This is a genomic window from Microbacterium sp. 22195 (genome assembly GCF_052056515.1).
Taxonomy (GTDB): domain Bacteria; phylum Actinomycetota; class Actinomycetes; order Actinomycetales; family Microbacteriaceae; genus Microbacterium.
This window is the reverse complement of record NZ_JBQEPE010000004.1, coordinates 55,362-111,016: the sequence shown is the minus strand read 5'-3', so window position 1 is coordinate 111,016 and position 55,655 is coordinate 55,362. Positions and strand designations below refer to the sequence as shown.

Genomic DNA, 55,655 nt, shown 5'->3' with positions numbered 1-55,655 from the left:
GCCGGGCTCTCGCTGGCATCCTTCGACGACTCGATCGTGACCGGCCTCGTCCGGCCGGCGATCACCTGCCTCACGCGCGACACCTTCACGCTGGGGGAGACCGCCGCGGACTTCCTGATCGAGCAGCTCGACTCCGCCGAGGTGCTGCCGGACCGCACCGGGCCGCAGCCGAGGCTCACGGTGCGCGAGAGCACGGCGCCGCCGCACTCCTGAGCGCCGCGCTCAGACGACCGTGCTGTTCAGACGACGGTGTTGTTGGACGAGTAGACGCCCACCCCTGTCGACAGGTCGGGGCGAACCAGCTCGGTGATGCCCCGGGACGCCAGCACCGCGGCATCCGCGGCATCCTTCGACGTGACGAACGCCGCGTCCACGCCCGCCTCGCACGCGTCGACCCAGGCCTGGAAAACCGCGCCTCCCGGGCTGAGCGCGGCGCGGCTCACCGGCACGTCTGCGTCATCGACGTCGACCACGATGCCGGTCGCGCGCGCCGGTGCGACGCCGCGTGCACGCAGCTCGGGGATGATCTCGGCGAACCGCCGGCCGATCGGCTTCACAGCCCCGCCGTTCTCCAGCAGGCCCAGCGAGTACTCCAGCTCGGGGTAGTCCGCGAGCTCTTGGCTCACATCGTGCGAGCACCACCAGGTGACGCCCCACAGGTTCTCGGTCCGGGCGGCGGAGCGCACGGTCGCCTCCAGGAAGCCCGGCGTCTCCTCCGGCGTCAGGCAGTTCGACGGGGCACCGACCTCCTGCAGCCAGATCGGCCTGGCGGGGTCGGTCGCGAAGGCCCGGGAGAGCTCGATCATGTACTCGGCATGACGGTCGGATGCTGCGGAGCGCCCGCCGTAGCGCTGCGCGGTGCCGTTGAAGATCCAGGAGTGCACGGTGGTCATCGCTCCCAGGCGCGAGGCGAGCGCGGGGGTGAAGCCGTGCCCGTCCATGTACCAGGCGGCGTCGTACTCGCTGTGCAGGTGATCACGGCCGGGGGCGGCGCGCTCCGCGGCATCCAGCAGCGAGGTGATCCAGTTCGCCGCCTCGGCCTCGGTGACCGGCCACTGATGCGGGTGCGTCTCGGCGGAGAACTGGTTGGTCTCGTTGCCGAGCGTGAACCCGAGGAAGTTGCCGGCGTCGTTCAGCGCCGAGCCCAGCGTCTCCACCAGGGCGACCTGGCCGCTGAGCGCGTCCGGATGCGTGAACATGTTCTTGTCGTGCCAGGTGAACAGCCACGAGGGGACGAAGTCGAAGCTCGACAGGTGGCCCTGGATCACGTCGACCCCGGCGTCCAGTCCGAACTCCGCCGCGACGTCGACCACGGCGCGCACATCCGCGACCGCCTTCCCGCGGATCAGGGTGCGATTCGGCTGCAGCACGGTCCAGAGCGGGAAGATCCGCACGTGGTCGAGCCCGAGCGACGCCAGCCCCTCGAAGTCGCGGCGCACGTCGTCGAGGTCCAGAGACAGCCACGAGTGCATCCAGTCCTTCGACGGGGTGTAGTTGGCGCCGAAACGCAGCGGTGCGTCGGCGGACGTGGGTGCTGGCATGGGGGAAGCCTTCCTGAGCGCGTCACCGTTCGAGGTGGACGTCGTCGCTCTCCTGTGCAATGCTATGGTCACTATAGCGGTTTAGTAATGGATGCGAACCCCAGCGGGTGCGCAGCCGGACCCCTTCGAAGGAGAACGTCCATGAAGATCCGATCGACTCTCGCCGTCGGCCTCACCGCGGCGACGGTGCTCGCGCTGACGGCCTGCACCGGAGGCGGCGGCACACCGGATGCCGGCGGCTCCGGCCCGATCGACACGTCGGGAGAGCTCAGCGGCAGCATCCAGTTCCAGACCTGGTCGCTCAAGAACGAGAAGTTCACGCCCTACTTCGAGGCGCTCATCAAGGCGTTCGAGAAGGAGCACCCGAAGGTCAAGGTGGACTGGATCGACCAGCCGGGCGACGGCTACCAGGACAAGATCCTCAGCCAGGCCAACTCGAACACCCTGCCCGACGTGCTCAACCTGCCGCCGGACATCGCGTTCCCGCTGGTCAAGGCCGGCAAGCTCCTCGACCTCGCCAAGGCCGACCCTGAGCTGAAGACCGTCTACAACGAGGGTGGCTGGGAGGCCTACAGCAAGTTCAGCGGCGTCGAGGGCACCTACGGTCTGCCCTGGTACCTCGGCAGCGACGAGTCGTGGTGGAACCTGGAGCAGCTGCAGCCCTACGGCGTGACCGAGGCCGACCTGCCCACCACCACCGACGGCTGGCTCGACCTCGCCAAGAAGGTCGCTCAGGAGTCGAACGGAAAGGTGCAGCTGGTCTCGTCCATGCCCGGCCTCGACACGTTCGTCGCCGCCGACATCCCGATCATGAAGGACGACGGAACCTTCGTCTTCAACACCCCCGAGGCCGTCGAGATCGTGCAGAAGTACGCGGACGCCTACAAGGCCGGCGCCATGCCGCCCGAGTCGCTGACGGGCAGCTACGGCGGCAACGCCGAGATGTACCTGCAGGGCAAGGTGGCGTACTCGACCGGTGGTTCCGGCTTCGCCGGCGACCTGCGCACCAAGGCGCCCACCCTGCTCGAGCACACCGTCGCCACTCAGCGTCCCGGCACCCCGCCGCTGTTCGTGCAGGGCGTGAACGTCTCCGCCGACTCGAAGAACAAGGCCGCCGCACTCGCGTTCGCGGAGTTCGTCACCAACGAGAAGAACCAGGTGGACTTCGCCAAGATCGCCGTCGGCTTCGCCCCCGGCACCGCCGCGGGTGCGGAGGACGTGGTCAAGGCCGTCGAGAGCAGCGTCGACCCGGCGCAGGCGAAGGCCATGAAGGTCATGTTCGACGCGCTGCCGAAGGCCAAGTCGACCCCGTTCCAGTGGACCGGTGCGATGACCGACTACCTCAACCAGCAGATGGCGCTCGCCATCCGCGGCGACGCGACGGCGAAGGACACGCTCGACAAGATCGTGAAGTACGCCAACGACAACCGCATCGACAAGTGACCGGACCCCGAGTCCGATGACCGAGAACACCAGCACCCCGAAGAGGTACGCGCCATGAGATCGCACAGATGGTTCACCCCCTGGCTGCTCCTGGCGCCCGCCGTCATCTGGGTGCTGGTGTTCTCGCTCTGGCCGTTCCTGAACACGGTCGTGCTGAGCTTCACCGACGCGCGACCCCTGCAACCGGTCAAGTCGGTCGGCTTCGCGCAGTACGAGCGGCTGCTGACCGATGAGCAGTTCCGGTACGCGCTGATCACGTGCCTGATCTACGTCATCGTCTGCGTGCCGCTGCTCACGGTGCTGCCCCTTCTGCTGGCTCTTCTCGTGGAGAAGAACATCCCCGGCATCGCCCTCTTCCGCACCACCTACTACTTCCCGGTGATCGCGTCGGTCGTGGTGGTCGCGCTGATCTGGGGATGGCTGTTCGACAGCCGCGGCATCATCAACGAGGGCCTGCAGTGGATGGGCGTCACCGACCACCCGGTCGCGTTCCTGGTCGATCGCTGGTGGATGCTGGCGGTCAGCATCCTGCTGACCGTGTGGAAGGGCCTCGGCTACTACATGGTCGTGTACCTCGCGGCCCTCGGCAATGTGGGCAAGGACCTGCACGAGGCCGCCATGCTCGACGGCGCGGGCAGCTTCCGCCGCTTCGTGAGCGTCACCATCCCCAGCGTCCGCGGGGCGATGCTGCTGATCTCGGTACTCGTCGCCGTCTCGGCCATGCGCGTCTTCACCGAGCTGGACGTGCTCTCCAACGGCACCGGCGGACCCGGCGGCTACAACATGTCGATCGTCATGCTGATCCGGCAGGTCGGCTCGGGCCTGAGCGGCAACCTCGGCTACGCCGCCGCGATCAGCGTCGCGCTGTTCCTGCTGACGCTCATCCCGCTGGTCGCCATCGCCCTGATGAACCGCGAGAAGAAGGCGAAGGTGCCGGCATGAGCGTCATCGAAGACCGTCCGGCGGCATCCGCTCCGCAGCCCGCCGAGCAGCGGATCCGCCCCGACCGCCGGTTCCGCCGCAAGGGCTCAGGCGACTTCACGAAGCCCACCGTCGGCGGCCTGATCGGCCGCTACGCGCTGCTGACGCTGGTGCTGATCCTGTTCATCGGCCCGTTCGTCTGGCAGCTCGCCACCTCGTTCAAGGGTCCCGCCGACGACCTCTATACGTTCCCGCCGAACCTCATCCCCACCGATCCCACGATCGAGAACTACATCAAGGTCACCGATCTGATCCCGGTGTACACCTACGCCTGGCACTCGCTGCTGGTCGCCACCGGGGCCGTCGTCACCAACGTCGTGCTCTCGGTGTTCGGCGGCTACGCGCTGGCGTGCATGAAGTTCCGCGGCAAGTTCATCGCCCTCGGCATCCTGGTCTCCACCATGCTGCTGCCGGGCGAGGTGACGGTCACCGCGAACCTGCTCACGATCAACTCCCTGGGCCTCGCGAACTCGCTGTGGGGCGTGTTCCTTCCCGGCGCGATCGGCGCCATGAACGTGCTGCTGATCGCGACCGCGTGCCGCATGATCCCGCAGGACGTGCTCGACGCCGCGACCGTCGACGGCGCCACCACCTGGCAGCGGATCCGTCACATCGTGTGGCCGAACGTGCGCGGCATGGCGAGCGTCGTGGCGATCTTCACCTTCATCGGCCAGTGGGACGACTACCTGTGGCCGCTGATGGTGCTCACCGACCCGAACAACTACACGCTCACGGTCGGCATGGCGTACCTGAACGGCAACTTCTCGCCCGACCCGCGTCTGATCGCGGCCGGGACCATGGTGGCGCTGATCCCGATCATCCTGCTCTTCTCGGTGATGCAGCGCTTCTTCTTCCAGGGCGTGCAAGAGGGAGCCGTCAAGGGATGACCTCCGCGACGCTGAGCCCTGCCGAGGGCCCCGCGGATCCGCCTTCGTCCCGGCCCAGGGCCGGGGTGCTGGGCGGGCGCGTGCACGCGTTCCGCTTCGATCCGGCCGCCGGCGTGCAGCGGATGCCGCTGCCGGGCGGGTTCGAGGTGGCGTCGGATGCCGTGCTGCACTGGGCGTTCTACGCCGACGGTCCGGATGCGGCGCTCGCCCCGCATGCCGCGCTCGCCGTGACGATCGACGTCGTGTTCGAGCGCGGGCCCGGCAGCCCCGAGGAGCGGCTCAGCGAGCACCCGGATGCCCGCGACCGGTACGGCGTGCCGCTGACCGCGTCGGCGCAGTTCGATGCGGCGTGGTCGATGCCCGAGCAGTGGAACGCCGACTCGGTGTCCCTCGCGGCGTGGGCCGGCTGCGCGGCGCGCGTCGAGGTCGTGCTGGGCGCACCGGACCTGGTGACGGACCCCGCCGCCGGTGGCGCCGTGGAGGGCTTCGTCGAGGTGGTGCTGGGCAGCAGGACGGATGCTCTGGCTCCGCCCACCGCGGCCGAGGGGCCGGCGCTCAGCCCGGTGGATCGGGTCGACACCCGCCGGGGCAGCCACTCCGGCGACCGGTTCTCCCGCGGGAACACGATCCCCATCACCGCCGCGCCGCACGGCTTCTGCTTCCTGACGCCGGCGACGCAGACGGCGGACACGCGCTGGCCGTACCGCTGGTCCGTCCACGACGACCGGCGCGGCCGGCCGCTCGCCGCGCTGCAGTTCGCGCATCAGCCGAGCCCGTGGATCGGAGACCGCGGGGTGCTGCAGCTGCGGCCGTTCCTCGGCATCCGCGACGGCGAGCCGCTGCGCATCGCACCGGAGGGCGAGCACGCCCGTCCGCACCATTACCGCGCCCGGGTGCGCGCCGCGCACGGCGACGCCGGCGCCGTGGCCGAGATGACCGCGACCTCGCACGGCGGGGCGTTCCGGATATGCGCCGAGAACGCCGATGAACTCGTCGGCTTCGAGATCGGGTCGCCCGACGGCGCCGGGCGGGTGAGCATGCACGGCGACGGCACCTTCGACGGCTGGACGCCGGAGGGATCCGAGGACTGGGGCAACGCCCCGCGCGCCTACTTCGCGGGCATCGTGCTCGGTGACGGCGTGACCGCGAGCGACGGCCTGCTGCAGTCGCCCGGCGGATTCGAGGTGCGCATCGCGCAGTCGTTCCTCTCGGTCGATCAGGCCCGCAGGTCGCTCGCCGAGGAGCTGCCCGCCACGCGCTCGTTCGCGCAGCTGCGCGACGCCCTGCGCGACGAATGGAACATGCTGCTCGGCGCGGTCGAGATCCCGCCGCTCGATCCCGCCGAGCGCGTGCATCGCGGCCTCGCCGACGACGAGTCGCGGGCGCAGCTGGCCTCGGCCCTCTACCGCCTGCACCTGTACCCGAACACGACCGCCGAGAACACCGGCACCTTCGAGCAGCCGCGCCTGCGCTTCGCCGACCCGACGACGCCCGCCGACCCGCACGGCGACGAGGTCACGGGCGCGCCGGTCGCGGACGGCGAACTGTTCGTGAACAACGGCTACTGGGACACCTACCGCACCGCGTGGCCCGCGCTGGCCCTCTTCGACGCCCCGCTCACCGGACGGATGCTCGACGGCCTGCGACAGCAGGCGGACCGCGGCGGCTGGATGGCGCGGTGGAGCGCACCGGGCTACGTCGACTCGATGGTCGGCACCTCGAGCGACCAGATCTTCGCGGATGCCGAGCGGTGGGGCGTCCCGTTCGACGAGCACGCCGCGTTCGAGACCGCCTGGCGCGACGCCTGCGAGCCGAGTGACGATCCCCGCAAGGGACGCAAGGGCATCGGCAGAGCGCGCTTCACCGGGTACGTCTCGAACGACGTCCCGGAGGGGATGAGCTGGAGCCTGGAGAACGCGATGTCGGATGCCGGCATCGCACGGTTCGCCGAGAGGCTCGCGGCCCGCAGCGGCAGATCGAGATACGCCGCGCACGCCCGCTACTTCGCCAACCGCGCCCGCTCGTACCGGCAGCTGTTCGATCCCGCATCCGGGTTCTTCCGGGGCCGAGACGGCGGCGGCCGGTTCGACGAGGCCTTCGATCCGCGCGTCTGGGGCGGAGACAACGTCGAGACCAACGGCTGGGGGATGTCGGTCACGGCCGTGCACGACGGCCCGGGACTCGCGGCGCTGCACGGCGGTCCTGCCGGGCTTCGCGCCCATCTCGACCGGCTGTTCGCGGAGCCCGAGACGGCCGACCCCGCCTTCGGTGGAAGCTACGGCACCGTGATCCACGAGCAGCGCGAGGCCCGCGCCCAGCGCAGCGGGATGTGCGCGCTCTCGAACCAGCCGGCGCACCACATCCCCTGGATGCATGTGCACGGCGACCAGCCCTGGCGGGCCGGCGCCCTCGTCCGCTCTCTCGCCGGGCGGCTCTTCACCGGAGCGATGATCGGCCAGGGATTCCCCGGCGACGAGGACAACGGCGAGATGAGCATGTGGTGGCTGTGGGCGGCGCTCGGTCTCTACCCGCTCGAGCTCGCTTCGGGTGAGCTGCGCATCGGCGCCCCGCTGTTCGACGACATCACCGCCCGCCGCGCCGGGGGCGGCTCGCTGCGGATCCTGTCGCGGCGGCCCGCCCCGGATGCCGGGTGGCTCGTCGCGGCGACCCTGGACGGCGCGCCACTGGACCGTGCCGTGCTCGCCGTCGACGCGCTCGCCGGCGACGCGGATGCCGTGCTCGAACTGGAGTTCACCGCCGACGCCGCACAGGCCACCGCGAGCCCGCTCTGGGCCGGCGGTGCCGCGGAGGTGGAGCCCTGGCATCCGGACCTGACCGGCGTCGGCGGACACCCGCTGGACTGCACCCACGGCGCCCTCTTCGACGACGGATCCGACCCGCTCTCCGCGGTCGCGCTCGCCGCAGGCGAGGCCGCCGGCTGGGTGTTCGACGAGCCCGTCACGGTCACCGACGTCACCGTGACCGCCGCCGCCGGCGCCCCCGCCGGCATCCTGCGCTGGCAGGCGAGCGACGACGGCGTCCGCTGGCACGACCTGGATACCACGCACGGCGAGCCGCTGCCCGCCGACCGCACGACGCCGTTCGCGTTCACCGCGCCCGCCACCGCGCGGATGCTGCGCGCCCTGGCATCCGAGCCCGTCGCGCTGCGCCAGCTCGAGCTGTTCGCGCTCGACGACCCGACCCCCTGAGTCCCTCCCCCCGGAACTGCGAAGACGCACGAAAGGAAGAACAGAACATGACTGATCACTCCACCCCGCGGCGGACCGCGCGGATCGCGGCGCTCGCCGCGCTCAGCCTCGTCGCGGCCGGGCTCGCCGTCCCGGCGGCGGCCGGCGCGCAGGACCAGCCCGGGCAGACCGACCCCAAGCGGGTCGTCTACGTCGAGGTCAACAGCAACGACATGGCGAACGTGGCCGACTACACGCTCGAGGGCACGAACCGGCCGGCGTTCGACCTGGCGATGATCTTCGCCGCCAACATCAACTACGACACCACGAAGCAGCAGGCCTACCTGCACCTGAACGAGCGCGTCACCGAGACGCTGCAGAACGCCGACACGCAGATCCGCCCGCTGCAGCAGCGTGGCACCAGGGTGCTGCTCTCGGTGCTCGGCAACCACGAGGGCGCGGGCTTCGCGAACTTCACCTCGCGCGAGAGCGCGGCGGCGTTCGCCGACCAGCTCGCCGACGCCGTCGACGCCTACGGGCTGGACGGCATCGACTTCGACGACGAGTGGTCGGAGTACGGCAAGAACGGCACCGCGCAGCCGAACAGCACCTCGTTCGCCTACCTGCTCGACGCCCTGCGCGACCGTCTCGGGCCGGACAAGCTGATCACGCTCTACAACATCGGCCCGTCGTACACCCTCACCGACTGGCAGGGCACCGGCGCGGGTGCCGACCTCGACTACTCGTGGAACCCGTACTACGGCAGCTGGATCCCGCCGCAGGTGCCCGGCATGACGAGGCAGCAGTTCGGCGCCGCCGCCATCGACCTCACGGCGACGTCGCAGTCCACGGCGGCGAAGTACGCGCAGCGCACGGTCGACGAGGGCTATGGCGCGTACGTGACGTACAACCTGACCGCGGGCGACCACTCCGGGTACATCTCGTCGTTCACCACACCGCTGACCGGTCACGCGACCGTGTACAAGGCGCCCTGGTACGACGTCGACGTCGCCGCGGACGCGACCTGCGCCGGCGGCGACGTCAAGCTCAAGGTCCGCATCGACAGCGCCGACGCGGCCGCACTGGGCGCGACCGTGACCTCCTCGATCGGCAGCCGGTCCTTCAGCGGCATCCTGGACGGCGAGACGCGCGTGGCCGTGCAGCAGGCCAAGGGCGGCGCGGTCGCCGACGGCTCGGTGACCGTGCACGTGGACGGCCCCGACGGCGCCATGACCGTCGACCGTGCGTACGCCGTCCCGGCGTGCGGCTGACCCGCAGGGTGCTCCGATGACATCGACGGATGCGGCACGCAGCTGGTACGCGCTGCCGCATCCGTCGACCGTCCGGCTCGAGAGCGGAGCCTGGCGGCCGGACACGGTGCAGGTGGTCGCCGCGGATGAGAGCCTGGTCGCCGAGGCGGCCCGCCTGCAGCGCGAGCTCGCCGCCCTGGGCATCCCGTCCGGCGCGGGATCGCGCATCCTCCTGCGATCGGCGGAGGCCCCGATCGCCTCGTCGGATGCGGCTTCGACTCCGGGGGGAGCCGTCGCATCCGACGAGGCCTACGCGATCGACGTCGCAGACGACATCGACATCCGCGTCTCCTCGGCGACCGGCGGATTCCGTGCAGCGCGGCAGCTGCTGCACAACCTGCGCGCCCAGGGCTGCGTGCCACGGGGACGCGTCTCCGGGAGCCCGGCCGTCCGCGAACGCGGTGTCCATCTCGACGCCGCCCGCAAGCACTACCCGGCCGATTGGATCATCGCGCTGCTGCACGTCGCGGCCGACGTGGGCATCAACGCCCTCCAGTGGCACTTCTCCGAGAACGAGGGGTTCCGGCTGGAATCCGTCGCGTTCCCCGAGGTGGTGTCGGCCGGGCACATCACCCGCGCGGACGCGGCGCGCATCCTCCACGCCGCTCGCGACCTGCACATCGAGGTGATCCCCTCGCTGGACATGCCGGGTCATCTGCGGCAGGTGCTGGCGCAGCATCCGCATCTGCGGCTGCCGCCGGGACGGGAACCGGCGGATGCCGCGATCACCGGCACCGACCATGCGCTGGACATCACGCGGGAGCAGGCCGTGGCCTTCGCCGAGAGGCTGATCGACGACGTGGCGCCCGTGTTCGCGGGCTGCAGCCGCTGGCATCTCGGCGGCGACGAGTTCGTCGACTTCGCCCGCATCGACGACTACCCGGCACTGCGCGATGCCGCGCATGCGGGCTTCGGCCCCGATGCGAACGGATTCGACCTGCTCACCGCCTTCGTGAACCGCATCGCCGCGCACCTGCGCGGACTCGGGTTCCGGGCGCGGGCGTGGAACGACGGCATGCTGCGCGGCTCCGTCGTGGGGCTGGATGCCGCCATCGAGCTGACCTGGTGGACGAACTGGCATCGGCAGATGCGTCCGCTGGCGGATGCCGTGGCCGCGGGGCATCCGCTGATCAACGTCAACGACGGGCTGTTCTACTACGTGCTCGGCGAGCACGCCGGCTACACGTACCCGACCGCGGAGCGGATCTGGGCGGCGGACTGGCACCCGGGACTGTTCCCGGCGCTGCCGGGCGGCGGCAGGCAGGAGATCCCGCACCCCTACCCGGACTCGCTGCGCGGGACCTGCTTCGCCGTCTGGTCGGACGAGCCCGGCGCGCAGACCGTCGCGGAGGTCGCCGACGGCATCCGCGCACCCCTCCGGGCCATGGCGGAGAGAGCATGGAACGGCGGCTCCGCGCTGACCCTGGCGGAGTTCGAACGGGTGGAGGCGGCGATCGGGCTGCCGATCGGCGTCAGCCCACCCGGGTAGAATCCCTGTGGCCGTGTTGTGGGGACGCGGCGAACAGGCGTACCGGAGCGAAGCGATGACGGAGACCATGGACGAGACGACGAAGAAGCACCAGGACTACAACCCGGGTCCTCGAGTGGGCATCACCTTCTCGACCTTCGACCTGCTGCACGCGGGACACATCATGATGCTCGCCGAGGCAAAGCGCCAGTGCGACTACCTGATTTGCGGCCTGCAGATGGATCCGACGCTCGACCGCCCGGAGAAGAACGCGCCGACGCAGACCGTCGTGGAGCGCTACATCCAGCTGCGCGGCTGCGAGTACGTCGACGAGATCGTCCCGTACTCCACCGAGCAGGACCTCGAGGACATCCTGCGCTCCTTCAAGCTCGACGTGCGCATCGTCGGCGACGAGTATGAGAACCGCGACTTCACCGGCCGCTCGTACTGCGAGGAGGCCGGCATCGAGCTCTACTTCAACAGCCGCAACCACCGCTTCTCCAGCTCCGGCCTGCGCAAGATCGTCGCGGCCAAGGAAGCGGAGCGGATCGCGCGCGGCTGAAGCTCGTGCACGTGGCTGTAGCCTGGCGGCATGATCGACGTTGACACCGGCGGGACCGATGCCCGTGCGCGTCGACGCACCTGGATGCTCGGCGGAGGTCTGCTGGCGGCGTCCGCCCTGCTGAATCTCTGGGTCGTGTCGGCCCCCGGCGCGCCGGTCGGCGTCGTCCCCGACCTGCTCTTCGCTGCCGCCACGGTGGTCTTCGCGATCGGGCTGGGGCTGCCGGGCAGTGTCACGGCTCGCCGTCCCCTCGGCACGGGCGTGCTCGTGGGGCTCGGGGTGTGGCTGCTCGTGCAGCCGATGATCCATGGACTGCTCGCGCCGCCGGATCCGATGGGCGACATGGTCGACGGGGAAGCGCGGGTCCAGCTGGCGAGCATGGTGGTCATCACACTGGAGGTCGTCTCGCTGGTGCTGGCGATCCTCGCCGTGGTGCAGATCGGCCGCAGCGGTGTCGTGCCGCGACCGTGGAACTGGGCGCCCCTGTGGGCACTCGCCGTCGTGGTGGTCACCCGTCTTCTCACGATGGGCCTGCTGGCCGTTCCCGTCCTGACGGACAGCCCCGAGGCGCTGTACGCGGTGATCAGCCTGGCCGGATTCATCGGCATCTGCGCGGTCGGTGCTCTGGGCGTGCTCGCCATGGTGCTGGCCGCCAGGCCGGTGGCCGGATCCACGAGCGTGTACAGCTCGGGGGAGTGAGCGCTCAGCCGGTGACGGTGAGCACGGCGTGCTCGTCGCCGCCGCTCTCCGCCCAGCGGAGCGAGGCGGTGAGGATGCCGCGCAGCACGTCGAGGTCGATCTCCTCGAGATCCTTGATGTACAGGCATCCGACGCCGGTGGTGTGCGGGCCGAGGCGGGCGAGGTCGTCGGCGTGGGCGGCGGTGGACTCCAGGTACAGCGTCGAGGCGGCCTTGCGCGGCGCGAACGCCAGCAGCGGCATGTCGCCCTCGGTGCCGGTGGGGTAGCGGTAGTGGCAGCTGCCGAAGCCGACGATCGTGCCCCACAGCTCGGGCTCGCGGCCGGACACCTCCTGCAGCAGGGCGGTCAGGGTCTCGGCGTCGCGGCGGCGCTTGGCCGGGGTGACACCGGCGAGGAAGGAGGCGACGCTGCCGCCGGTCGGCCTCATCCGGCGGCCTTCATGGGTTTCGACTCGCTTCGCTCGCTCAACCTTGCCCCGTCACGCATCAACGCTCCTTCGTCGCATTGCTCCGCACCGCGGCAACCTTCATCGCCTTCTTGTGCTCGCGCACCTTGGCCAGCGACTCGGGCGAGACGATGTCGGCGACGCTGCGGTACGAGCCGTCCTCACCGTAGGGAGCGGATGCCTCGCGCCAGCCGGCTCCGGTGAACCCGTACTGCTTGCCGAGCAGAGCGAGGAAGATCTTCGCCTTCTGCTCCCCGAACCCGGGCAGCTTCTTCAGGCGCTTGAGGACCTCGGCGCCGTCCGGGTCGCCGGCGGTCCAGAGCCCCGCGGCATCCCCGCCCCAGTCGTCGACCAGGGTCTGGCAGAGCGTCTGCACCCGCGCGGCCATGGAACCCGGGAAGCGGTGCACGGCGGGCGTCTGCTTGAATGCCTCGAGGAAGGCATCCGGGTCCATCCCGGCGATGGCGGCGGCGTCCGCCGCCCCGGTGCGCTGCTCGATCTTGAGCGGACCCGCGAACGCGGTCTCCATCGGGACCTGCTGATCCAGCAGCATCCCCACCAGCAGCGCCAGCGGGTTGTTCGTGAGCAGGTCGTCGGCGGCGGTGTCTCCGGTGATGTGAAGGGCCATGCGACCAGTCTCCCAGGCCGACCCCCGATCTCTGAAGGAGATCAGATGTTCTGAAGGATGCTGCGGCCTGGAATCTCCTTCAGAACGTCGATCGTCCTTCAGAAGCGGGCACGTCAGTTGATGATCTCGCCGCGGGTCTCGACGATCGCGGCGATCCGGTCCCGCCACTCCTGCAGCGCCTCGGGCGTGAGACGCGTCCAGTCGTGCACCTCCTCGATCACGCGCAGCGGCTCGCGCGTGCGGTACGAGCGGGTCGGATTGCCGGGGAACTTCTTGTCGGTGACGTTCGGGTCGTTCTCGAACTCGCCCGTCGGCTCGACCAGGTACACGTGCGGGTCGCCGTCCACAGCGGCGATCTCGGCGGCCAGGCCGGCGCCGTCGCGCAGCGCCGTGAAGTACACGTGGTTCATCGTGATCTCGGGCCGGTAGTTCGAGGGGAAGCCCGCGGTCAGCAGCTCTCCGGGCTGCAGGGCCGCCGCGGTGCCGTGGAAGAAGGGTCCGTCATCCAGTGCGTCGCTCATGCATCCAGTGTCACCTGCGGATGAGGTGGGCGTGCACTTGCCGCGGGGATGTGCGCTTCGCGCGGAGAGAATCCGGGAATCCGTCCGCGGGAAGCGCACATCTCCGCGCGAGGCGTACGGGGTGAGTGCGGACCCGGGAAGAGGGCGGTGCGGACGCGGCGGGAGGGGCGGATGCCGTGCGTCAGGCGATCTCGGATTCCGTCGCCTCACCGGCATCCGGAACCAGGCCGTACAGCGTCTCGAGCGCGCTGAGGAACTCTCCGCCGCGACCGTCGGCCGCGAGCTCGTGCGCGCGCGTGGTCGGGGTGTGCAGCAGCACGCCGGCGAGGTGACGCATGGCCTGCTCGACCAGACCGTTCTCGTCGCCGCGGTTGCGGGCGCGCTCGATCTCGGCCTCGAGCAGACCGAAGATGTGGGTGCGCAGCGCGACGACCCCGGGGGTGACGGTCGCGCGGGAGCCGACGGCGTGGAAGTCCTCGGCCGCCTCGTGCACGATCGCCCGCGCGGCATCCGTCGCCTGCAGCTCCTCGAGCGGCGCGTGCAGACGGATCGTCTCGAGGTCGAGCAGCGCTACGCCCTCGAGCTGTGCGACCGCGGGGTCCACATTGCGCGGCATCCCCAGGTCGATCACCAGCTGCGAGCCGTGCGCGACGGGGCATCCCTGGGGCGCTGAGCCCGTCGAGGCGTCGTCGGTGGTGCGCTGCAGGTGCGCCGGGCCCAGCACCGGCTCCGTGGCGGTGGTGCAGGTGATCAGCAGAGAGGAGCGCTGCGCGACCGTGGCGTAATCGTCGGCGTGCACCGCGCGGATGCCGTGCTTCTTGGCGAACAGCTCGGCGCGGCCCGACGGCGAGTAGACCGAGATGTCCACCGCGCCGCGCTCGCGCAGCGTGGCGAGGGTGACGGCGGCGTAAGCGCCCGTGCCCACCAGCAGCACGCGTTCGGCGGCCCAGTCGGCGATGCGGCTGTCCGCGAGCTCCAGCGACAGGCGCACGAGCGAGCGGCCGGCGCGCTGCAGTGCCGTGACGTTCTTGACCTTGCGCTGCGCCTGGCTGGCGCGCTGGAAGAGCCGCTCCAGTGCGGGGGAGGTGGTGCCCTGCTTGCGGGCGCCGGTCAGCGCTCGGCGCACCTGGCCAGCGATCTCGCCCTCACCGGAGACGACGGACTCCAGCCCGGATGCCACGGCGAAGAGGTGCTCGGCGACGCGACGGTCCTCGACCACGCGGTACGAGCCGTCGAGGTCGGCGGAGGGGATGCCAGTGGCCTGCGCGACGACGTCCAGCACGGCATCCGTGTCGAGCCCGTCGGTCTCGACGTAGGCCTCGAAACGGTTGCAGGTTGCGAGCACGACGGCTCCCTGCGCACCGGCTTCGACCAGGGTCGGGGCGACGGTATCGGGATGGCGGCTGAGGCGCTCGAGCAGGTCGAAGGAGGCGGTCTTGTGACTCGCCGTGACGCAGAGCAGCACCTGTCCAGGGTACGCCTGGTATCTGTGATCGGCATCTGAGGGGTGCCTAACCGAGCATCCGCATAGGTTGACGGTGAAAGGATCGGAGCATGAGTGATCTGCTGCGCGCGCTCGCGGGCGAGTCCGTCGAGCGCACCCCTGTCTGGTTCATGCGTCAGGCGGGCCGTTCGCTGCCCGAGTACCGCGAGCTGCGCGTCGGCACGCGGATGCTGGATGCCTGCCTCACCCCCGACCTGGCGGCCGAGATCACCCTGCAGCCGGTGCGCCGGCACGGCGTGGACGCCGCGGTGTTCTTCAGCGACATCGTGATCCCGCTGCGCCTGGCGGGCGTCGAAGTGGAGATCGAGCCGGGTCGCGGGCCGGTGTTCGCGAATCCGGTGCGCACCGCCGACGACGTGGCGCGCATCACCGCGATCGATCCCGCCGACCTGGACGGCACCGCGATCGCAGAGGCCGTGCGCATCGTGACGGCCGAGCTGGGGGAGACCCCGCTGATCGGCTTCGCGGGCGCCCCGTTCACGCTGGCCGCGTACCTCATCGAGGGCGGTCCGTCCAAGGAGCACCTGCGCGCCCGAGCCATGATGCACGCCGACCCGGAGTCCTGGGATCGTCTGGCCGGCTGGCTCTCCCGCATCTCGCGCCGGTTCCTCGAGATCCAGCGCGACGCCGGGGCATCCGTCGTGCAGCTGTTCGACTCCTGGGCGGGTTCCCTCAGCCCTGCCGACTACCGCGCGCACATCGCGCCGCACTCGCACGCCGCGCTGGACGGCATCGGCGTGCCGAGCATCCACTTCGGCGTGGGCACCGGACCCTTCCTCGGCGACATGCGCCTGGACGGCGTCGCCTCGGCCGTGGGCGTCGACTGGCGGATGCCGCTGGACGAGGCCATCGCCGTGCTCGGACCCGACGTGGCCGTGCAGGGCAACATCGACCCCGCTCTGCTGCAGGCGCCGTGGCCGGTGCTGGAGGCGCACGTCCGCGACGTGATCGCCCGCGGGCGCGGCGCGAAGGGGCACATCCTCAATCTCGGTCACGGCGTCCCGCCCGAGACCGACCCCGACCAGCTCACCCGCATCGTCCGTCTCGCCCACGACGAACTCTGACCCGCGGCGCCGTCCGCGGGATCTTTCCTGCCCGGCCGCCGGGTGCGCGCATAGGGCCGGATGGAAGAATCGGAGCATGAGCTCCGAGTATCCGGTCGACATCGCCGCCCGCGCCGCCGCACAGCACGTCGTGGTGGTCGGCGGCGGCATCGGCGGGCTCGTCGCCGCCCGCGAGTGCGCGAAGGTCGGGATGCGGGTGACCCTGCTCGAAGCCGAGGAGCAGCTCGGCGGCAGCATCCGCACGGCCGAAATCGGCGGCATCGTCGTCGACGCCGGCGCCGAGAGCTTCGCGACCCGCGGCGGTCACGTGCGCGCACTGGTCGATGAACTCGGCCTCTCCGACGCGGTCGTCCCGCCGGAGGGCGGCGGCGCCTGGCTCAGCGGCATCCCGGATGCCCCCGATGCACCGCTCCCGAAGGGCGGGCTGCTCGGCATCCCCGCCAACCCGTTCCAGGCGGACGTGCGCGCGATCATCGGCTGGCGCGGCGTGTGGCGCGCCTACCTCGACCGCCTGCGCCCGCCGCTGACCATCGGCCACGAGCAGAGCCTCGGCAGACTCGTCAGCGCGCGCATGGGCGCCAGGGTGCGCGACCGACTGGTCGCCCCGGTCACCGCGGGCGTCTACTCCGCCCTGCCCGAGGATGTCGACGTCGAGATCGCCGCACCCGGCCTGAGCGCCGCACTCACCCGCGTCGGGTCGCTGAGCGGTGCGGTGCTCGCGCTGCAGGGCGAGCGCGCGGGCAAGGCGCCGGGCGCCGCCGTGCTGGGCATCGAAGGCGGCATGGGCCGGATCGTCGAGGCGCTGCGCGAAGAGCTCGAGAAGTTCGGCGCGGAGGTGCGCACCGGCACGCGCGCGGTGCGACTGGACCACGCCCCGGAGGGCTGGACGGTCACCCTCGAGGAGTCGGACGCGGATGCCGCGGAGGCGGACGCCCCGGTCGGCGACGGCTCCCTCGACACCACCGCCGGGCCCGATGGCGTCTCGGCACCGGACGCGCCGCTCACCGCGACGGCCGTCGTCATCGCCACCGCAGAGCCCTCTGCGCGCACTCTGCTCGACCCGCACGTGACCGGGCTGAGCGACCCGGGCACTGCGCCCGAGATCGAGATCGTCACGCTGCTGCTGGATGCTCCCGAGCTCGACAGCGCCCCGCGCGGCAGCGGTGTGCTCACCGTTCCGGGCAGCCACACGGCCAAGGCGCTCACGCACTCCACCGCCAAGTGGGGCTGGTTGCGGCGGGCGGCCGACGGCAGCCATGTCGTGCGGGTCTCGTTCGGCACGCAGGGCGAGGACGCGGCGACCGCCTCGCTCGGCGACGACGCGGCGGCGCGGCTCGCGCTGTCCGAGGCATCCGCTCTGCTCGGCGTCCCGTTGCGGCCGGAGCAGTTGCGCGCTGCGCACCGCGCACGCTTCGTGCAGTCCCAGCCGACGTCGCTCATCGGCGCCGCCGAGCGCCGCACGGCCGTGCGCGAAGCCGTGCGGAAGACCCCGCGGCTGGCCGTCGTCGGGGCCTGGTTGTCGGGCACCGGTCTGGCGCAGGTCGTGCCGGATGCCGTGGCCGAGGCCGACGCACTGCGCAGCCAGCTGCTCTGGGACCGCTGAAGACGCCCCATTACGCCATCGTCCGCCTGCGCGCAAGAGTAGATGCCGAATCAGGAATATGCGACTACCCTGGAACACGATCGTTCGGGGGCAAGACGGTTCGGCCTTCGGCGAAGACGCCGCAACAAACGTCAGGAGGCTCCCATGAAGGGGAAGATCGGACTCGTCGTCGGACTCGGCGTAGGTTATGTGCTCGGCACCCGCGCAGGGCGCGAGCGCTATGAGCAGATCAAGACGCAGTGGCTCAAGGTCTGGCACCTCGACCCGGTGCAGAAGCAGGTCACGCGCGCGCAGGACTTCGCCAAGGCGCAGGCGGCAGCCGTGCCGGGAGCGCTGTGGACCGGTGCGGTGAAGGTCGTCAAGGCTGTCTCCAGCACGGGCACGCCCGAGCAGAGGCTGCACTCGGCCGCGGATGCGGCCAAGGACGCTGCTGAGGACGTCGCGGAGGCGGCGAAGGACGCCGCGGCCGAGGCCAAGCGCACCACCGCCACGAAGACCACCGCCAAGAGCACGACCTCGAAGTCCTCCGGCACGGCGAAGAAGAAGACCTCAGAGGCGGAGTGACATGACCCGCGGATACCGCGATCGCGCCGACGACAGCCTGCTGACGCTGCTCGGAGACCTGCCCGAGCTGGTGCGCAACCTCGTCACCGCCGAGATCAACGCCGCCAAGGCGTGGGTGTCGCGCACGGCGAAGGACGCCGGGATCGGCAGCCTGTGGTTCGTCATCGTGCTGTTCCTGCTGTTCTGGGCGATCCCCGTGCTGCTGGCCTTCGGGATCATCGGCCTGGCCTCGTGGTGGCCGGCCTGGCTGGCCGCGCTCGCGGTCTTCGTGTTCCTCTTCGTGGCCATCGCCGTGTTCGCCCTGCTGGGCGTGCTGCGCTTCCGCAAGGTCGTGAAGAGGGAGAACCCGGGCCAGGCCGTGGCCACCGACGTCCGCCTGATGAAGGAGCCCGACGATGACGAATTCTGACCCGAAGGCGTCCCTGCCCCGCACGGCCGTTCCCGCCGGGATCGTCGACCCGGTGGCATCCGCCCGTGCCGAGCTCAAGGCCGCGCTGGCCGCGATCGAGATCAAGGGCAACGTGCCCCGGCGGGTCGAGGAGGCGTCGGAGCGCGGCATCCTCAAGGCCCGCGCGTTCGCCCGGCGCAACCCGATCGGTGCGGCTGCGGCCGTCGCCGGCGTCGCCGCCGTGGTCGGCGGCGTCGTGTGGGTGATCGCGCGCGCGGTCTCCCGCTAGCGGCGGTCTCCCGCTGGGGACTAAGGTCTCCAGGTACGCGGCACCCCTCAGGAAGGGGCAGACTGGATGCATGCCGGAAGTTCGTGAAGACATCCCATCCGAATCCGCCCCTGCAGGCTTCACCCTCTGGGCCGTCTGGCGCCGAAACCCCGACGCCCCGGTCGTGGAGACCGAGGCCACCGAGCTGGAGACCATCGTCGCCGACATCGAGGAATCCGGTGTCTCGGTGCGCGGCTTCTACGACGTCAGCGGCCTGAAGGCGGACGCCGACCTCATGGTCTGGCTGCACGGCGACACCGCCGAGGAACTGCAGCGCGCCCTGCGCCGTCTGCGCCGCGCCGACCTGATCCGCCCGCTGCTGCCCGTGTGGAACGTGATGGGCGTGCACCGCGACGCGGAGTTCAACCGTGCGCACGTGCCGGGCTTCCTCCGCGGCGTCGAGGCGAAGGGCTGGCTCTGCCTCTACCCCTTCGTGCGCACCCCGGAGTGGTACCTCGCCTCCGAGGACGACCGCAGGCAGATGCTCGCGGACCACGGACGCAAGGGCGCCGCGCACCGCGGCGTGATCGCCAACACCGTCGCCGCCTTCGCGCTCGGCGACTACGAGTGGCTGCTGCCGCTCGAGGCCGACGACCCGACCGAGCTGGTCGACCTGATGCGCGACCTGCGTTACACCGAGGCCCGCCGCTTCGTGAAGGAGGAGGTGCCCTTCTACACCGGGCGCCGCCTGCGCCTCGACGAGATCGCCGACGTGCTGCAGTGAGAACGCCCATCCGTCCCGGCGCTCCGATCCGTCTCGGAACAAGGCGCAGCGCGCTCGCGCAGGCGCAGTCCGGGCACGTCGCGGACGCCCTGGCGAAGATCATCGGGCGCCCCGTCGAGCTGGTGCCGATCGTGTCGGAGGGCGACACCAACCGGGCATCCCTCTCCGAGATCGGCGGCACCGGCGTGTTCGCCAACCGGCTGCGCGAGGCGCTCGTGGCGGGGGAGTGCGACATCCTGGTGCACTCCCTGAAGGACCTGCCGACGGCTCAGCCCGACGGCCTCGTCATCGCCGCGACACCGGTCCGCGAGGACGCCCGCGATGTCGCGATCACGCGAGACGGCACCCCTCTGCACGAGCTGCCCGCCGGCGCGCGGATCGGCACCGGCGCCCCGCGCCGCATCGCCCAGGTGCGTCGCCGCGCGCCGCACGCGGAGGCCGTCGACATCCGCGGGAACGTCGACTCGCGACTGGAGCGGGTCGCATCGGGGGAACTGGATGCCGTGATCCTCGCCGCCGCAGGGCTGAGCCGGCTCGGTGCGGACTCCGTCCTGCACCGCGAGCACCTCGGCCTGGCCGAGTGGCCCACCGCTCCCGGCCAGGGGTCGCTGGCCGTCGAGACCCTGTCGGATGCCCCGGCCGATCTGCTCGCCGCGCTCGCGGAGCTCGACGACGAGGACACCCGCATCGCGGTGACGGTCGAGCGGGCGATCCTCGCCGGGCTCGAGGCCGGATGCCAGGCGCCTATGGCGGCCCACGCGCAGGTCACAGGCGACAGCATCCGCATCCGCAGCGTCGTGTACGAGCCGGCCGGAACGGGCCGGATCGGAATCGACGTCACGGAGTCCCTGAACGGGGGGTATATTCGTCGGAACGGCAGTGGCAACGGAGCAAGTGCTGCCGATGGTGCAGACCCGATGCGCGCGATCCGTGACATCGGCATGTCTGCAGCCCATCGGCTGCTCGAACAGGGAGCGGCCGACCTTCTCCCGCGAGAGTGATCCTGATGACTGCTTCCGAAACGAAAACGGCCAAGCCGCTGGACGGTTGGCGCGTCCTGGTGCCGCGTGGCGGCCCGTGGGGCGACAGTGTCGCCGCGAGCCTGCGAGTGCAGGGAGCAGTGCCCGTCGTGGCCCCGCTGATCAACTTCGCCCCCACCACGGATCAGGATGCTCTGGATGCCGCACTCGAGCGGCTGCAGGAGGGTCACTACGACTGGCTGACCGTCACGAGCGCCACCACGGTGGACGTGCTGTTCGCGCACCGGGTCACGGTGCCCAAGCGCACGAAGATCGCCGCCGTCGGCGAGACCACCGCGGCTGCCCTGCTCGCGGTGGGCTATGAGGTCGCGCTCGTCCCGGAGCTCGACAACTCGGCGGCGGGGATGGCCGAGCAGATGATCGCCCTCGAGCCGGAGCCCCGTCGCGTCCTCTCGCTGCGCAGCGAGATCGCCAAGCCGGTGCTCTCGGTCATGCTCAATGACGCGGGCCACGACGTCGACAGTGTTGTCGCGTATCGCACCGTGGGAGTGCCGGTCACCGACCGCATCCGCCGCGATGTGGAGAACGGCCGCATCAACGCGATCCTGATCACCAGCGGCTCGGTCGCGAGCCAGGTGCGCGAGCAGTTCCCCGAGATCCCCGATTCCACCCTGCTGGCCGCCATCGGCCCCCGCACCGCGAAGGACGCGCAGAAGGCGGGTCTGCCGATCTCGGTGGTCGCCGACCGGCAGACCGTCGACGCGCTGATCGAGACGGTGTCGCACTTCACCCTCCCGCACGCGGCCGACGAGTTCGCGGCGGACGAGTTCACCTCATGAGCCGCTTCCCCGAGACCCGGCTGCGCCGGCTGCGCCAGTCCGCTCCGGTGCGCAACCTGGTGCGCGAGACCTCCCTCTCGCCGCAGCAGCTGGTGCTGCCGATGTTCGTCCGAGAGGACCTGTCCGAGCCCGCCGCGATCGGCTCGATGCCCGGCGTCGTGCAGCACTCGCTCGATTCGCTGCGGCGCGCGGCGGCGGACGCCGCCGAGACCGGCATCGGCGGGGTCATGCTGTTCGGCATCCCCGAGGTTCGCGACGCCGACGGCTCGGGTGCGGACGACCCGGAAGGCATCCTGAACGTCGCGACCGCTGCGGTCGCCGCCGAGGTGGGCGACGCCCTGGTCGTGCAGACCGACCTGTGCCTGGACGAGTTCACCGACCACGGGCACTGCGGGGTTCTCGGGCCCTCGGGCGCCGTCGACAACGACGCGACGCTGGACCGCTACCGCTCGATGGCTCTCGCGCAGGCGCGGGCCGGCTCGCAGCTGCTCGGCCTGAGCGGCATGATGGACGGCCAGGTCGCCGCGATCCGCGAGGCGCTCGACACCGAGGGCTTCCAGGACACACTGCTGCTGGCCTACTCGGCCAAGTACGCCAGCGCCTTCTACGGTCCCTTCCGCGAGGCCGTGGATTCGCAGCTGAAGGGTGACCGCCGCACCTACCAGATGGATGCCGGCAATCGCCGCGAGGGTGTGCGCGAGGCGCTGTTCGACGTGGACGAGGGCGCCGACATCGTGATGGTGAAGCCGGCCATGGCGTTCCTCGACATGGTGCGCGAGGTGCGCGACGCCGTGGACGTGCCCGTGTGGGCGTACCAGGTCTCGGGCGAGTACGCGATGATCGAGGCTGCCGCCGCGAACGGCTGGATCGACCGCCGCGCGGCCGTCCTGGAGTCGCTGCTCTCGATCCGCCGCGCCGGTGCCGACGCCGTGCTGACCTACTGGGCCGTCGAAGCGGCCGAGTGGCTGCGCTGACCCGCTGAGCAGACCCGGACCCATGCGGTCCAGGTGGCGGATGCCTTTCGTCGGTCGGCGGCCGTCCGAACAGGCAGCGTCCGTCCGCCGCTCTCGGGCCGGATCGAAAATGCATCCGCATGCCGCAGTGCGGATCGAAAACGCACCGCACACGGCGCTCTCCGGAGCGTTTCTGACCCACGCTGTGCCGTAGGCGGGCGCTGGGCGAGCGGACGGCTGCCCTGGGACGCGCACATAGCCGGCATCCGTAGGCTTGTATCCATGACCGACCGCAATGACACCCTGTTCGATGCCGCCCGCGCGGTGATCCCCGGAGGCGTGAACTCGCCGGTGCGGGCGTACGGCTCGGTGGGCGGGACGCCCCGGTTCCTGGCATCCGCGAACGGTGCCAGGGTGACGGATGCCGCGGGCACGGAGTACATCGACCTCGTCGCGTCCTGGGGGCCGGCGCTGCTCGGCCACGCGCACCCCGAGGTCGTGCGCGCGGTGCAGGAGGCCGCGACCCGCGGTCTGTCCTTCGGCGCCCCCACCGAGGGGGAGGTCGAGCTCGCGCAGCTGATCGCCGATCGCGTGCAGGTGGGCGACGCGCGCCCGGTCGAGCACGTGCGCATGGTGTCCACCGGTACCGAGGCGACCATGACCGCCATCCGCCTGGCCCGCGGCGCCACCGGACGCGACCTGCTGGTGAAGTTCGCCGGTCACTACCACGGGCATTCCGATGGGCTGCTGGCCGCCGCCGGCTCCGGCGTCGCGACGCTCGCGCTGCCCGGTTCGGCCGGTGTGCCCGCTCCGATCGCCGCCCAGACGCTCGTGATCGACTACAACGACCCGGGTGCCCTCGCCGAGGTCTTCGCCGAGCACGGCGACCGCATCGCCGCGGTGATCGTCGAGGCGGCCTCCGCGAACATGGGCGTCGTCCCCCCGCTGCCCGGCTTCAACAGGCTGATCGCCGAGACCGCGCACGCGCACGGCGCGCTGATGATCCTGGACGAGGTGCTCACCGGGTTCCGCGTGCACCCCGCCGGCTACTGGGGCCTGCAGCAGGAGTCCGGCGAGCAGTACCTGCCCGACATCATCACCTTCGGCAAGGTCGTCGGCGGCGGGATGCCGCTCGCGGCGCTCGGCGGCCGTGCCGAGGTCATGGACCTGCTGGCGCCGGTCGGCCCCGTCTACCAGGCCGGCACGCTGTCGGGCAACCCGCTCTCGGTCGCGGCGGGCCTGGCGACGCTGCGCCTGGCGACGCCCGAGGTGTACGCGAAGATCGACGCGTCGGCATCCCGTCTGGCCGATGCTCTCCATCGTGCGCTGACCAACGCGGGCGTCGTGCACGCCGTGCCGCGCGCCGGCAACCTGTTCGGCGTGGCCTTCTCGGCCGAGGCGCCCACGACCTACGCCGAGGCGCAGGCTCAGGAGTCGTTCCGGTACGCGCCGTTCTTCCACGCCATGCGCGAGCAGGGCATCGCCCTGCCGCCGAGCGTGTTCGAGGCGTGGTTCCTCACTGCCGCGCACGACGAGGTGGAGCTCGCCGCGATCGAGGCCGCTCTGCCCGCGGCAGCGGCGGCCGCGGCATCCGCCACCGCCTGACTCCGCGCGTCCGGTCGCTCTCCCGTTTGTCGATCCGCACAACGGATCGTTGCCGCCTTGTGAGCAAGTCGCAGGCATCTTGCAGGGCGGCGCTGGCAGACTGGGGTGATGGTGACGCTCCTGCTGGATCAGACGCGACTCGAGGTGGTCCTGTCGCCGATCGAGCGCGCGTCGACCTTCCACCGCGAGAACGTGCGCGTCGAGCGCGAGCACATCACCCGCGTGCAGCTCACCGATGACGCGTGGACCTGGCTGCGCGGCGTCCCCGGACCCGGGACCTACATCCCCGGCATCCTGGCCGCAGGCACCTGGAAGGGCGCCGGCACGACGGATTTCGTGCTGATCCGCAAGCGTCGTCCGAGCGTGGTCATCGACCTCGAGGGCGACGAGCAGTACCAGCGGCTGATCCTCACCACCCGCCACGGCCTCGCGCTCATGCAGTCGCTGCGCCTCGAGGTGAGCTCCGAGCCCGCCGACGTCGTCGAGATCGCCACCGGATCGGTGCCCGTGACGAAGCCGCGTCAGCGGCCGGTCATCCGGCCCCGGCCGGCCTGACCCCGACCTTCAGGGCGTTCTGCGGCGATCAGCCGTGGTGCTGGTCGCCCTCGTGGTTCTCGTGACCCTGGTCGCCGTCGTGGTCGTCCGACCCATCGGCATCCGCTGACGCCTCGTCCTGCTCGTCGTCCGCCGTGTCCGGCCTCGGGACATCGCCGTAGGGGTAGTCCGGCGCGGGGCCGTCGAAGAAGCGGCTGGCGGCGCTGGAGAGCGAGCTGCGCATCGCAGCCAGGCGCGGGTCGTCCTCGGGGATGTCGTCCACGACGCCCTCGTCGTCGTCCTCGTCGTGCGACAGAGGCGGCGTGAACACCGGGATCGCCTCGGTGGCCGGTGCGGGCGCCTCGGCGTCGCCGAGAGACGCGGATGCCGGGATGCCGGTGATCAGCTCTGTGAACGTCGTCCGGTCGGTCAGCGGGGAGATCGAGATGGCGCCGGTGGCGTTCGGCAGGATGCCGGGACGCTCATCGGGATCGGTGAAGAAGTCGGCCGGGTCGACCGGCGCCGCGGGCTGCTCGGGGGCTTCGTCGGCGTCGGCGTCGGCTCCGGCCGTGTCGGCCGTGTCCGCGAGGCGCGGCGCCCAGAGGCCCGCCACCGCGTCGCGCAGCGAGGCGGAGGCGTCGTCCTCGGCCGGTGCCTCGTCCGTCGCGCTGTCCTCGGAGGCAGGGGCCTCGCCGTCGGCATCGGATGCCTGGTCTTCGGCGTGCTCGGATGCCTGGCCGCCGTCCTGCGCGGCGAAGTCGTCCTCGGCGCTGGAGTCTTCCTCGTCGCTGAAGTCGTCGTGGTCGCTCGAGTCGTTCTGGCTCTCGTCGCCGGTCTCGGCCTGGACGTCGGGCTCACCGCCGGAGCGGTCGCTGTCCGTGTCCTCGGAGCTCGCGGATGCGTCGGTGTGGGCGTCGGCGGACTCGGAGTCACCGGAGTCGGCGGACTCGGAGTCACCGGAGTCGGCGTCGTCGGATTCGGTGTACTCGGAGCCGGCGACCGCGGGATCGTGGACGTCGGCCGACAGGTCCTCGTCGCCGTCAGCGGCGTCCTCGGTGTCCGTGTCAGAGACCGCGGGGGCGTCGGCCGTGTCGTCGGTGTTCGCCTCGTCGGCGTCGGTCTCGAGGCCGGCATCCTCGGCCCCATGCGCCTCGGCGGCGATCGCCTCGTCGGCTTCCGTGTCGTCGGCGTTCGTCTCGGCGGCGTTCGTCTCGTCGGCGTTCGTCTCGGCGGCCTTCGCCTCGTCGGCATCCGTCACGCCACCGTCGGCGCCGGCGTCGGTCTCGTGGCCGGTCTCCTCGGCCTCGTCCGCCTCATCGCCGTCCGCCGCGGCGTCCGTGCCGGCGCCCTCCGCCGGGCCGTCGGCGTGACCGTCGTCGTTCGGCTCGTCGTCGCTCTCCACGGCGGTGTCTTCGGCATCCCGCGTCGACGCACCGTCGGCAGCGCCCTCATCGGTGGAGCTCTCGTCCGCGTCGCCGCCGGTCACCTCGGCAGGCGAGGTGGACTCCGGCGTGCTCCAGGGCAGCACACCCGCGGCGGCGTCCTCAGCCTCCGAAACCGCGGCGTCCTCGGCCGACGCACCCGCAGCGCCGTCGGCATCCGCTGCGTCGCTCGCAGCGGCATCCGTCTCGGAAGTGCCATCCGCGGCGGCCTCGTCAGCATCCGCCGTCGCACCGGGGACGATGTCCACCGGGGCCGTGCCGTAGCCGACGCCCGCGGCGGCGACCAGACCGCCGTCGGCGACCACCGCGGCGGCACCGGCGGTCGCGAGACCGGCTGCGGGCGCGGAAGCCGCCTCATCCTGCGGTGCGTGCGCGACCGGGTTGGCCACCTGATCCAGGCGCGGGCTGTCCGAGCGGCGACCGTAGACGAGGTCGAGGAAGACGTCCTCCAGGCTGGGGCCGCGCTGCTGCAGCAGCGTGAGGGGCACGCCGGCGGCGGCGGTGATGGCGCCCACGGTCGCGGCATCCGAGTCCCGCACGGTCACGCCCGAGCGCAGCACGTCGAAGTTCAGCTTGGCCGCCGAGAGCGCGGTGATCAGTTGCGCGCGGTGCTCGGCGTCCACGATCACGGCGCCGCCGGACGGATCGGCGAGCTTGTCGATCGAGCCGGCGAACACCGCGCGACCCTTCGACAGCACCACCACATCGTCTGCGACCTGCTCGATCTCGCTGAGCACGTGCGAGGACACCAGCACGGTGCGGCCCTCGTCGGCGAGGCGACGCATCAGCAGGCGCATCCACCGGATGCCCTCGGGGTCGAGCCCGTTCGCGGGCTCGTCGAGCACGAGCACGCCCGGGTCGCCGAGCAGAGCGGATGCCACGGCCAGGCGCTGGCGCATGCCGAGCGAGTAGCTGCCCAGACGCGTGTCGGCGTCGTCCTGCAGACCGACCAGGCGCAGCACCTCGTCGACGCGGGATGCCGGGATGCCGTTCGCCTTCGCGGCGATCGACAGCTGACGCGCGGCGGTGCGGCGCGGACGGTACGAGGCCTCTTCGAGGACGGCGCCGATCGAGCGCAGCGGCTGGCGCAGCTCCGAGTAGGCGGAGCCGCCGATCGTCGCGGTGCCCGAGGTCGGGCGGATCTGGCCGAGCAGCATCCGCAGCGACGTCGTCTTGCCGGCCCCGTTCGGGCCGAGGAAAGCCGTGACGACGCCGGGTTCGACGCGCACGGACAGGTCGGCGACCGCGGTCACGTCGCCGAAGCGCTTCGTGACCCGGTTGAACTCGAGCACCTGTCCCTGAGGCATGACAGTCTCCCCCTGTTGCAGTCAGTTCCCCCTATCTTCTCGGAAAACCCTGTGAATCCCGGTCTCACCTTGCCGGAAACCGCGATCCTGGCCCCCGAATAGGGACGAAACGCCAAGCGGAGTAGCCTGACGGCGTGACCGATGCCGAAGCCGCCACTGTCCTCATCCGCACCGAGAACTCCCTCGGACGCATCACCCTGAACCGTCCGCGGGCCATCAATGCGCTCGACCAGGACATGATCGGACGCATCACCGAGGCGCTGAAGGCGTGGGCGCACGACCCGGACATCGAGACCGTGCTGATCGACGGCGAGGGTGAGCGCGGTCTGTGCGCGGGCGGCGACGTGCGCGCCCTCTACGAGCAGCTGGTGGGCAGGCATCCGGGCGACATCGCCGAGTTCTTCCGGGCGGAGTACGCGATGAACGCCCTGATCGCGGAGTACCCGAAGCCCGTCGTCGCGTTCGCCGACGGCATCACGATGGGCGGTGGCATCGGCCTGGCCGGTCACGCGGCGGTGCGGATCGTCACCGAGCGCTCCAAGCTCGCGATGCCCGAGACGCGCATCGGCTTCACCCCCGACGTCGGCGGCACCTGGCTTCTGGGGCGTGCGCCGGGCAGGCTGGGGGAGTACTTCGGCCTGACCGGGCAGAGCATGACCGGAGCGGATGCCGTGCAGCTCGGCTTCGCCGACCACTACGTCCCGTCCGAGCGCCTCGACGCGCTGCGCGAGGCACTGGCATGGCGGGCCGACCCCGGCACTCCGAACGAGCTGGTGCTGCTGTTCGACGAGACGCCCGAGCCGTCGCCGGCGCTCGCCGCGCGAACCTGGATCGACGAGGCGTTCTCGGCGGACACGGTCGGCGAGATCGTCTCGCGCCTGCGGGCATCCGAGGAGCCGGATGCCGCCGCGGCGCTGGCCGTGCTGGAGGAGCTCGCCCCGACCGGGCTGGCCGTGACGCTGGACGCCGTGCGGGAGGCGCGGCGGATGCACAGCGTGCGCGAGGCGCTGGAGGGCGAGTACCGCCGCATCATGTGGTTCGGCACGCAGCCCGACATGGTCGAGGGCATCCGCGCCCAGCTGATCGACAAGGATCGCGACCCGAAGTGGAACCCGGCCACGATCGCCGACCTGCCGGCCGATCCCGGCGCACGAGCGCGCGAGTTCGTCCCGGACGTGCCGCTGTTCGACTGAGGTTCGATCCGGCGCTCGGCGCTCGGCGCTCGGCGCTCGACGTTTGGTACTTCTCGTCCAGGTCGCGATTCGTCACGGAAAGCGGCGCCGACAGCGGGACGAACTGCGACCTGTACGACCGGCGGATGTTGACAGCGGGACGAACTGCGACCTGAACGCGGAGAGCGTCAGTCGCTCACGGACGCGATGAGCTCCTGCAGCTTGGCGACGTGCGCCGCGGCGACCCGGTCGCCCGCGTAGGCGAGGGCGCCGGCGCGCGGAGCGTCCAGCAGCGAGCGATCGGCCTCGAGGCGCAGGATCAGCTCGGCCAGTCCTGCGGCATCCGGGGTCGACGTGCCCAGCGCGGCGTCGCCGAACTCCGTCGCCAGCACCGGGTCGCTCACGATCACGGGGCGCCCGTGCGCGAACGCCTCCAGCGCCACCATCGGCTGGTTGTCGAAGCCCAGCGACGTGATGAGCGCGGCATCCGCGGCATCCATCAGCTCTGCGACGCGCTCGCCCGGAACCGGGCCGTGGAACGTCACGCCGGGCACCGGCCGGTGCGTGCCGCCCGCGACGTCGAGGTGCACGCGATCCGCGCCCACCCGCGCGACGACCGCGCGCATGGCGTCGAGCGCGACCTCGACGCGCTTCTCGGGTGCGAAGCGGGCCACCCACAGCAGTCGCAGCGGACCGCCCTCCGCGGGCTCGGTCGCCTGCAGCGGCTGCGCCACGTTCGAGAACGCCTCCACGCGCCCTGCGCCCGCCTGCCGCAGCGCCTCGCCCTGGTGACGCGAGGGGGAGAGGACGATGTCGGCGCGCTGAGCGATGCGCAGCGTCATGGTGCGCAGGGCGTTGTTCAGCGGGTGGCTGCCGGAGTAGCGGTCGCCGTCGCGGATGCCGGTCAGCGCGCTGTGCACCCGTGAGACCAGAGGCGCGAACGGCGCGAGCGCGGCCGGCGCACGCCAGAAGAAGGTGTGCACCGTGTGCAGCACGGGGATGCCGAGCCGCTTCCCGACGGAGAGGGCGGCGGATGCCAGCGCGAACTCCGAGTGCACGACGATCGCGCCCACGTCGTGCCGGCGCACGGTCGCGGCGACCAGCGGCTCCAGGTCGCCGGCGCGACCGAGCAGCGGCAGATCCAGCACGGGGATCGTCCCGCGGCGCGGCGGTGCGACGGTCACGACGCCGTCGGCGGTCAGCGCATCGGCATCCGGGGCCAGCACCACGACAGGCACTCCCTCGCTCGCCAGGGCCTGGGCCTGCCGCACGAACGCGGTCTGCGCGCCGCCCAGGTACTTCAGCGAATAATCGCAGACCAGCAGGACAGCAGAACCGGTTCGCATGCCTGCGAGTCTATTCGCGGCACCCTGACCGATTTCTCGATCGGATCCAGGAAAACAGGGCGCATGGGAGCGGTCCCGCCGGCGGTTTCGCCCTCAGCGAAGGTCATCCCTGAGGGGGATACGAATGTCCGCGGTTCGTGGCACTCTGTCATGTGGCCCTCTCCGGGCCCCGATCCCAAAAGGAAGTCCGCCTGTGCTGGGAAAGATCCTCTTCCGTTATCTGTCGAAATACCGATGGCTGCTCGTGGGCGTGCTGGTCTTCCAGTTCGCGAGCGCCATGGCGTCACTGTATCTGCCGCGCCTGAACGCGGACATCATCGACCAGGGCGTCGCCAAGGCCGACATCGGCTACATCTGGTCGCACGGCGCGTTCATGCTGATGATCTCGCTGGGCCAGATCATCGCGTCGATCGTGGCGACCTACTTCGCCGCGCGCGCCGCCATGCAGGTCGGCCGTGACATCCGCGCCGACGTGTTCTCACGCGTGAGCGGCTTCTCCGAGCGCGAGGTGTCGCAGTTCGGCGCCGGCTCGCTGATCACCCGCAACACGAACGATGTGCAGCAGGTGCAGATGCTCGCCATGATGGGCGCGACGATGTTCGTCACCGCCCCGCTGCTGGCCATCGGCGGCATCATCATGGCCGTGCAGACCAACGTCGGCCTGAGCTGGCTCATCGCCGTCTCGGTGCCCGCCCTGCTGATCGTCGCCGGCATCATCATCGGCCGCATGGTCCCGCTGTTCCGCAGCTACCAGGGCAAGCTCGACACGGTCAACCGCGTCATGCGCGAGCAGCTCACCGGCGTGCGCGTCGTGCGCGCCTTCGTGCGCGAGCGCATCGAGGAGGGGCGGTTCCGCGAGGCGAACACCGACATCATGATCGTCGGCCGCAACGTCGGTTCGCTGTTCGTGCTGCTCTTCCCGCTGTTCATGCTCATCCTCAACGTCACGGTCGTCGCCGTCATCTGGTTCGGCGGCATCGAGGTCAACGCGGGCTCGGTCGAGGTCGGCACGCTGTTCGCCTTCATGCAGTACATCGGCCAGATCATGATGGGCGTGATCATGTCCAGCTTCATGGCCATGATGATCCCGCGCGCCGCCGTCTCGGCCGAGCGCGTCGGCGAGGTCCTCGACGCGAAGTCGTCCATGACCCGCCCCGAGCACGGCGTGACCGATTTCCCCACCCCCGGGGCGGTCGCCTTCGAGAACGTGGAGTTCACCTACCCCGGTGCCGAATCGCCGGTGCTGAGCGGGATCAGCTTCCGTGCGGAGCCGGGCGAGACGGTTGCGATCGTCGGCTCCACCGGCGCGGGCAAGACCACGCTGGTCTCCCTGATCCCGAGGCTCTTCGACGTGACGGGAGGCGCGGCCCTCGTCGGCGGCACCGATGTCCGCGAGGCCGATGTCGACGCGCTGTGGAAGGGCATCGGGCTGGTCCCCCAGCGTCCCTTCCTCTTCAGCGGCACGGTCGCGTCGAACCTGCGGTACGGCCGTGAGGACGCGACGGACGAGGACCTGTGGAAGGCGCTGGAGATCGCCCAGGGGCGAGACTTCGTGGAGGAGATGCCCGACGGGCTGAACTCCCGCATCGCGCAGGGCGGCACGAACGTCTCGGGCGGTCAGCGCCAGCGTCTCGCCATCGCGCGGGCGCTCGTGCACCAGCCGCGCATCCTCGTCTTCGACGACTCGTTCTCGGCTCTCGACCTGACCACCGACGCCCGGCTGCGCCAGGCGCTGTGGCGAGAGCTTCCCGACGTGACCAAGATCGTCGTCGCGCAGCGCGTGTCCACCATCACGGATGCGGACCGCATCGTCGTCCTCGAGGGAGGAACCATGGTCGGCGTCGGCACGCACGACGAGCTGCTGGCCACCAGCGCCACGTACAAGGAGATCGTCGAGTCGCAGCTGGGGGTGGACGCATGAGCCCGCAGACCGAAGCCGGATCCGATGAGGGTGTCGAGAAGCTCGACCGCAAGGCGCTTCGGCGCGAGCGCATGGCCGCTGCACGGGCCAAGGCCGCCGGCCCCGACCCGTCCCAGATGAGCGAGGCCGAGCGCGAGGAGCACGAGCTCGCCGAGAAGGCCCGCCTCGAGGGCGGTGGCATGTTCGACGGTCCTGCGCCGGGCAAGGCCGACAACTTCGGCCCCAGCTTCAAGCGCATGATCGGGTTGCTGAAGCCCTCGGCCGTGTGGTTCGCGCTGGTGTCCTTCCTCGGCGCCATCGGCGTCGTGCTCGCGGTCGCCGCGCCCAAGGTGCTCGGAGAGGCGACCAACGTCGTCTACGAGGGCTTCGTGTCCCACATCCTCGGCACCGGTTTCGGTGACTTCCCCGGATTCCCCGAGGGGACGAGCAAGGCCCAGGTGGTCGAGGCGCTGCGCTCCGCAGGGCAGGACGACTTCGCGAACATGGTCGGCGCCATGCAGGACTTCTCGGTCGGTGCGGGCGTCGACTTCGAGCGGCTGCGCTGGATCATCATGGCCGTGCTGGCGATCTACGTGGTCTCCGCGCTGCTGAGCTGGATCCAGGGCTACGTGATCAACGTGATCATGGTCCGCACGATGTGGCGCCTGCGTGAGGACGTCGAGGCCAAGATCAACCGTCTGCCTCTGTCGTACTTCGACAAGGTGCAGCGCGGTGAGCTGATCTCGCGGGTGACCAACGACATCGACAACATCACGCAGACCATGCAGCAGTCGCTGTCGGGTGCGCTGACCTCGGTGCTCACCGTGGTGGGCGTGCTGATCATGATGTTCTCCATCTCCTGGCAGCTCGCCCTGGTCGCCCTCGTGTCGCTCCCGCTGATGGCCGTCATCTTCGGCGTGATCGGCCCGCGTTCGCAGAAGGCCTTCGGCACGCAGTGGCGCAAGGTCGGCCGTCTGAACGCCCGCGTCGAGGAGGCCTTCTCCGGCCACGCCCTCGTCAAGGTGTTCGGTCGCGAGCAGGACGCCCTGGACCGTTTCCAGGTCGAGAACGAGGAGCTCTACCAGGCCAGCTTCAAGGCGCAGTTCCTGTCGGGCATCATCATGCCCGCGATGATGTTCGTCGGGAACCTCACGTACGTCGGCATCGCGGTGCTCGGCGGACTGATGGTCGCCAGCGGCAACCTGCGTCTGGGAGACGTTCAGGCGTTCATCCAGTACTCGCAGCAGTTCAGCCAGCCGCTCAGCGAGCTGGGCGGCATGGCCGCAGTGGTGCAGTCCGGCACCGCCTCCGCGGAGCGCGTCTTCGATTTCCTGGACGCGGACGAGCAGGACCCGGATGCCGAGGACGCACCCGACCTGCCCGACGAGGCGACCGGCGGTGTCATCGAGTTCCAGAACGTCGCGTTCTCGTACACCGAGGACCGTCCGCTGATCACCGATCTGTCGTTCCGGGTGGAGCCGGGGCAGACGGTCGCGATCGTGGGCCCCACGGGTGCGGGCAAGACCACGCTGGTCAACCTGATCATGCGGTTCTACGAGCTTAACTCGGGTCGCATCCTGCTCGACGGGCAGGACATCGCCGAGGTCAGCCGCGACGAGCTGCGCTCGCGCACGGGCATGGTGCTCCAGGACCCGTGGCTGTTCGCGGGCTCCATCCGCGAGAACATCCGCTACGGCAAGGCGTCGGCCTCCGACGACGAGGTGCTCGCAGCCGCGAAGGCCACCTATGTCGACCGGTTCGTGCACTCGCTGCCGGACGGCTACGACACCGTGCTCGACGAGGACGCGTCGAACGTGTCGGCGGGTGAGCGCCAGCTGATCACGATCGCCCGCGCGTTCGTCGCCCAGCCGTCGATCCTCATCCTCGACGAGGCCACCAGCGCGGTCGACACCCGTACCGAGCTGCTGCTGCAGCACGCCATGGCGGCGCTACGTCAGGGTCGCACCTCGTTCGTGATCGCGCACCGTCTCTCGACGATCCGCGACGCCGACCTCATCCTCGTGATGGAGCACGGCGACATCGTCGAGCAGGGCACCCACGACGAGCTGATCGCCACGCAGGGCGCCTACTGGCGCCTGTACCAGTCGCAGTTCGAGCAGGCGGCATCCGACATCGACGCCGAGGACGCTCTCACCGGCAGCACGCCGGTCGTCGTCTCGGGTGATGCCGAGGATGCCGCGCAGGAGGATGCCGCCCAGGAGGCGATCGCCGAGGCGGCGGATGCCCCACAGTTGGCCGAGGCCGTGCGCGAGGCCGAGTCCGCGGCATCCGAGTCCGACCGGACCTGAGCCGCCGCACCCTGACCGACGCATGCGGAACGCCCGCCCCCTTCCGGGCGGGCGTTCTCGTGTCTGCGGCGGCGGAACCTACTGCTTGTCGATGCCGAACAGCTCGAGCGGGTGCGTCAGCCGCCACCAGATGCTCGGGGCGGTGACCTCCTTGGCGAGCGACACCGTGGTCTCCGCCGTGTTCACCGGGCCCTTGGCGCTCAGCGTGCCGGCCTTCGCCCCGGCCGTGGTCTTCGACCCGAGTGCGAGATCCGAGGTCGCGGTGGCGGTCGCACCGTTCCACAGCACCACGCGCACGTCGGAGTCCGTGACGAGGTTCACCTCGCCGCCCCACTCGGTCGTGACCTTCCCGACGACGGTGCCCTTCGGCACCGACACCGGCTGATCGGCGAGCGACTTCTCCATGCCGGCCAGCAGTTCCCGGGTCACGGCGAGCCGATCCTTGCTGCTGTCCTGCCCGAGCACCGAGGTGAACAGGCGCACGGTCGTGTCACCGACCTTCACCTCCTTGGCCGTCAGCAGGTTCCAGTGATCGAGCGTTCCGGTCTTGATGCCGATCACGCCGGGATCGTCGAGCATCTTGTTGGTGTTGGTCACGGTGCCCACGCCCGGGATCTCGGCCGTGCGCGTGGCGACGATCTCCGCGAAGACCGGGTTGCGCATCGCCAGCTCGCTGAGGCGCAGCATCGCCTCGGGAGTCGCGACGTTCGACTTGCTGAACCCGGAGGGATTCTCCAGCGTGATGCCTTCGATGCCGTTGTCGCGCAGCCACTTCGCCGCGGCGTCGGCGAAGGCGGCCTCCGAGCCCCAGATCTCCCTGGCGAGCCGGTCGATGTAGTTGTTCGCCGACCCCAGCAGCACACCCTGGAGCATCTGGTACTCGGTCAGGCTGCCGCCGACGGGCACATCGAGCGAGGACTGGTTCGAACGGCGGTAGTCCAGGAAGTCGCGCTGGTCCGCCTTGGTGAAGGCGTAGCTGGGTCCCTGCTCGCCCACCTTCAGGGGCAGTTTGTCGAGCACCATCATCACCGAGGCGACCTTGCTGAGGCTCGCGATCTGGTCCCGGTCGGTGGTGGACGCCACCGGGTTCATTCCCAGCACCGCCACTGCGGCGCTCCCCGTGGCGGGCCAGGTCACGATCGCGGCCGGTGCCGCGGCGATCTCGACCGTCGCGCTCTGCACCGCCGGTGCGACGTTGTCGAGCGGGGCGAGGAGCGTGCCGCCGACGTAGCTCGCGCACAGGGCGCCGATGACCCCGAGGGGGAGGACCAGCCGCAGCCGTCGCCCCGTGGGCGCGAGACGAGCCCCGGCGAACAGCGCCGGAGCGGTCTCCGGCTCGGCGGACGGCGTCGCCCCGACCTTCAGCGGATCGACCCAGGTCAGCGCCGTGATCGGATGCCGGTCATCGGCCCACGCCGTCACCTGGGCGGGCTGCGCCTCGACCTCGGGCTCGGACACCTCGGTGGTGTCGGCCTCCGCGGCCAGGGCGTTCTCGATGTCGCTCAGGAAGAGGGGGGAAGGCTCCTCAGCGGTCACGGGAGCAGGCTCATCGAACAGTTCCCGGGCTTCCGGCTGCACGGGCGCGCCGAACAGGTCGGCGATCGCGGGGGAGGCGGAGTCGTCGACGGGCGGAACCGCGACGGCGTCCTCGGCGCCCAGCAGCCGGGGGTCGGCGAGTGCTTCCGCAGGCGGGAGGCCATCGCCGGACGGGGATGCGGCTGCTCGCGCGGCACCGGCATCGGGGATCACGTGCACGGGAGCGGTCGGGTCGTCGAGCAGGTCGGAGGGCTCGTCCGCGAGCGCGGTCGGCTCGGCGGCAGCGTCGGGTGCGGCATCCGCCGGTCCCGGAGCGTCCTGCTCCGGCGTGGGCGTCCCATCGATGGCATCCACAGCGCCAGTATCGCCGCTGAACGGGGTGGTGGTGATGATCGCGGTCCCCGCCGGAGTCGTGTCGGCGGACGCGGCGGCCGGCTCGGAGGCGGGCCCGGCGTGCGCGCGCGACTTCTCGCGCAGCGAACGGCGCGTGGCAGGGCGTGTGAACTCGGGGGAGACAGTCACCCGATACACGCTACCAACCATCCCCGTGAACGAACCGACTAGAATCGAGGGCACAACCACGGGAGTCCGGCGTGCCGGGCTGAGAGGAAGCGACCCGCGCTTCGACCGTCGAACCTGATCCGGATCATGCCGGCGCAGGGAGGAGTTCAGATGAGTGCATCCATGTCCGCATCCGCCGCACAGGGCGTCACCGCTGTCGCGCAGCCGCGCTGGCGCGTCGTCGACATCGTCGTGGCAGCCGTTCTCGGCGTCGCGACCGGCCTGATCTTCTGGGGCTGGAACATCGTCGGAGGCGCCTGGTTCGGCGCAGCCGACGCCGTCACCCCGGGCCTCGGCGGGATCGCCGTCGGCATCTGGCTGATCGGCGGCGTGATCGGCGGTCTCGTGATCCGCAAGCCCGGTGCCGCGCTGGTCGTCGAGGTGGTCGCCGCGATCATCTCGATGCTGATCGGCAACGTGTGGGGTGTCTCCACCGTGCTCTCCGGCATCGTGCAGGGCCTGGGTGCGGAGCTGATCTTCGCCCTGTTCCTCTACCGCCGGTTCACGCTCCCCGTGGCGATGCTCGCCGGGGTCGGCGCGGGCGCGGCGGCCTGGATCTTCGAGATGTTCTACGGCTCCTCGCCGAACTTCCTGAAGTCCTTCGAGTTCAACGCGATCTACCTCGGCACCCTGGCGGTCTCGGGCGCGCTGCTGGCAGGCCTGGTCGGCTGGCTGCTCGTCCGCGCGCTCGCCGCGACCGGCGCGCTGAGCCGATTCGCCGCCGGCCGGGAAGCGCGCCAGGAGGTCTGAGCGTGACGGCTCCGGCTCGCGTCACCGCGAACGGATGGGGCTGGCGCTACGCGGGCCGGCGTCTTCCCGCGGTCAGCAACGCGACCTTCACGATCGAGCCCGGCGAGCGCGTGCTGCTGCTCGGTGCCTCCGGCGCCGGCAAGTCGACGCTGCTCGCCGGTCTCGCCGGCGTGCTCGGCGACGCGGAGGAGGGCGAGCGCACCGGTTCGCTGCTCGTCGACGGCGCAGCGCCGGAGGCCCGCCGCGGCGCGATCGGACTCGTGCTGCAGGACCCGGATGCCGGTGTCGTGCTCTCCAAGGTCGGCGACGACGTCGCCTTCGGATGCGAGAACCTCGCCGTCCCGGCCGAGCAGATCCCCGGCCGGGTGGCGGAGGCGCTCGAGGCGGTGGGTCTCGACGTCCCGCTGGACAGGCCGACCAAGATGCTCTCCGGCGGGCAGAAGCAGCGGCTCGCGCTGGCCGGCGTCCTGGCCATGCGGCCGGGGCTGCTGCTGCTGGACGAGCCGACCGCCAACCTCGACCCCGAGGGCGTGCGGGAGGTGCGCGAGAGCGTCGGCCGGATTCTGGATGCCACCGGCGCCACGCTCGTCGTCGTCGAGCACCGCACCGAGATCTGGGCGGATCTGCTGACCCGCGTGATCGTGCTGGCCGCCGATGGCGGCCTGCTCGCGGACGGGACGCCGGCGGAGGTCTTCGGCCGCTACGGCGAGGCGCTGGCGGATGCCGGCGTGTGGGTGCCCGACCGCGGCATCCCCCTGCCGGTTCTGGAACCTGTCGGCAGCGGAGCGGATGCCGTGCTCGAGACCGCATCTCTCGCGGTGGCGCGCGATGGGCGCACCGCCGTGCAGACCGGACTCGACCTGAGCGTGCCGCGCGGCGCGGCCACGGTCATCACCGGGCCGAACGGGGCGGGCAAGTCCACCCTGGCGCTCACGCTCGCGGGCCTGCTGCCCGAGCTCGAGGGCACGGTGTCCTCGGCATCCGATCTGGCCGGGCGCTCCGGCCGGCGCCCGTCGCGCTGGACCTCGCGCGAGCTGCTCACCCGCATCGGCACGGTGTTCCAGGAACCCGAGCATCAGTTCCTCGCCCGCATGCTGCGCGACGAGCTCGCGGTCGGACCGCGAGCGCTGAAGAAGTCGGATGCCGAGGCCACCGCCATCGCCGACGACCTGCTGGAGCGGCTGCAGCTGGCGCCGCTGGCACTCGCCAACCCTTTCACGCTCAGCGGCGGGCAGAAGCGGCGGCTGTCGGTGGCCACCGTGCTCGCCTCCGCCCCGCAGGTGATCGTGCTCGACGAGCCGACCTTCGGGCAGGACCGGCGCGGATGGATCGGCATCGTCGAGCTGCTGCAGGAGGAGGTCGCCGCGGGCCGCACGGTGATCGCGGTGAGTCACGACGACTCGGTCGTGCGCCATCTCGGCGGGCAGCGGGTGGAACTCGCCCTCGGCGCCCCGGCATCCGGAGGGACGAGGTGACCGTCGTGAGGGCACAGACCCCGGCTCCCGCTCTCTCCGGCACGACGCGCGCCGCCTGGCTCGACGGCGTCAACCCGGTGACCAAGCTCGTACTGGCGCTGCTGCTCTCGGTTCCGCTGTTCGCATCGATCGACCCGGTCAGCGCCCTGGTCGCGATCGGGCTGCAGCTGCTGTGCCTGCCGCTCACCGGCCTGCCGGTGCGCACGGTGCTGCGCCGGCTGCTGCCCATCGCGCTGTTCTCGCCGATCGCGGGGCTGAGCATGCTGCTGTACGCCGAGCCCGAGGGGCACGTGTTCTGGCGGTTCGGGGTCGCCGCGATCAGCGAGGGATCGATCGAACTGGCCGTCGCCGTCGCACTGCGCGTGATCGCGCTGGGCCTGCCGACCATCCTCCTGTTCGGACGCACCGACCCCACCGAGCTCGGTGACGCGCTCGCCCAGGTCGCACACCTGCCGAGCCGCTTCGTGCTGGGCGTGCTCGCCGGCACCAGGATGCTGGGGCTGTTCCTGGACGACTGGCGCACGATGGCGCTGGCACGCCGGGCGCGCGGTGTGGGTGATCACGGTGCGCTGCGCCGCTTCTTCTCGATGGCGTTCGTGCTGCTGGTCTTCGCCGTCCGTCGCGGCACCAAGCTGGCGATGGCCATGGAGGCGCGCGGGTTCGGCTCCGGTCTTCCGCGCACCTGGTCGCGGCCCTCGCGGCTGCATCGACGCGACGCGGTCGCGGTGCTGGGCGGGTCGGCCATCATGGTGATCGCGATCGCCGCAGCAGTGGCATCCGGCGTCTTCCGGTTCGTCTGGAGCTGACGGGTCCGGCCGGGGCTCACCCGGGCGGAGAGGATGCCGACGAACGTGCCGATCAGGTCGCGTTCCACAGCTCCCGATAGTACGCCAGCCTCTCGCGGTCGGGCTCGAGGCCGTACGCCTCGATGAGCGCGTCCTCCCAGCCCGGCCCGTAGTTCCACTCGGTGCTCATCGAGGCGACCGCGATGTCGCCCCAGCGGTCGCCCACGCCGAGCAGGCCGAGGTCGACGTGAGCAAGCCAGCGGCCGTCGTCGCCGATCAGCGTGTTCGGGCAGCAGGCATCCGCGTGGCAGACCACGAGGCGGTCGATCGGCGGGGCGTCATGGAAGCGCTCGGGGACGCGGATGCCGCGGCGCTCAGCGTTCGCGATGCGGCTCTCGACCGCCCAGTCCCACGGGCAGTCGTCGACGGGCAGTGCATCGTGCAGCGCCCGCAGGCCCTCGCCGACCGCGCGCACCGCGATCTCGGGGCGCGCCACCCAGCGCGGGTGCACCGCGCTGTCGCCGTCGATCGCCCTGGTGACGAGCCACTCGTGGGTGGCATCCTGATCCTGGTCGATGACCTCGGGCACCCGGATCCAGCGCCCCGCCCAGCGCATCCTCTCGGCCTCGTCGCGCAGGTTCCACTCGTCGTTGCGCGGCCCCCACTTGATGAAGAACGGATGCCCGGCGGCGGGGCTCGCGCGGAAGGTCAGACCGCCGATGTCGTTCGCCCACACCGGTTCGAGCCCGGCGTCACCTGCCAGGTCGCGCACACGGTCAGGGACGTCGACGGGCGCTGCGGGAATGGACATGCATCCATCCTCACCCGTCAGCGGCTCGGGCGCTCAGCCACCCAGCCAGCCGGCGATGCCCTCGGCGGCCTCGCTGATGACCGAGATCAGCCACACGACGAGTCCGACGAGCCCGAAGACGAACGCGAACCAGGGGAAGCGATTGCGCAGCCGGCGCCCCTGACGGGCGACGCCGAGCGGGCGTGCGCCGGGGAACGATCCGACCGCGTCCTCCGGCATGAGCCTGTCATCGCGCCACTGCGCCCACTGGCGCGCCATGTCGCGGATCGAGTCGACCGTGTCGAGCAGCCTCCGCCAGCTGTCGCCGTCGGTCGTGATGATGCCCTGTGGGGCGTAGAGCCGCACGGTCGACCCCATCAGCTCCACGTCCAGCGCGCGGGCATGCGTCAGCAGCGACTGCATGATGTCGGGAGGCAGCAGGTACAGGGCATCCGCCTCGTAGCCGGTCGGGCAGTACATCCGGAACGAGCGGTCGAAGTCGCCCTCGAGCTTGAGGCGCTGATCGCGCACCGGATCCAGCACCAGGTTGCTGCGCCCGAACGGACCGTCGTTGGCGCGGCTGTCGAGCACGATGTGCGGCAGCTCGGCCGGGACCGAGAAGGTCACGTACTCCGTGGTCTTGACCGTTCGGCTGCGCCCGGTGCCCGTCACCGACTTGTAGCGGCCGAACTCGGCGCCCTGATCGGCGGTGCGCAGCACGTCGAAGAGGTTCTCGTCGCCGCCGGCCTCGAACGCCGCTCCCACCGCGCCGCCGGACGGCGCCCAGAGGCGGTAGGTCCAGCCGTTCGCCGCCGCGAAGCCGCGCAGGCGCACCCGCCGCCGGTCCTCGGCCAGCCAGCGTGCGGCGATCCACACCGGCACGGCGAGCATGCCGAGCGGGATGAGGATCCCGATCATCGCGAACGCGATGTCGGCGACATCAGGCCGACCGGACAGCATCCGCACCGACATCGGGGCGAAGAGCGTCAGCGTCAGCCCGAACATCGCCACGATCAGCAGCAGGATGGCCGCGCGAGGCCGGCGCGCGCTCGCCGGACCGGCGGCGTCCGCCTCGCGTGCGATCGCCCGCGCTTCGGCGAGGGGCACGGATGCTGTCAGCGCAGCGGTATCGAGCTCTGTGGCGGCACGCAGGGGCACGTCGCCAGCGTAGCGGTCAGTCCAGCAGCGGCCTCAGGACGCCTTCGAGCACGACGGCGTGGTTGTGCTCGGTGTTCGCCACCGCGTACACGAGCGTGACGACGGGCCGGCCACGCAGTTCGTCGACCAGGGCCTGCAGCGCCGGTGCGCTCTCGCCTGCCAGCTGTGCACGGTAGCGATCGGCGTTGACCTCGAAATCGGCGTCCGGAGCCGCATGCCAGTCGTGCCTCAGCGCGGTGCTGGGGGCGACGTCCTTGGCCCACAGATCGATCGCGGCGCGCTCCTTCGAGACGCCCCGCGGCCACAGCCGATCGACGAGCACCCGGAACCCGTCCTCGGCGGAGGCGCTGTCGTAGGCTCGTTTCCGACGGAGTTCCATGTGCTCAGCATCCCCCTCCTGCGGTGATCCCGCCAGTGGGGAGACTCAGAACCACGTATGCTGAGACTCAGTCGCAATCACCGTCGGTGCGAACCGCCGTCCGGTGAACCTCTGTCAGCACCGCCGTTCGATTCAACCAGTGCCGTTCGAAGGAGAACTCATGCAGATCACGGGACAGGGCGCGCTCATCACGGGCGGAGCCAGCGGACTCGGACTCGCGACCGCACGTCGACTCGCCGCAGCTGGCGCGCAGGTCACGATCATCGACCTGCCGAACTCGGCCGGCGCCGAGATCGCCGCAGAGCTCGGCGGCGCGTTCGCCCCTGCCGACGTCACCAGTGCCGAGCAGGTGGCCGCGGCCGTGGCATCCGCTCAGGCGACCGCACCGCTGCGCGTCGTCGTCAACTGTGCCGGCATCGCCCCACCCGCCAAGGTGCTCGATCGCGACGGCAACCCGGCCGATCTGGACGCCTTCGAGCGGATCATCCGCATCAATCTCGTCGGCACGTTCAACGTGATCTCGCAGGCATCCGCCGTCATCGCGCAGAACGAGCCGACCGACGACGGCGACCGCGGCGTGATCGTCAGCACCGCCAGCGTCGCGGCCTTCGACGGGCAGATCGGCCAGCCCGCCTACTCCGCGTCCAAGGGCGGCGTGCACGCCATGACCCTGCCGATCGCACGCGAGCTGGCCCGCTACGGCATCCGCGTCTGCACGATCGCCCCCGGCATCATGGAGACCCCGATGCTCGCCGGCCTTCCGCAGGCGGCGCAGGACTCGCTCGGCCAGCAGGTGCCGTACCCGTCCCGCCTCGGCAGGCCCGACGAGTACGCCGCGCTGGTGGAGCACATCGTCGCCAACGGCTACCTGAACGGCGAGACCATCCGCCTGGACGGCGCCATCCGCATGGCCCCGAAGTGACCCCTCGCCGACCTGAACGCACGCTCGAAGGAGAACCCATGTCCCTCGCAGGAAAGACCATCCTGATGTCGGGCGGCAGCCGCGGCATCGGCCTCGCCATCGCGCTGCGCGCCGCAGCCGACGGCGCGAACATCGCGATGCTCGCCAAGACCGACACCCCGCACCCCAAGCTCGAGGGCACCGTGCACACCGCCGCCGAGGCCATCCGTGCGGCGGGCGGGAAGGCCCTGCCGATCGTCGGCGATGTGCGCAGCGACGACGACATCACCGAGGCCGTGCTGAAGACGCAGGGCGAGTTCGGCGGCATCGACATCGTGATCAACAATGCGAGTGTGATCGACCTCTCCCGCTCCGCCGACCTCGCCGCCAAGAAGTACGACCTGATGCAGGACGTCAACGTGCGCGGCACGTTCATGCTCTCGCGCGCGGCGGTGCCGGTGATGAAGGATGCGCCGAACCCGCACATCCTCTCGCTGTCGCCGCCGCTGAACATCTCGGCGAAGTGGCTGGGAGCCCACACCGGTTACACGCTGGCGAAGTACGGCATGACGATGGCGACGCTGGGCCTCGCTGCCGAGTTCGCGGATGCCGGCATCGCCGCCAACACGCTCTGGCCGCGCACGACGATCGCCACCGCCGCCGTGCAGAACCTGCTCGGCGGGGACCGCGTGATGGCGGCCAGCCGCACCGCCGACATCTACGCGGACGCCGCCTACTCGGTGCTGAACAAGCCGGCCGCGTCGTACACGGGCCAGACGCTCATCGTCGAGGACGTGCTCGAGGCGGATGGAGTGACCGACTTCTCGAAGTACGCCGCCGTGCCCGGCACCCCTGACGACCGGCTGTTCCCGGACATCTTCCTGGACTGAGGTCTTCCCGGACCTCCCGGGCCGAGTTCGCTCAGACCAGCAGGTACAGCGCTCCGGCGATCGTGAGCACGATCACCAGCCGGTCGAACAGCCGCTGCGGCATCCGCTTCGCCAGGCGGATGCCGATCAGGGCGCCGATCACGACCAGGGGCGCGAGCAGCAGGTCCAGCAGCAGCACGGACGGCGTGATCAGGCCGATGCCCGCCAGGAACGGCACCTTGGTCAGGTTCACGATCGCGAAGAACCATGCCGAGGTGCCCAGGAACACCTTCACGGGCGTGCGGGTGGCGAGGAAGTACATCGACATCACCGGGCCGCCCGAGTTGGCGACCATGGTCGTGAATCCCGCGAGCGTCCCGTAGCCGGCGGCGGCGATGCGCCCGGCCTTCTCGGTGCGCGAGCGCCATCGCCGCCACAGGGTGATCGCGATCATCGCGAGCAGGATGACGGCGATCGTGCGACGGACGATCCCGTCCTTGGCCAGCGCGAGGAAGACGGCGCCGACCAGCAGGCCGACGATCACCGCGGGCGCGAGCCGGAGCAGGGTGCGCCGGTCGGCGTGCCGCCGGTACGTCGTGAGCGCGAACACGTCACCGACGATGAAGAGCAGCAGCACGGTCGCCGTCGAGGTGCGCGCCGGGAGGATCGATGCCGCCAGCACCACGGTCACGGTCGAGCTGCCCGGGATCGCGGTCTTGCCCAGCCCCGCGACGAGGGCGCCGAGGCCGAGGAGCGCCCAAGCCCACGGTGCGAGATCGAGCATCCGGGTCTCCTGTTCGGGTCGGACTCAGTCTTTCACGGTGAGACTCGGGTGCGCCCGCCGTCGCCCGTGCGGGAGGAGCATCCGTCGGAAAACGGAGACGGGCTGCGGCGTGTCGCGCTGAGGTGCCGTCGACATGCCGTGACTGCGTCAGATCGTCTCTGTTTTCCGGTACGTATGCGCCTGGCTTGCCAGCTTGCCGCGCCCCTCAGGCGCGCACGGCCGCCAGGGCTGCGGCGAAGCGGGTCGCGCGGGCCTCGAGGTCGGCCCAGTCGCCGGCCGTGATGGATGCCGAGTTCGCCAGGTCGCCGCCGGCGCCGACGGCGACGGCGCCGGCCGCGAACCAGTCCGCGACGTTCTCGGGCTTGACGCCGCCTGTGGGCATCAGCGGTGCGTCGGGGAACGGGCCGCGCAGTGCGCCGAGGTAGGACGGGCCGCCGAGGGATGCCGGGAAGATCTTGACGACGTCGACGCCCAGCTCCAGCGCCGACATGACCTCGGTCGGCGTCAGCGCGCCGGTCATGACGACCGTGCCCGTGTCGAGCATGGCGCGGGTGAGGGCGGGGAGCGTGCCCGGACTCACCAGGAACTCGGCGCCCGCCTCGGCCGCAGCCGCCGCCTGCTCAGGCGTGGTGACCGTGCCGGCGCCGATGTACGCCGCGTCGCCGTGGCGGGCGATCAGCTCGCGGATCACGGCGGGGGCATCCGGTGTGGAGTAGGTGACCTCGATGCCGGGGATGCCGCCGCGGATGATCGCGTCGGCGGCTTCCAGGGCGGATTCGGGGGAGGGGGCGCGCAGCACGGCGAGGACGCCGGCGGCGCGGGCGCGGGAGAGGCGGTCGGTCATGAGGGCTCCGTTCGTCGCTCCATTGTGCGCTGGAACTACTTGTAATTACAAGTCGGGATCACCAGTTCTCGATCGCGTCCTTCGCCTGCTTCAGGCCCACGCCGGTCTCCTCGCGGTAGCGCTTGATCGCGCTGATCTTCTGATCATCGGCGATGAGCGCGGCGATCTCGGCCCTGGCGGCGGGGCTCAAGGCATCCGTCGGGCGGGGAGCGGATGCCGCGGCATCCGTGCTCCACGCCGTTCCCGGAACCCAGGCGTCGATCGCGTCCTTCGCCTCCTGCAGACTCAGGGACTGCAGCTCGCGCAGCCGCTTGATCGCGGCGATCTTCCGGTCGCCGGCGACCAGGGCGTCGATCTCAGCCGACTCCGCAGGTGTGAGGCTGCGAGGCGCGACGGACACCGGCGACTGCGGCGCCTTGGGCCGCATCCCCTTCGTGGCCCACGGCACGAGCACCAGCAGGACGACGACGGCCACGATCCACATCCACGGTTCCATGCCGACCAGCCTGCCAGCCCGGAGGCTCGGATACCGGGCATCCAGCCCTCTCGCGGGTCGTTCCCCGTACCCTTGATGCATGCCTGCATCCGACAAGACCCCGCCTGCCCGCAGCACGCCCGTGCGCACCACCGGGCCCGCTCGCACGCAGGTGCGCCCTGCGACGGAGGGGTGGACGCAGAAGAAGGATGCCGAGGGGCGGCCGCTGCTGCAGTTCGCGAGCCCCAAGCGCGGCAAGCCGCCCGTGCACCTGGCCGACATGACGCCCGAGGAGCGCATCGCGAAGGTGAAGGAGCTCGGGCTGCCCGGGTTCCGCGCCAAGCAGCTGTCCACGCACTACTTCACGCACTACACCTCCGACCCGGCGCACATGACCGACCTTCCCGCGGAGCAGCGCGAGGAGCTCGTCGGCGGGATGCTGCCGCCGCTCATGACCGAGGTGCGCCGGCTGACCACCGATCGCGGCGACACGATCAAGTTCCTCTGGCGGCTGCACGACGGCGCCCTGGTCGAGTCGGTGCTGATGCGCTACCCCGGCCGTATCACGCTGTGCGTGTCGTCGCAGGCGGGCTGCGGCATGAACTGCCCCTTCTGCGCCACCGGCCAGGCGGGCCTGACCCGCAACATGTCGACGGCCGAGATCGTCGAGCAGATCGTGCGCGCCAACCGCGCCATCGCGAACGGCGAGCTGGGTGGCAAGAAGCGCGACGACCACTCGATGGAGCGCGTCTCGAACATCGTGTTCATGGGGATGGGCGAGCCGCTGGCCAACTACAAGCGCGTGATGGACGCCGTGCGCGTCATGGTCGCGCCGCAGCCGAACGGCCTGGGCATGAGCGCTCGCGGCATCACGGTGTCGACCGTCGGCCTGGTGCCGGCGATCCGCAAGCTCGCCGACGAGAACATCCCCGTCACGTTCGCGCTTTCGCTGCACGCCCCCGACGACCAACTGCGCGATGAGCTGATCCCGGTCAACTCCCGCTGGAAGGTCGACGAGGCGCTGGATGCCGCGCGCGAGTACTTCGAGAAGACCGGCCGCCGTGTCTCGATCGAGTACGCGCTGATCAAGGACATGAACGACCACGCCTGGCGCGCCGACCTGCTCGCGGAGAAGCTCAACGCGCGCGGCCGCGGCTGGGTGCACGTGAACCCGATCCCGCTGAACCCGACGCCCGGCTCGATCTGGACCTCGTCCGACATCGACGTGCAGAACGAGTTCGTGCGCCGCCTGAACGACGCCGGCATCCCCACCACCCTGCGCGACACCCGCGGCAAGGAGATCGACGGCGCCTGCGGTCAGCTGGTCGCGACCACCGAGGACGAGGCCGCCGCGGCAGCGATGGCCTGAGCGCCCTCAGGTTCAGGCCATATCGCCGGGCGTCCGGAGGCGCAGCATCCGGCCCGACCCCTCGATGAGCTCGGGCCAGGAGCCGACGTCGACGGCGCACTCCGCGACGGCGCAGGTCGGGAACTCCACGAAGGCGCCCGTCAGCTCGGCGACGGCGTCCGTCATGCCGGGATTGTGGCCGACCAGCATCGCGACGTCGACCTCGTCGGGCAGGGCTGACGCGACCTCGAGGATCGTGCGGGCGGATGCCGCGTACAGTGCGTCCTCCTCGATCACGGGGATGCTGAAGGCCGCGGCGTACTCGTCGGCGGTGCTGCGTGCGCGGACGGCCGTGCTCGAGACGATGCGCTGGACCGCGACCCCCTCGTCGAGCAGACGGGCGGCCATCGCCGGGGCGTCACGACGACCTCGGCCGTTCAGCGGACGGTCGTGATCGGCGAGGCCGTGCAGGCCCCAGTCCGACTTCGCGTGGCGGGCCAGCAGCAGCGTCTTCATGCGTCCAGCCTGACAGGGCGTCGACGACACCGCATCCCTTTCCTGGGAGCCGTTCGCAGGGTTCGTCCGGGAGTCGCACAGCCGGGGTTTCCTAGCCTGGAGGGATGTCTTACTCCGCGCATCGCCCTGGACGGATGGGCTCGCAGGACCGCATCGAGGTCGACGGCGACGGTTCGAACGACGCGACGCCGTCCGCCGAGGTGCCCGAGTACTTCACCCGCGAGTACCGGCCGTCCGGCCCCGACACGGATGCCGGCATCGCCGCGAGCACCCTCGACGACGCGTCAGACCGCTCCACTCGGCCCAACCCGATCGTGCAGGACGCGCAGGAGACCGAGTCGTTCGACGTCGAGGACTTCCCGTTCTTCGACGAGCCCTCCCGGCCGAGCCGGGTGATCGTCGACGAGGCCGAGACCGCGGCATCCGAGCCGGCGACGGCCGAGCCGATCGCGGTTGACGAGCCGACGCCTCCGCGCTCGCCACGACCCAAGCGCGAGCGCCGCCCGCGCGTTCCCGGTTCCCGCCTGCGCACGCTCGCGATCCTCGGCGGCGCCGACGGCCCGATCCTCGACCGCGTCCCGGGGGAGACGCCCCGCTTCGTGCAGATGTTCTTCGTGCTCGCCGGCACCGCGCTGGTCTCAGCGATCTCGATGCTGTTCGCGCTCACGACCGGCGTGCAGGTGGCGATCTGGCTGGCCGTGCCGCTGGCGCTCGTGTGGGCGGCGATCATCTTCAACCTCGACCGCTTTCTCACGGCGACCATGTCGTCGTCGCGCAGCATCGGCAAGCTGATCGCGCTGGCCGTCCCGCGTGTGGCGATGGCGGCGCTGATCGGCTTCCTCGTCGCGGAGCCGCTCGTGCTGCAGGTGTTCCACAACGACATCGCGCGCGAGGTGGCGTCCACCAACATCACCCAGTCGCAGTCCGATCAGAAGGCGCTCGAGAAGGGGCCGGAGAAGAAGGCTCTGGACGCCGCGACCAAGCGGGTCGCCGCGCTCGAGAACCAGGCCGCGACCGGCATCGTCGCCGGCACCGACAAGGGCTCCGCATCGACTGCCGCCGCCAAGGCCACCGTCGACGATCTCACCCGCAAGATGGCCGAGCAGCAGAAGGTGATCGACTCCGCCCGTGCGCTGTACCAGTGCGAGCTGACCGGCGAGGGCGCGGGCACGGTTCCCGGCTGCACCGGCGTGCACGGCCAGGGCTCCAGCTCGGATGCGGCGAAGGCCCAGCTCGCGCAGGCCCAGCAGACGTACGACGCCCTGGCCGCGCAGCTGCGCGCCGCCAACGGCGACCTGTCCAGCGCCGAGACGGCCGAGAAGGCCAACACCACCGCATCCGAGTCGACCAACCGCCAGCAGGCGAAGGACCAGCTGCCGGCGGCGAAGAAGACCTACGAGAACGCGCTCGCCGCATACAACGCGCGGGCGGATTCAGTCGCGCAGGGGAACGCCGGGGCGATCGGGCTGCTCAGCCAGATCACCGGCCTGAACCGCCTGGCCGACAAGGAGCCCGCGATCTTCTGGGCGCACTGGCTGATCGCGGCGCTGTTCTTCATGATCGAGCTGCTGCCGGTCCTGGTGAAGGTGCTCACCAGTTACGGCGACCCGTCGCTGTACGAGAAGACCGCAGCGATCCGCAAGCAGGTCGAGCTCGACCGCGTGACCGCCGACGGCTTCCGCGACCGCGCAGCGATCGTGGCGGAGGAGGCCCCGGCCCCGGCAGCGTCGCCTCCGTGGGCGCCGCGGTTGCCGGACGATCTGGACGGCACCCCGACCGTGCCGCTGACCCGCGCCGACATCCGCGAGTCCGTGTCCGTCTGACCGGGTACGCCCCCGGTGGGTCACGCTCGCAAGGATGCTCCAGGTATCAAGATCGGCGGAAATCGGGCGCGCTGAAACGGCGGATGCTGATACCTGGAGCGTCAGGATCAGGCGGGCGCAATCAGGCGGGCTGCACCTCGAAAGTCACGCCCTCGACCCAGCGGCGGATGCCGCCGCCGGCGTCGACGAGCAGGCCCGAGGTGCCGGCTGCGCGGGGCAGCCAGTCCAGGTCGGCGCCCGCGGCGACGATCGCCGTCGCCCAGACATCCGCACGGGTGAGGCTCTCCGCGATGACCGTCGCCGAGCGGATGCCCGTGGCGGCCGCGCCCGTGCGGGGATCGACGATGTGTGCTCCGCGCTCCGCCGTGCCCGAGGTCGCCACGGCGCCGTTGCGCACCGGGACGGTCGCGATCACCTGAGCGCGATCGGCGGGGTCGACGATGCCGATGTTCCAGGTCCAGTCCGACTCCTCGGCGGTGAAGACCTGCAGGTCGCCGCCGACATCGAGGCCGACGGCCTGCACGCCCGGGACGTTCAGCAGCGGCAGGAGGTGCTCACGAGTCGCGCGCTCGGTCGCCCAGCCCTTCACGTACCCGGTCGGGTCGAAGACCCCGCCCAGGTGCGCGCTGAACAGGCCGCGCGTCTCGAACTCCGCTCCGTCGCAGGCCGCCTCGACCTCGGCCACCCAGGGGTCGGCATCCGCTATCCGCAGCTCGCCACGGGCGATGCGCTGCACATCGGATGCGGAGTCGTACATCGAGAAGACCCGATCTGCGCGGCGCAGCATGCCGAAGCAGCCCTCGATCGCGGCCTCGAGCTCGACACCGGCGGCACCGCCGATCACGTGCGCACTGGCGACAGTGCCCATCACGGGGCACACCTGCACGTGCCGGGAGGTCATGACGTCGCCTGGTCGAGGGCGCTCTGCAGGGACTGCTGATACCCCCGGCTGGTGTAGGTGGCACCCGAGATCATGTCGATCTGCGCCGACTGCGCAGAAGTGGTCTCGCTGATCAGCATCGGCACGGCCTGCTGATTGATCTGCCGGTCGCGAGGGTTCTCATTCGGATACTCGACGACGTCCACGGAGGCGATCCTCCCGCCGCTCACCGTGACCTGCACCTGCACCGGGCCGTAGCGGGTGCTCGCCGCGTCGCCGGTGAAGGTGCCGTCCTTAAGACCGGATGACGTCGTGCTGGACCCGGTCGTGCCGCCTGTCGCGTCGGAGCCGGATGCTGATCCCGAGCCGGACGCCGAATCGGACGAGTCCGTGTTCGAACCGGTGCCGGATTCCGATCCGGAGTTCGACCCGGTCCCGGAAGCCGAGCCCGAGGCGCCGGTCGACGCTGCCGGAGCCGCGGCGTTCGCGGTCGGGATCTCGGCCCCCGTGGAGGTGCGGTAGCTGAACAGCAGCACCAGCCCGCTGACGGTGGCGAGCGCCGCGTACGCGATGCGCTTCATCGGTCGTTCCATGATCTTCTCCTCGTCGTCGGGTTCCGGGTGTCAGGATGCTCAGATCGCGAACGCCTCGCGGTGGATGCGCTCCGGCGGGAAGCCGGCCGCGCGCAGGTCGTGCAGCACGGCATCCGCCCAGTCCGGCGGACCGCACACGTACACCTCGTGCTCGAGCACGTCGGGAGCGAGGTGGCGCAGCGCGTCGACGCCGTTCCAGCGGGCGTGCGACTCCGGCAGCCACGAGGCACCGGACCGCGCGCGGCGGCCGGGCAGCGCGATGTGCTGCACGCCGCGGTCGCGCACCAAGTCGGCCAGCGCCTCCGTGCGCAGCGCCGCTTCGGGAGTCGTGTCGCGGGTGATGATCACCGCTTCGCCGGGCGCATACGGCTCTCCCTCGAGCAGCGAGACCAGAGGCGCGACGCCGGCGCCCGCGCCGATCATCAGCATCCGCCGACCGCGCCTGCGCTCGCCGGTGAATCCGCCGTAGGGCCCCTCGACGTGCACCCGGGTGCCCGGGCGCAGTGCGGCGAGTCGCGACGTTCCGTCGCCGACGAGCCGCGCCGAGATGGTCAGCTCGTCACCGGTCGGCGCGGCGGAGAGCGAGAAGGGGTGCCCTCGCGTCCAGCCCGGCCCGTCCATGAAGCGCCAGATGAAGAACTGCCCCGGCTGCGCGCCGAGCCGCGCGATGCGCTCGCCGCGCATCCGCACGGTCACGCCGTCGGCGCCGTCGCGGGTGACGCTCGCGACGCGCAGCAGGTGCCGGCGGGAGCGCACCAGCGGCACGATCACGCGGTAGGCGATCACCGCGACGGCCGTGAGGATCCACAGGCCCCACCAGTACCAGGTGGCCGCGGCGGATGCCGTGAAGTCGGACCCGGTCCACAGCTGATGCGGCAGGGCGAGTCCGGCGCCGAGATAGCCGTACAGGTGCAGCAGGTGCCACGACTCGTAGCGCAGCCGGCGCCGTGCCCGCTTCATCGAGGTGAGCGCGACGAGGATCACGAGCGCCGTGCCCGCGGTCGCCAGCAGCATCCCCGGGTAGTCCACGACGAACTGCCACAGCTGCACGAGCGGGTTCAGCCCGGCGGATGCCGCATAGCCGAGCGTCTGCAGCACGATATGCGTGAGCAGCAGTGCGAAGGACCAGAAGCCGACGAGCCGGTGCATCCGCGTCATCCCGTCGCGGCCGAACCCGCGCTCGAACAGCGGGACGCGCGCCATCAGCAGCACCTGCAGGAGCAGCAGGTTCGAGGCGACCAGCCCAGTGAGGCGGCCGGCCGAGTTCAGCAGGTCGGCCCTGCCGGTGAACAGCGCCTGCACGCCCCCGCCGGCGACCCACAGGACCACGACGTACAGGCAGGTGGCCCAGACGGCGACCGTGGCGCCGAGACTCCACAGCTCGGCGCGACGCCGCCGTACCGCGGCGCTGGGGCGGATCGCGGCGCTGTGCGCGGCCGTCGAGCCGGTCGGCAGGGTGATCGTGGCCATGTGGTGCCTCCTCGAAGGTGTCGTGGTGCGGTCGGTGGTCCGGGTCGCGACGGATGCCGCTTCGGAGGGGGTTCCGGCGGCATCCGCCGCGACCCGGGGCTCAGGATCCCGGCGTGCTTCCGGGGGTCGGGGTGTCGTCGGAGTCGCTGCCGCCGGTGCTGCCGTCATCGGAACCGTTCGGTCCGCCGGGGCGCTGGCCGTCGCCGAAGCCCTGGCCGCCGCGCGGTGCGCGCTGGCCGCCGAAGCCGTCGTGCGGCATGCCCCGGTCGCCGCCCGGTCCGCCCCACGCCTGCTCGTGCATCCCGAACGGGCGCACCACGCTGTGTGCCACCCAGCCGCCGCCGAAGCCGAGCATCAGGATGACCACGCCGCCGACGACGCCGGCGCCGATGCGCGTTCCGGTGCGGCTCCAGAACGGCTTCGCGGGTTCCGCGGCTGCGGGCGCTCCGGGCTGCACCGGTGCGGCGTACGGCGCCGCCTGGCCCACGGGCGTCGTCGGAAGGATCGGGGTGGTCGACGCGCCGGATGCGACAGGAGCTCCCTGCGCAGGAGGAGCCGGCGGCGCCTGTGCCGCGGCGGGCGCCGCGGGTGCAGCATCCGGGGTCGGGGCCGATGCCGCCTCGGCGGTCGGCGTCGTGTCGGGAGCGCCGCCGTCGGCGGCCTCACCGGGGACAGAAGTGTTCTCGTTGTTCTCGCTCATGGGATGACTGTCGCGCTCGACCGCCAAGAAAGCCCCAAGAATCCGGCATCCTGCGGGTTCTCATAGGAAGGGGATCGACGATTCCCAGGTGGCGGCCGGCGCGGCGCGCGGTCAGGCGCGCGGGAGCGTCAGCAGGAAGGTCGTGCCCGCAGCGGAGGTGCGCTCGACCTCGACCGAGCCGCCGAACCGGTTCGCGATGTCGCGCACCAGGGCGAGGCCCAGACCGAACCCTCGTCGCTCGGTGGACGCCGTCGACCTGGCGAACCTCTCGAAGACGCGCTCCGGATCCATGTCGCCCAGACCCGGCCCGTGGTCGGCCACCCGGATCTCCGCACGACGCCCCGCGGGGGTCGCGGTCAGCTGCACGCTCGCGCCGTCCGGACTGTATCGCACCGCGTTGTCGAGCAGGGCGATCACGGCGCGCATGAGCGCCGTCTGCTCCGCCGCGACGCGCAGATCGGCGGGCGCCTGCACGTCGACGCGCACGCCGCGTTCGGCAGCCCGCGGACCGATCACGGCGGCGGCCTCCTGCAGGGCTTCGAACACCGACGCCGAGGCCGTGGCATCCGAATCCCGGGCCCCGGCGGTCTCGGCCGCCAGCAGCAGGTCCGTGAGCACGGCATCCATCACCGCGGCATCCGCGCGCATGTCCGCCAGCACCCGCCCGACGTCCTCGCCCTGTCGCAGCCGGTGCTCTGCCAGCTGGATGCGGCTGTTCAACGTCGTGAGCGGAGTGCGCAGCTCATGACTCGCATCCGCGACGAAGGCGCGCTGCACCCCGAGGGCCTCGGCGAGCGGCTCGGATGCCCGCCGCGACGCGTACCAGGCGATGACACCCAGCAGCAGCACCCCGATCACGCCCATCGCGATCACGACCGGCAGCACGTCGTCGAGATCGAGGATGCGATCGCCGAGCGGCTCGCCTGGTCGGCCGTGCGGCCGGGGCCCAGGCCGGCTCGCGGTGAGCAGGGCGGTGATGATCGTCGCGGTGACCGCTGTCACCACCGCGGCCGACGCGATGCCGACCCAGAGGCCGGTGTGCAGCGCGGAGCGCTGCACGCGCGCGCGATCGGCGGCGACGGCGTGATCTGTGCGGGCGCTCATCGCGGCATCCCGCTGCGATAGCCGCGTGCGCGGACGGTGTCGATGATCTCGGGAGTGGACTTGCGGCGGATGTAGTGCACGTAAGCGTCGACGGTGCCCGCCGAGCCGCCTGGGAAGAGGCTCGCGACGATCTCCTCGCGCGAGAAGACGTGCTCGGGGCTGGAGGTCAGCAGCTCGAGCAGGTCGGCCTCGGCCTGGGTGAGCGGCACGCGTCCGCCGTCCGGGCCGTAGAGCGCCAGCGAGGTGGTGGAGAACAGCCAGTCGCCGATCTCGCGGCGCGTGCCCGGTCCGCGTCCCCGTCGGAGAGCGCGCAGCCGGGCGCGCAGCTCGTCGAAGTCGAAGGGCTTGAGCAGGTAGTCGTCGGCCCCGGCATCCAGGCCGCTCACCCGGTCGGCCACCGTGCCGAGTGCCGTGAGCATGATCGCCGGAGTCGTGATGTGCGCGGTGCGCACGGCCTGCAGCAGCTCGGCGCCCGTCATGCCGGGGAGGCGCCGGTCCACGACCATCACGTCGTAGCGCTGTCCGAGGGCGAGCTCCAGCGCGCGCTCGCCCGTGCGCGCATGGTCGACGAGGTACTCGTCCGAGAGCACCTCGACGACGATCGCGGCGGTCTCGGCCTCGTCCTCGACGTACAGCAGCCGCGGCTGGGTGGGCATGGGAACAGTGTGACAGAGCCCGCCCTCGTGGTGCTGGGAGGGGGATAGCGTTGGACCATGGTCAACTATCGCTATCTCGGCAACAGCGGTCTCAAGGTCTCGGAGATCACCTACGGCAACTGGGTCACGCACGCCTCGCAGGTCGGCGACGACGCTGCGGTCGCCACCGTGCACGCCGCACTGGATGCCGGCATCACCACGTTCGACACCGCGGACACCTACGCCAACACGGCCGCCGAGGTCGTGCTCGGCAAGGCGCTCGCAGGTCAGCGCCGCGCAGGACTGGAGATCTTCACCAAGGTCTACTTCCCGACCGGCCCGAAGGGCCCCAACGACACCGGCCTGAGCCGCAAGCACATCCGCGACTCGATCGACGGCTCGCTGCAGCGCCTCGGCGTGGAGTACGTCGACCTGTACCAGGCGCACCGCTACGACCACGAGACCCCGCTCGAGGAGACCATGCAGGCCTTCGCCGACGTGGTCCGCCAGGGCAAGGCGCTGTACATCGGCGTCTCGGAGTGGACCGCCGAGCAGCTGCGCGAGGGCCACGCGCTGGCTCGCGAGCTGGGCGTGCAGCTCATCTCGAACCAGCCGCAGTACTCCATGCTGCACCGCGTGATCGAGGGCAAGGTCGTGCCGGCCTCGGAGGAGCTGGGGATCTCGCAGATCGTCTGGTCGCCGATGGCGCAGGGCGTGCTCAGCGGCAAGTACCTGCCCGGTCAGCCGGTGCCGGACGGCTCCCGCGCCACCGACCCGCATTCGGGTGCGCACTTCATCCAGCGCTTCCTGCAGGACGACATCCTCGCGGCCGTGCAGAACCTCAAGCCGATCGCGGCCGAGGCGGGCCTGACGATGCCGCAGCTCGCGATCGCCTGGGTGCTGCAGAACCCGAACGTGGCCGCGGCCCTGGTCGGCGCGTCGCGCCCCGAGCAGCTCGCCGACAACGTCAAGGCCTCCGGCGTGAAGCTGGACGCCGAGGTGATGACCGCGATCGACACCGCGCTCGCCGGCGTGGTGTTCGAC

The 55,655-nt window shown here is 71.0% G+C and carries 52 protein-coding genes and 1 riboswitch (2 of these 53 cut by a window edge); of the genes, 31 read left to right on the top strand and 21 right to left on the bottom strand.

Going from position 1 to position 55,655, the window contains the following annotated elements; translation table 11 throughout:
- Positions 1 to 213 carry the 3' portion of a LacI family DNA-binding transcriptional regulator gene (locus ACTJJ4_RS13145; protein WP_440943746.1) on the top strand. It extends 813 nt beyond the left edge of the window, so the window shows 213 of its 1,026 coding nt (coding positions 814–1,026); its start codon lies beyond the left edge, outside the window; the stop codon is at positions 211 to 213.
- 26 nt (positions 214 to 239) lie between these two features.
- On the opposite strand, the gene ACTJJ4_RS13140 is transcribed toward ACTJJ4_RS13145, so the two are convergent.
- The gene (locus ACTJJ4_RS13140) at positions 240 to 1,541 is read right to left on the bottom strand and encodes a glycoside hydrolase 5 family protein (protein ID WP_440943745.1); all 1,302 of its coding nucleotides are present in this window, start codon (positions 1,539 to 1,541) and stop codon (positions 240 to 242) included.
- A gap of 141 nt (positions 1,542 to 1,682) precedes the next feature.
- Here ACTJJ4_RS13140 and ACTJJ4_RS13135 point away from each other — a divergent pair, with 141 nt between their 5' ends.
- The 8 genes from ACTJJ4_RS13135 to ACTJJ4_RS13100 are packed head-to-tail and all read left to right on the top strand — an operon-like array spanning position 1,683 to position 12,079.
- The gene (locus ACTJJ4_RS13135) at positions 1,683 to 2,984 is read left to right on the top strand and encodes an ABC transporter substrate-binding protein (protein WP_440943744.1); all 1,302 of its coding nucleotides are present in this window, start codon (positions 1,683 to 1,685) and stop codon (positions 2,982 to 2,984) included.
- Positions 2,985 to 3,038: 54 nt separating this feature from the next.
- Complete coding sequence (locus ACTJJ4_RS13130; RefSeq protein WP_440943743.1) at positions 3,039 to 3,926, top strand: carbohydrate ABC transporter permease; 888 nt, start codon at positions 3,039 to 3,041, stop codon at positions 3,924 to 3,926.
- Complete coding sequence (locus tag ACTJJ4_RS13125; RefSeq protein ID WP_440943742.1) at positions 3,923 to 4,852, top strand: carbohydrate ABC transporter permease; 930 nt, start codon at positions 3,923 to 3,925, stop codon at positions 4,850 to 4,852. The genes ACTJJ4_RS13130 and ACTJJ4_RS13125 overlap by 4 nt, the downstream gene beginning before the upstream one ends.
- The gene (locus ACTJJ4_RS13120) at positions 4,849 to 8,061 is read left to right on the top strand and encodes a glycoside hydrolase domain-containing protein (protein WP_440943741.1); all 3,213 of its coding nucleotides are present in this window, start codon (positions 4,849 to 4,851) and stop codon (positions 8,059 to 8,061) included. Before ACTJJ4_RS13125 ends, ACTJJ4_RS13120 begins: the two co-directional genes overlap by 4 nt.
- A gap of 47 nt (positions 8,062 to 8,108) precedes the next feature.
- On the top strand, positions 8,109 to 9,311 hold the full coding sequence (locus ACTJJ4_RS13115) for an endo-beta-N-acetylglucosaminidase H (RefSeq protein ID WP_440943740.1): 1,203 nt from the start codon (positions 8,109 to 8,111) through the stop codon (positions 9,309 to 9,311).
- Positions 9,312 to 9,327: 16 nt separating this feature from the next.
- Positions 9,328 to 10,839 carry a family 20 glycosylhydrolase gene (locus ACTJJ4_RS13110; protein ID WP_440943739.1) on the top strand — a complete coding sequence of 504 codons (1,512 nt, stop codon included), beginning with the start codon at positions 9,328 to 9,330 and terminating at the stop codon, positions 10,837 to 10,839.
- Positions 10,840 to 10,894: 55 nt separating this feature from the next.
- A complete protein-coding gene (locus ACTJJ4_RS13105; protein WP_440943738.1) occupies positions 10,895 to 11,380 on the top strand; it encodes an adenylyltransferase/cytidyltransferase family protein in 486 nt (161 codons plus the stop codon).
- Between the two features lie 30 nt (positions 11,381 to 11,410).
- A complete protein-coding gene (locus ACTJJ4_RS13100; RefSeq protein WP_440943737.1) occupies positions 11,411 to 12,079 on the top strand; it encodes a hypothetical protein in 669 nt (222 codons plus the stop codon).
- A gap of 4 nt (positions 12,080 to 12,083) precedes the next feature.
- On the opposite strand, the gene ACTJJ4_RS13095 is transcribed toward ACTJJ4_RS13100, so the two are convergent.
- The 4 genes from ACTJJ4_RS13095 to ACTJJ4_RS13080 form a co-directional block, all read right to left on the bottom strand.
- The gene (locus ACTJJ4_RS13095) at positions 12,084 to 12,506 is read right to left on the bottom strand and encodes a DUF1801 domain-containing protein (protein WP_440943736.1); all 423 of its coding nucleotides are present in this window, start codon (positions 12,504 to 12,506) and stop codon (positions 12,084 to 12,086) included.
- 58 nt (positions 12,507 to 12,564) lie between these two features.
- Positions 12,565 to 13,152 carry an HhH-GPD-type base excision DNA repair protein gene (locus tag ACTJJ4_RS13090; protein ID WP_440943735.1) on the bottom strand — a complete coding sequence of 196 codons (588 nt, stop codon included), beginning with the start codon at positions 13,150 to 13,152 and terminating at the stop codon, positions 12,565 to 12,567.
- Between the two features lie 113 nt (positions 13,153 to 13,265).
- Positions 13,266 to 13,673, bottom strand: a complete 408-nt coding sequence (gene arr, locus ACTJJ4_RS13085) for an NAD(+)--rifampin ADP-ribosyltransferase (RefSeq protein WP_285638030.1) — start codon at positions 13,671 to 13,673, stop codon at positions 13,266 to 13,268.
- A 181-nt stretch (positions 13,674 to 13,854) separates the two neighbouring features.
- A complete protein-coding gene (locus ACTJJ4_RS13080; protein WP_440943734.1) occupies positions 13,855 to 15,138 on the bottom strand; it encodes a glutamyl-tRNA reductase in 1,284 nt (427 codons plus the stop codon).
- Positions 15,139 to 15,227: 89 nt separating this feature from the next.
- Between ACTJJ4_RS13080 and hemE the strand changes: the two genes are divergently transcribed.
- The 11 genes from hemE to ACTJJ4_RS13025 all read left to right on the top strand — a co-directional run bounded on the left by hemE (position 15,228) and on the right by ACTJJ4_RS13025 (position 24,780).
- A complete protein-coding gene (hemE, locus tag ACTJJ4_RS13075) occupies positions 15,228 to 16,241 on the top strand; it encodes a uroporphyrinogen decarboxylase (protein WP_440943733.1) in 1,014 nt (337 codons plus the stop codon).
- Positions 16,162 to 17,844, top strand: a complete 1,683-nt coding sequence (locus ACTJJ4_RS13070; RefSeq protein ID WP_440943924.1) for a protoporphyrinogen/coproporphyrinogen oxidase — start codon at positions 16,162 to 16,164, stop codon at positions 17,842 to 17,844. The genes hemE and ACTJJ4_RS13070 overlap by 80 nt, the downstream gene beginning before the upstream one ends.
- Before the next feature lie 144 nt (positions 17,845 to 17,988).
- On the top strand, positions 17,989 to 18,408 hold the full coding sequence (locus tag ACTJJ4_RS13065) for a hypothetical protein (RefSeq protein WP_440943732.1): 420 nt from the start codon (positions 17,989 to 17,991) through the stop codon (positions 18,406 to 18,408).
- Position 18,409: 1 nt separating this feature from the next.
- Complete coding sequence (locus ACTJJ4_RS13060; protein ID WP_440943731.1) at positions 18,410 to 18,817, top strand: phage holin family protein; 408 nt, start codon at positions 18,410 to 18,412, stop codon at positions 18,815 to 18,817.
- Complete coding sequence (locus ACTJJ4_RS13055; RefSeq protein WP_292696850.1) at positions 18,804 to 19,085, top strand: hypothetical protein; 282 nt, start codon at positions 18,804 to 18,806, stop codon at positions 19,083 to 19,085. The genes ACTJJ4_RS13060 and ACTJJ4_RS13055 overlap by 14 nt, the downstream gene beginning before the upstream one ends.
- Positions 19,086 to 19,155: 70 nt before the next feature.
- Positions 19,156 to 19,848 carry a hydrogen peroxide-dependent heme synthase gene (gene hemQ / locus ACTJJ4_RS13050; RefSeq protein ID WP_440943730.1) on the top strand — a complete coding sequence of 231 codons (693 nt, stop codon included), beginning with the start codon at positions 19,156 to 19,158 and terminating at the stop codon, positions 19,846 to 19,848.
- Positions 19,845 to 20,849 carry a hydroxymethylbilane synthase gene (hemC, locus tag ACTJJ4_RS13045; protein ID WP_440943729.1) on the top strand — a complete coding sequence of 335 codons (1,005 nt, stop codon included), beginning with the start codon at positions 19,845 to 19,847 and terminating at the stop codon, positions 20,847 to 20,849. The genes hemQ and hemC overlap by 4 nt, the downstream gene beginning before the upstream one ends.
- 5 nt (positions 20,850 to 20,854) lie before the next feature.
- Complete coding sequence (locus tag ACTJJ4_RS13040) at positions 20,855 to 21,667, top strand: uroporphyrinogen-III synthase (RefSeq protein WP_440943728.1); 813 nt, start codon at positions 20,855 to 20,857, stop codon at positions 21,665 to 21,667.
- Positions 21,664 to 22,641 carry a porphobilinogen synthase gene (hemB, locus tag ACTJJ4_RS13035; RefSeq protein ID WP_440943727.1) on the top strand — a complete coding sequence of 326 codons (978 nt, stop codon included), beginning with the start codon at positions 21,664 to 21,666 and terminating at the stop codon, positions 22,639 to 22,641. The genes ACTJJ4_RS13040 and hemB overlap by 4 nt, the downstream gene beginning before the upstream one ends.
- A gap of 261 nt (positions 22,642 to 22,902) precedes the next feature.
- A complete protein-coding gene (hemL, locus tag ACTJJ4_RS13030) occupies positions 22,903 to 24,225 on the top strand; it encodes a glutamate-1-semialdehyde 2,1-aminomutase (protein ID WP_440943726.1) in 1,323 nt (440 codons plus the stop codon).
- 108 nt (positions 24,226 to 24,333) lie between these two features.
- Positions 24,334 to 24,780, top strand: a complete 447-nt coding sequence (locus ACTJJ4_RS13025) for a hypothetical protein (protein ID WP_440943725.1) — start codon at positions 24,334 to 24,336, stop codon at positions 24,778 to 24,780.
- Positions 24,781 to 24,808: 28 nt separating this feature from the next.
- Here ACTJJ4_RS13025 and ACTJJ4_RS13020 read toward each other — a convergent pair whose 3' ends face one another.
- A complete protein-coding gene (locus ACTJJ4_RS13020) occupies positions 24,809 to 27,508 on the bottom strand; it encodes an ATP-binding cassette domain-containing protein (RefSeq protein WP_440943724.1) in 2,700 nt (899 codons plus the stop codon).
- Positions 27,509 to 27,642: 134 nt separating this feature from the next.
- Between ACTJJ4_RS13020 and ACTJJ4_RS13015 the strand changes: the two genes are divergently transcribed.
- Positions 27,643 to 28,701, top strand: a complete 1,059-nt coding sequence (locus ACTJJ4_RS13015) for an enoyl-CoA hydratase/isomerase family protein (RefSeq protein ID WP_440943723.1) — start codon at positions 27,643 to 27,645, stop codon at positions 28,699 to 28,701.
- A 167-nt stretch (positions 28,702 to 28,868) separates the two neighbouring features.
- Here ACTJJ4_RS13015 and ACTJJ4_RS13010 read toward each other — a convergent pair whose 3' ends face one another.
- Positions 28,869 to 30,026, bottom strand: a complete 1,158-nt coding sequence (locus ACTJJ4_RS13010; RefSeq protein WP_440943722.1) for a glycosyltransferase family 4 protein — start codon at positions 30,024 to 30,026, stop codon at positions 28,869 to 28,871.
- 193 nt (positions 30,027 to 30,219) lie between these two features.
- Here ACTJJ4_RS13010 and ACTJJ4_RS13005 point away from each other — a divergent pair, with 193 nt between their 5' ends.
- On the top strand, positions 30,220 to 31,947 hold the full coding sequence (locus ACTJJ4_RS13005) for an ABC transporter ATP-binding protein (RefSeq protein ID WP_440943721.1): 1,728 nt from the start codon (positions 30,220 to 30,222) through the stop codon (positions 31,945 to 31,947).
- A 116-nt stretch (positions 31,948 to 32,063) separates the two neighbouring features.
- Positions 32,064 to 34,235, top strand: coding sequence for an ABC transporter ATP-binding protein (locus tag ACTJJ4_RS13000; protein ID WP_440943923.1), 2,172 nt, complete (start codon positions 32,064 to 32,066; stop codon positions 34,233 to 34,235).
- Between the two features lie 78 nt (positions 34,236 to 34,313).
- Here ACTJJ4_RS13000 and ACTJJ4_RS12995 read toward each other — a convergent pair whose 3' ends face one another.
- Positions 34,314 to 36,293, bottom strand: a complete 1,980-nt coding sequence (locus tag ACTJJ4_RS12995) for a D-alanyl-D-alanine carboxypeptidase family protein (RefSeq protein ID WP_440943720.1) — start codon at positions 36,291 to 36,293, stop codon at positions 34,314 to 34,316.
- 48 nt (positions 36,294 to 36,341) lie between these two features.
- A riboswitch (TPP riboswitch) is annotated at positions 36,342 to 36,453 on the top strand.
- On the opposite strand from ACTJJ4_RS12995, the gene ACTJJ4_RS12990 reads away from it, so the two are divergent.
- The 3 genes from ACTJJ4_RS12990 to ACTJJ4_RS12980 all read left to right on the top strand — a co-directional run bounded on the left by ACTJJ4_RS12990 (position 36,444) and on the right by ACTJJ4_RS12980 (position 39,363).
- A complete protein-coding gene (locus ACTJJ4_RS12990; RefSeq protein WP_292697369.1) occupies positions 36,444 to 37,082 on the top strand; it encodes an ECF transporter S component in 639 nt (212 codons plus the stop codon). Its footprint overlaps the riboswitch before it by 10 nt.
- Before the next feature lie 2 nt (positions 37,083 to 37,084).
- A complete protein-coding gene (locus ACTJJ4_RS12985) occupies positions 37,085 to 38,557 on the top strand; it encodes an ABC transporter ATP-binding protein (protein ID WP_440943719.1) in 1,473 nt (490 codons plus the stop codon).
- A 5-nt stretch (positions 38,558 to 38,562) separates the two neighbouring features.
- The gene (locus ACTJJ4_RS12980) at positions 38,563 to 39,363 is read left to right on the top strand and encodes an energy-coupling factor transporter transmembrane component T family protein (RefSeq protein ID WP_440943718.1); all 801 of its coding nucleotides are present in this window, start codon (positions 38,563 to 38,565) and stop codon (positions 39,361 to 39,363) included.
- 52 nt (positions 39,364 to 39,415) lie between these two features.
- On the opposite strand, the gene ACTJJ4_RS12975 is transcribed toward ACTJJ4_RS12980, so the two are convergent.
- The 3 genes from ACTJJ4_RS12975 to ACTJJ4_RS12965 are packed head-to-tail and all read right to left on the bottom strand — an operon-like array spanning position 39,416 to position 41,669.
- The gene (locus ACTJJ4_RS12975) at positions 39,416 to 40,153 is read right to left on the bottom strand and encodes a phosphotransferase (RefSeq protein ID WP_440943717.1); all 738 of its coding nucleotides are present in this window, start codon (positions 40,151 to 40,153) and stop codon (positions 39,416 to 39,418) included.
- Positions 40,154 to 40,186: 33 nt separating this feature from the next.
- Complete coding sequence (locus tag ACTJJ4_RS12970) at positions 40,187 to 41,290, bottom strand: hypothetical protein (RefSeq protein WP_440943716.1); 1,104 nt, start codon at positions 41,288 to 41,290, stop codon at positions 40,187 to 40,189.
- A 16-nt stretch (positions 41,291 to 41,306) separates the two neighbouring features.
- Complete coding sequence (locus ACTJJ4_RS12965) at positions 41,307 to 41,669, bottom strand: DUF488 domain-containing protein (RefSeq protein WP_440943715.1); 363 nt, start codon at positions 41,667 to 41,669, stop codon at positions 41,307 to 41,309.
- 160 nt (positions 41,670 to 41,829) lie between these two features.
- Between ACTJJ4_RS12965 and ACTJJ4_RS12960 the strand changes: the two genes are divergently transcribed.
- Both ACTJJ4_RS12960 and ACTJJ4_RS12955 read left to right on the top strand, forming a co-directional pair.
- Positions 41,830 to 42,591, top strand: a complete 762-nt coding sequence (locus ACTJJ4_RS12960; protein ID WP_440943714.1) for an SDR family NAD(P)-dependent oxidoreductase — start codon at positions 41,830 to 41,832, stop codon at positions 42,589 to 42,591.
- Positions 42,592 to 42,629: 38 nt separating this feature from the next.
- Positions 42,630 to 43,460: an SDR family oxidoreductase gene (locus ACTJJ4_RS12955; protein ID WP_440943713.1), complete on the top strand. Its 831-nt coding sequence runs from the start codon at positions 42,630 to 42,632 to the stop codon at positions 43,458 to 43,460.
- 31 nt (positions 43,461 to 43,491) lie between these two features.
- Here the strand turns inward: ACTJJ4_RS12955 and ACTJJ4_RS12950 are convergent, their stop codons facing one another.
- From ACTJJ4_RS12950 to ACTJJ4_RS12940, 3 genes are all read right to left on the bottom strand, one after another.
- Entirely contained in the window at positions 43,492 to 44,223 is a 732-nt protein-coding gene (locus ACTJJ4_RS12950) for a sulfite exporter TauE/SafE family protein (RefSeq protein ID WP_440943712.1), read from the bottom strand.
- 205 nt (positions 44,224 to 44,428) lie between these two features.
- Positions 44,429 to 45,067, bottom strand: a complete 639-nt coding sequence (locus ACTJJ4_RS12945; protein WP_440943711.1) for a bifunctional 4-hydroxy-2-oxoglutarate aldolase/2-dehydro-3-deoxy-phosphogluconate aldolase — start codon at positions 45,065 to 45,067, stop codon at positions 44,429 to 44,431.
- Between the two features lie 58 nt (positions 45,068 to 45,125).
- Positions 45,126 to 45,563, bottom strand: a complete 438-nt coding sequence (locus tag ACTJJ4_RS12940) for a ribosomal protein L7/L12 (protein ID WP_440943710.1) — start codon at positions 45,561 to 45,563, stop codon at positions 45,126 to 45,128.
- Between the two features lie 79 nt (positions 45,564 to 45,642).
- Here ACTJJ4_RS12940 and rlmN point away from each other — a divergent pair, with 79 nt between their 5' ends.
- The gene (rlmN, locus tag ACTJJ4_RS12935; protein WP_440943709.1) at positions 45,643 to 46,911 is read left to right on the top strand and encodes a 23S rRNA (adenine(2503)-C(2))-methyltransferase RlmN; all 1,269 of its coding nucleotides are present in this window, start codon (positions 45,643 to 45,645) and stop codon (positions 46,909 to 46,911) included.
- 12 nt (positions 46,912 to 46,923) lie between these two features.
- On the opposite strand, the gene ACTJJ4_RS12930 is transcribed toward rlmN, so the two are convergent.
- Entirely contained in the window at positions 46,924 to 47,406 is a 483-nt protein-coding gene (locus tag ACTJJ4_RS12930; protein WP_440943708.1) for a SixA phosphatase family protein, read from the bottom strand.
- Between the two features lie 104 nt (positions 47,407 to 47,510).
- Between ACTJJ4_RS12930 and ACTJJ4_RS12925 the strand changes: the two genes are divergently transcribed.
- Entirely contained in the window at positions 47,511 to 49,229 is a 1,719-nt protein-coding gene (locus tag ACTJJ4_RS12925) for a DUF4407 domain-containing protein (protein ID WP_440943707.1), read from the top strand.
- A 121-nt stretch (positions 49,230 to 49,350) separates the two neighbouring features.
- On the opposite strand, the gene ACTJJ4_RS12920 is transcribed toward ACTJJ4_RS12925, so the two are convergent.
- From ACTJJ4_RS12920 to ACTJJ4_RS12895, 6 genes are all read right to left on the bottom strand, one after another.
- Positions 49,351 to 50,130, bottom strand: a complete 780-nt coding sequence (locus tag ACTJJ4_RS12920) for an FAD:protein FMN transferase (RefSeq protein ID WP_440943706.1) — start codon at positions 50,128 to 50,130, stop codon at positions 49,351 to 49,353.
- Positions 50,127 to 50,690 (bottom strand): FMN-binding protein, encoded by a 564-nt coding sequence (locus tag ACTJJ4_RS12915; protein WP_440943922.1) that lies wholly within the window; start codon positions 50,688 to 50,690, stop codon positions 50,127 to 50,129. Before ACTJJ4_RS12915 ends, ACTJJ4_RS12920 begins: the two co-directional genes overlap by 4 nt.
- 51 nt (positions 50,691 to 50,741) lie before the next feature.
- Positions 50,742 to 52,172: a ferredoxin reductase family protein gene (locus tag ACTJJ4_RS12910; protein WP_440943705.1), complete on the bottom strand. Its 1,431-nt coding sequence runs from the start codon at positions 52,170 to 52,172 to the stop codon at positions 50,742 to 50,744.
- Positions 52,173 to 52,272: 100 nt separating this feature from the next.
- A complete protein-coding gene (locus ACTJJ4_RS12905; RefSeq protein WP_440943704.1) occupies positions 52,273 to 52,872 on the bottom strand; it encodes a hypothetical protein in 600 nt (199 codons plus the stop codon).
- A 111-nt stretch (positions 52,873 to 52,983) separates the two neighbouring features.
- Complete coding sequence (locus ACTJJ4_RS12900; protein ID WP_440943703.1) at positions 52,984 to 53,976, bottom strand: sensor histidine kinase; 993 nt, start codon at positions 53,974 to 53,976, stop codon at positions 52,984 to 52,986.
- Positions 53,973 to 54,632: a response regulator transcription factor gene (locus tag ACTJJ4_RS12895; RefSeq protein ID WP_440943702.1), complete on the bottom strand. Its 660-nt coding sequence runs from the start codon at positions 54,630 to 54,632 to the stop codon at positions 53,973 to 53,975. The genes ACTJJ4_RS12900 and ACTJJ4_RS12895 overlap by 4 nt, the downstream gene beginning before the upstream one ends.
- Positions 54,633 to 54,689: 57 nt before the next feature.
- On the opposite strand from ACTJJ4_RS12895, the gene ACTJJ4_RS12890 reads away from it, so the two are divergent.
- On the top strand, positions 54,690 to 55,655 hold the 5' portion of the coding sequence (locus ACTJJ4_RS12890) for an aldo/keto reductase family protein (RefSeq protein ID WP_285637960.1). The gene runs 48 nt beyond the window's last position; 966 of the gene's 1,014 nt are visible here — the first part of the coding sequence; the start codon lies at positions 54,690 to 54,692; its stop codon lies beyond the right edge, outside the window.

Bases quoted from the DNA above. Each gene is read 5' to 3' on its own strand.
- ACTJJ4_RS13110 (WP_440943739.1), top strand. From the start codon at position 9,328: ATGACATCGACGGATGCGGCACGCAGCTGGTACGCGCTGCCGCATCCG.
- arr (WP_285638030.1), bottom strand. From the start codon at position 13,673: ATGAGCGACGCACTGGATGACGGACCCTTCTTCCACGGCACCGCGGCG.
- ACTJJ4_RS13135 (WP_440943744.1), top strand. From the start codon at position 1,683: ATGAAGATCCGATCGACTCTCGCCGTCGGCCTCACCGCGGCGACGGTG.
- ACTJJ4_RS12955 (WP_440943713.1), top strand. From the start codon at position 42,630: ATGTCCCTCGCAGGAAAGACCATCCTGATGTCGGGCGGCAGCCGCGGC.
- hemE (WP_440943733.1), top strand. From the start codon at position 15,228: ATGAGTGATCTGCTGCGCGCGCTCGCGGGCGAGTCCGTCGAGCGCACC.
- ACTJJ4_RS12940 (WP_440943710.1), bottom strand. From the start codon at position 45,563: ATGGAACCGTGGATGTGGATCGTGGCCGTCGTCGTCCTGCTGGTGCTC.
- hemL (WP_440943726.1), top strand. From the start codon at position 22,903: ATGACCGACCGCAATGACACCCTGTTCGATGCCGCCCGCGCGGTGATC.
- ACTJJ4_RS12950 (WP_440943712.1), bottom strand. From the start codon at position 44,223: ATGCTCGATCTCGCACCGTGGGCTTGGGCGCTCCTCGGCCTCGGCGCC.
- ACTJJ4_RS12920 (WP_440943706.1), bottom strand. From the start codon at position 50,130: ATGACCTCCCGGCACGTGCAGGTGTGCCCCGTGATGGGCACTGTCGCC.
- ACTJJ4_RS13000 (WP_440943923.1), top strand. From the start codon at position 32,064: ATGAGCGAGGCCGAGCGCGAGGAGCACGAGCTCGCCGAGAAGGCCCGC.
- ACTJJ4_RS13060 (WP_440943731.1), top strand. From the start codon at position 18,410: ATGACCCGCGGATACCGCGATCGCGCCGACGACAGCCTGCTGACGCTG.
- ACTJJ4_RS13140 (WP_440943745.1), bottom strand. From the start codon at position 1,541: ATGCCAGCACCCACGTCCGCCGACGCACCGCTGCGTTTCGGCGCCAAC.
- ACTJJ4_RS13120 (WP_440943741.1), top strand. From the start codon at position 4,849: ATGACCTCCGCGACGCTGAGCCCTGCCGAGGGCCCCGCGGATCCGCCT.
- ACTJJ4_RS12965 (WP_440943715.1), bottom strand. From the start codon at position 41,669: ATGGAACTCCGTCGGAAACGAGCCTACGACAGCGCCTCCGCCGAGGAC.
- ACTJJ4_RS12915 (WP_440943922.1), bottom strand. From the start codon at position 50,690: ATGAAGCGCATCGCGTACGCGGCGCTCGCCACCGTCAGCGGGCTGGTG.
- ACTJJ4_RS13115 (WP_440943740.1), top strand. From the start codon at position 8,109: ATGACTGATCACTCCACCCCGCGGCGGACCGCGCGGATCGCGGCGCTC.
- ACTJJ4_RS13105 (WP_440943738.1), top strand. From the start codon at position 10,895: ATGACGGAGACCATGGACGAGACGACGAAGAAGCACCAGGACTACAAC.
- ACTJJ4_RS13130 (WP_440943743.1), top strand. From the start codon at position 3,039: ATGAGATCGCACAGATGGTTCACCCCCTGGCTGCTCCTGGCGCCCGCC.
- ACTJJ4_RS13095 (WP_440943736.1), bottom strand. From the start codon at position 12,506: ATGAGGCCGACCGGCGGCAGCGTCGCCTCCTTCCTCGCCGGTGTCACC.
- hemB (WP_440943727.1), top strand. From the start codon at position 21,664: ATGAGCCGCTTCCCCGAGACCCGGCTGCGCCGGCTGCGCCAGTCCGCT.
- ACTJJ4_RS13125 (WP_440943742.1), top strand. From the start codon at position 3,923: ATGAGCGTCATCGAAGACCGTCCGGCGGCATCCGCTCCGCAGCCCGCC.
- ACTJJ4_RS12905 (WP_440943704.1), bottom strand. From the start codon at position 52,872: ATGAGCGAGAACAACGAGAACACTTCTGTCCCCGGTGAGGCCGCCGAC.
- hemQ (WP_440943730.1), top strand. From the start codon at position 19,156: ATGCCGGAAGTTCGTGAAGACATCCCATCCGAATCCGCCCCTGCAGGC.
- ACTJJ4_RS12895 (WP_440943702.1), bottom strand. From the start codon at position 54,632: ATGCCCACCCAGCCGCGGCTGCTGTACGTCGAGGACGAGGCCGAGACC.
- ACTJJ4_RS13040 (WP_440943728.1), top strand. From the start codon at position 20,855: ATGACTGCTTCCGAAACGAAAACGGCCAAGCCGCTGGACGGTTGGCGC.
- rlmN (WP_440943709.1), top strand. From the start codon at position 45,643: ATGCCTGCATCCGACAAGACCCCGCCTGCCCGCAGCACGCCCGTGCGC.
- ACTJJ4_RS13020 (WP_440943724.1), bottom strand. From the start codon at position 27,508: ATGCCTCAGGGACAGGTGCTCGAGTTCAACCGGGTCACGAAGCGCTTC.
- ACTJJ4_RS13010 (WP_440943722.1), bottom strand. From the start codon at position 30,026: ATGCGAACCGGTTCTGCTGTCCTGCTGGTCTGCGATTATTCGCTGAAG.
- ACTJJ4_RS13055 (WP_292696850.1), top strand. From the start codon at position 18,804: ATGACGAATTCTGACCCGAAGGCGTCCCTGCCCCGCACGGCCGTTCCC.
- ACTJJ4_RS13065 (WP_440943732.1), top strand. From the start codon at position 17,989: ATGAAGGGGAAGATCGGACTCGTCGTCGGACTCGGCGTAGGTTATGTG.
- ACTJJ4_RS13090 (WP_440943735.1), bottom strand. From the start codon at position 13,152: ATGGCCCTTCACATCACCGGAGACACCGCCGCCGACGACCTGCTCACG.
- ACTJJ4_RS12975 (WP_440943717.1), bottom strand. From the start codon at position 40,153: ATGTCCATTCCCGCAGCGCCCGTCGACGTCCCTGACCGTGTGCGCGAC.
- ACTJJ4_RS12960 (WP_440943714.1), top strand. From the start codon at position 41,830: ATGCAGATCACGGGACAGGGCGCGCTCATCACGGGCGGAGCCAGCGGA.
- ACTJJ4_RS13025 (WP_440943725.1), top strand. From the start codon at position 24,334: ATGGTGACGCTCCTGCTGGATCAGACGCGACTCGAGGTGGTCCTGTCG.
- ACTJJ4_RS12990 (WP_292697369.1), top strand. From the start codon at position 36,444: ATGAGTGCATCCATGTCCGCATCCGCCGCACAGGGCGTCACCGCTGTC.
- ACTJJ4_RS12930 (WP_440943708.1), bottom strand. From the start codon at position 47,406: ATGAAGACGCTGCTGCTGGCCCGCCACGCGAAGTCGGACTGGGGCCTG.
- ACTJJ4_RS12945 (WP_440943711.1), bottom strand. From the start codon at position 45,067: ATGACCGACCGCCTCTCCCGCGCCCGCGCCGCCGGCGTCCTCGCCGTG.
- ACTJJ4_RS12925 (WP_440943707.1), top strand. From the start codon at position 47,511: ATGTCTTACTCCGCGCATCGCCCTGGACGGATGGGCTCGCAGGACCGC.
- ACTJJ4_RS13100 (WP_440943737.1), top strand. From the start codon at position 11,411: ATGATCGACGTTGACACCGGCGGGACCGATGCCCGTGCGCGTCGACGC.
- ACTJJ4_RS12910 (WP_440943705.1), bottom strand. From the start codon at position 52,172: ATGGCCACGATCACCCTGCCGACCGGCTCGACGGCCGCGCACAGCGCC.
- ACTJJ4_RS12900 (WP_440943703.1), bottom strand. From the start codon at position 53,976: ATGAGCGCCCGCACAGATCACGCCGTCGCCGCCGATCGCGCGCGCGTG.